The following is a 54,553-nucleotide window of genomic DNA, read 5'->3' as shown; positions in this document are numbered from 1 at the left end:
CCGGGCATGGCGATCAACCGGTCGATCCGCTGCTGGCGCAGGCTGAAGGGATGGCGCGCAATCCTGCCTATCGCGGGCTGGCCTATGTGGTGTTCGAGGATTTGGAACTTGCCGACTTTGGCAACCGCATTCCCTCTTTGACGCTGGAAGTGATTGCCGACAATGGCGCAGTGTCGTTTGCCGAGGTGATCCGCGAGATGCTGCCCGAGGCCAAGACGGGTGATCTGGCGCAAACCCCGGTTTCGGGCTTCACAATTGATCAGGGTGCCGTGGGCGACGTGCTGGCGACATTGGCGGATGTGACGCCGATGGCCTGTGCGGTGAAGGATGATGCCCTGTCATTTAGCCTGGCCGAGGCCGTGCCGAGCGTAGGTCTGCCAGTATTGCCACCTCCAGCGGCGGGCGGAGATTCTGCCGAAGATGCGCGGGCGGATGGCTGGTCGCGCAGGCGCGATGCACTGCCTTCTGTACGGCAATGCGCAGTGCGTTACTATGATATCACGCGCGATTATCAGCCGGGCATGCAACGCAGCATTGGCCGGAGCGGGCCGGGTGATGTGTCGATCATCGAGCTGCCAGCGGCGCTGACTGCGGCAGAGGCAAGGGTGCTGGCCGATAAGGCAGCACAGCGCCTGACGCAGGCGCGCGATACCTTGCGATACCGGATAAGCGAGATCGATCCGGCGATCGGGCCCGGGGCGATGGTGCGCACGCCAGTTGCCGACGGGGTTTGGCGTATCGATCAATGGGAGTGGCAATCCGATGGCGTGATGCTTGATCTGACGGCAGTGCCTGCATCATCGCCAACATCCAGCACGGCGGATTCAGGTCGGGCGAATCACCCGGCGGATCTGGTGCCAAGCCCAACAGAATTGGTTGCATTTGAAATACCGTGGGATGGTGTTGGTGATGGAACAAGTCCGGCAATTCGGGTGGCCGCCACGGCGTTAACAGGCGGTTGGGCGGGCGCGGCACTGTTTGCCCGCCGTCCGGATGACACGATGGAGGCGCTGGGTTCTACAGGAAAAAGACGTGCCATCGCGGGTGTGGCGCTCAATGCTTTGGCGAATGCTTCACCCCTTTTGTTTGATGCTGCCAGTTCTGTGGAAGTGGAATTGGCATCGCCGGATTTCGCGCTGGATGGCGTCAACTGGACACAGCTCATGCAAGGGGCGAACAAGGCTGTTCTGGGCCGGGAGATCATTCAATTTGCAGCCGCCGAATCAATCAGCGCAGGCGTATGGCGGCTGTCGGGCATCTTGCGAGGACGCGGAGGAACGGAATTTGCAACCAGCCTCCATCAGCCCGGCGAGCTGTTTGCATTGCTTGATGATAGTCTCGTTGCGCTTGATTCCGCGGTCATCGGCGATTCGGCCGCTAACGATATAGTCGCAATCGGGCGGGGTGATACAGATCCCGTCGCCTGCCCGATCATCAACGCGGGACTGACTTTGCGTCCGCTGGCGCCGGTGCATGGCCGCGCTACGTTGACATCGGACGGAGGTCTTGCGGTCAACTGGATCCGCCGTGGCCGCGGTGCGTGGTCGTGGCTGGACGAGGTCGATACGCCGTTGAATGAGGCCACAGAGCTTTGGGAAATCGGTTTCGGCCCGGAGCAAAGTCCATCTCTGCTCTGGCAAACGGCATCGCCGGTCCTGGTGATCGCGCCAACGATGCTTTCCGAATTGCGCGCCGGTTCTGCGGGGCATGGCTTTGTGATTCGCCAGGTAGGCCGCCAGTCGAGATCGTTGCCTTTGCTCGTCGATTTGCCAGCGTAGATCCAAAATTGGAAAGGTTCCTGAAATGACCGAACCCCTTAGTTACTCCACAGCAACACCCTGTCTTGGACTGCCGATGCTTTTTGCGGGGCAAGCACAAAAAGAAACAACGGTTAACGAGGCTTTGGTGGCTATCGACATATTGCTGGCTGGCAATGTGGAGGGCGTTGCCTCTGCGCCTCCTATTGCGCCTGCTGCTGGAATGGCATGGATTGTCGGAGCTGCGCCAACGGGTGCTTTTGCCGGGCAGACAGACAAAATCGCTGGTTGGACAGAGGGTGGCTGGCGGTTTATTCAACCAAGCGTGGGCATGCGCGCCTTTGATCGGGGCTTGGGCACATACCGGCAATATTCTGGAGGCTGGGCGATGCCGTTGGCCCCGAATCTGCCGACAGGAGGCGCCAATGTAGATGTTGAGGCCAGAGCGTCCTTGGCTGTGTTAGTGACCGCTCTCAAACAACTCGGCATTTTTTCGTAGGACTAACAGGAACTAAAATGCACTTGCAGCATTCCAACGGGACATGAGGGCTCCCACAACTACTGTGTTGTATGTCACAACGAACCGAATTCGTTGTTTTTATGCAACAGTGAGTGTGTTTGTCCACTTGCATGACCACTTTGGAACCGGTAGACAGACTGCACGACGTGGCATGATGTCGCTATAAGGGGAAACAATAATGCGGAAACTTGTCCTAGGCTTGGCCTTAGCCACGACTGCCATGGCATCACCGGCGCTTGCGCGGGATGGTTCTTGGTATGTCGAAGCAGATGCTGGCGCGATGATCGTAGAAGACATTGAGAACCTCACCGGTTCGGGTCAACTCGGCGTGCTTGATACGAAGACCGGCTATGATTTCGGTGGTATCGTTGGTTACGATTTCGGCGGTTTCCGTCTTGAAAGCGAAGTCAGCTATCGCCGTGCAGAAGAGCAGGCATACCAGGCTCCAGGCGTTAACCTGACAGAAGCACAATTGGGCGGTGGCGCTGAAGCTCTCAGCTTCATGGTCAACGGTCTGCTTGACTTCGGCCCAGACGATGGCCTTCAGGGCTTCGTCGGTGGCGGCGTTGGCGTAAGCCGTGCAAAGATTGGCATGCTTTACAACAATGCTGCACGCAGCATTGCCGATTCGGACACAGGTTTTGCATGGCAAGCACTGGCCGGCATCCGGACACCAATCAGCGACAATGTCGACCTTGGCCTGAAGTATCGCTTCTTTAACCAGAACGGTATCGATCTGGTAAATGGTGGCGGAAACAACGTGCGCACCCGTTTCCGTTCGCACTCGTTGCTTGCCACTCTGGCCTACAACTTCGGTGGCGCCGCCCCGGTTGAGGAAGCTGCTCCGCCGCCGCCTCCACCGCCACCCCCACCACCGCCACCCCCACCGCCACCACCGCCGCCACCAGTGGTGTGCAACAAGGGTCCGTACATCGTGTTCTTCGACTGGGATAAGTCGGACATCACGCCGGAAGCTTCGACCATTCTGGACAACGCTGTTACCGCCTATGGTAACTGCGCCAGCGTGCCGATCATGCTCGCCGGTTATGCTGACCGTTCGGGTACCGCGAAGTACAACCAGGGCCTTTCGGAGCGTCGTAACACGTCGGTCCGTTCGTACCTGACCTCGCACGGCATCCCTGATGGTTCGATCACGAATCAGGCATTCGGTGAAGCTAACCCACGCGTTCCAACTTCGGACGGCGTGCGTGAACTTCAGAACCGTCGCGTGGAAATCACGTATGGTCCGGGTTCGGGCATGTAATCTTCGGGTAAAACCGAGTTTCTTGAAAGGGGCTGGAGAAATCCGGCCCCTTTTTCGTTATAGCCTTCGACGGACCTGTGCGCGGAGATTGATAATGAAAATGAGAATGGCTCTTGTTGCTCTTGTGGCAACACTATCACTCGGAGCGTGCGCGACGGTTCCGCCGCAGAGCAACGCAAACACGCTTGCCACAGCGGCATTGGCGAATGCCTCCGGACAGAGTGTTGGCTCGGTGGAGATCGTGCAAAGCGGGACCACAGTGATGTTTCGCGCCAATGTATCGGGTCAGGCATCTGGCGAACACGGCATTCATCTGCACACGACCGGCAGATGCGAAGCGCCCGGATTTACCACAGCCGGAGGGCACTTGAACCCGACGGCGCACCAGCACGGCAGTCTGAATCCCGCGGGACCACATGTGGGCGATCTGCCAAACATCATCGTCGGGCCGGATGGCAATGGCATGATCGCGAGCCAATTGACGGGTACTGCCGCCGATCTCCTGGCCAATCTGTTTGATGCCGACGGAACCGCGATTGTCCTCCATGCCGGACCGGATGATTACAAGACGGACCCGAGCGGCAACAGCGGTGGCCGCATTGCCTGCGGGGTCTTGTTGCGTTTTCTGCTCTAACGTCATCTGGCTCTAGATACTCTCTCCCGCTGCGCGGGCGCGGCTTTCGATGTTCGCTTGCGCTGCGGAATAGAGGCGTATGGCGCAAACGAGCAGGACCAGCCCGACCGGCATTGACGCGAATGTAGAGATTACGCCGAGCGCGAGATCATCGTTGTGTGTCGCCGAGATATAGCCCGCAGTGAACGGTCCAAGCGCCAGCCCGACCAGCGTTGTCGAGAGCAGGAAAGTGGCCGTAGCCGTGCCGCGCATGCGTGGCAGTACCAGCGATTGGCTGGCTGCGGCGGCTGCGCCCAGCGCTGTGCTGGACAGGAGTTGGCCGCAGAACGAGAATATTACAAAGATCGCGAAGCTTTCGGTCCGAAATGCAATGATCGTCGGGATCACAGGTGCCAGCAATCCGAACAATACGATGTAAACGCGCCCGGCGGGGATTCGCGAGTGGAGATAATCCGCCGCCCGCCCGCCAAAAATCACACCTAGAAAGCCTGAAAGCGCGCTTGGTGCGCCGATAAACCAACCCAGCTCTGTTTTCGCAATGTCAAAGGTGCGTTCGGCATAGGGTGCGGTCCAGTATGACACGGCATAGGCTGCGAAGGCGACCATGCCATAGCCCAGAATGATGCACAGGAATGCGGGCGAACGCCAAATGAGGTTGAATGTTGGCGTATCTGACGATTTGAGGGCGCTGGCCCAACTGAACACAGCGTAGACGCCAAATCCGACGAAAATCCATTGTTGGCGCGTGCCAAGCCCGAGGAGCGTAGTGAACTCTATAACCGCAACGGTAATCAAAACGGCTGCCAGCACGTTCACGGCCAGCGCTGAAGGCCCGCGGCGTGCAGCGCCAAGCAGCGTGATCGGCGGGATCACATTCATAAGTTCTGCGAAGAAAGCCTTGAACGGGGCGGGCGCGGCTTTTGTTGGCAAACCATCAATCTCTCCGCGAATGGGCTCGTGGATCGTGGCTACCCAAAGTGCAAGAAAGACGCCGGGCAAGCCAACAGCTATGAATGCGGCTTGCCAGCCCACCAAATCCAGCGGTCCGCCGTTGGGGTACGCCAGGTTCCATTGCTCCACGATCATGCCACCAACCAGCAGTGATAAACCGCCACCGATGAACAATCCCGATGAATAGATCGCCAGCGCGGTAGCCCGCAGCCGTTGCGGAAAATAATCGGAGATGAGCGAGTAGGCCGCCGGGTTGGCGGTTGCTTCACCGACGCCAACGCCAATGCGGGCCGTCGTGAGTTGTATGCCACTTCGTGAAAAACCCGATATCGCCGTCATGATCGACCACAGAGCCAAACCGAAGCTCATCAGTTTTACGCGGTGCCAGTTGTCTGCAAGCCGTCCCAAAGGAATGCCGAATACCGCATAGAATACCGCAAACGCGGTCCCGTAAAGGAATCCCAGATCTGCGTCTGTCAGCGAAAGATCGCGTTTGATGTCGTTGGCAAGGATCGACAGGATGTGCCGATCGACAAAGTTCAGCACATAAACCAGCACCAGCACGCCAAGGACATACCAGCTATAAGCCGATGCTTCGCCGTTGTGAGGCTCAAGCTTTGCTCGTTCAGTTGCTGCCGTATCGGGTTCCGTCATCAAGGCCTGCCTCTGCAAATCCTGCGCGCCGCAGACGACAACTGTCGCATACGCCGCAGGCTCTCCCATCCGGCAGAGGATCGTAACAAGACCAGCTTTGTCCTGCATCCAGCCCCAACCGTGCCGCTTCTTTGGCGATTTCGGATTTTTTCAGGTGTTGCAGCGGGGCGTGAACAGTAACGGTCCCGCCTTCACTGCCGGCTTTGGTGGCCACGCAGGCGAGCGCTTCAAACCCGCCGACGAATTCTGGCCGACAATCAGGGTATCCCGAATAGTCCAGTGCGTTCACCCCGATAAACAAGTCTTTTGATCCGGCAGCTTCGGCCCAGGCCAAAGCGAGCGACAGAAAAATCAGGTTGCGCGCAGGCACATATGTGATAGGTATATCGCTGCCAACGCCGTCCTTGGGTACGGCAATATCAGCGGTCAAAGCGGATCCGCCAAACTGGCGTAAATCCATCGGCAGGATGATATGCCGCTCCACGCCCAACCGCTGCGCAATGGTTCTGGCAAATTCCAGCTCCACCCGATGGCGCTGGTTATAGTCAATGGTCAGCGCAAGCACCCGAAAGCCCTGCTCTTGCGCAAGGGCGGTGCAGACCATCGAATCCAATCCGCCGGAAAGCAGAACAACAGCAAGCGGCAAGGGCACGTCAGAAGGCATAGCACACATCGTTAACGGGCTAGCGGTGCCAGACCTGTAATGCAATGATTTCGCCGGAAGCTCTAGCGGCTGCAACTGGCCGTACGTCTTGCCTCGGCAGTGAAATTGAAGGGGAGGCCATTGTCGATCCCCTGCGTTTCAACCTGTACAAGGCGCTGGTTTTCGAACCGCAATTCGGTGTGGCCATAGCCGCCCGTCGGGCAGGTGTATTGTACAACAACAGAAGTCGGCGTGTCTTCAATCACGAACCGGCGGCACGTTTCGCGGGCATGGCGGATCTGGATAAGCTTGCGCCCGTTATCGATGCACATCTGTGCCGAATTGCTTTGCGCACCATGCGGCTTCACTTCCCACAACCCGGCTTCAAGCCGGTCCAGCATGGCCAGCGCAGGTCCTTGCGCAACGCCTGCCGTACTTGAAAAACCGGTATAGGCGCAAACAGCCAAGGCGCAGAACTGCACGACGTTTGCGATTTGCCGAATCTTTGTAGCCATCGGGCAGACTTTCACATGGGCCAGGACCACCAGCTATGGTTTCGGTCACAGCCTTGTTTGTATCACTTTTGTTGCTGCGATGAAACGGTATGCGTCCACGGTGAATCGTGAAAAGTGCTGTTAGATTCAGATGACTAGAGGTCTATTCCGAACTCGCGAGAGCAGAACGCGCAATCCACCACAATCAGCCCGTCATCGTTTTTCATCTCCTCACGGTCTGCGGCTGCGAATCGTGAGAGGATATCCTGATAGTGCTCGATCGTGCAGCGGCAGCCCCGGGTGAGGGCGGGGCCGCTTTCCACGCGGATTTCGCGCTCCTCATGGAATAAACGCCAGACCACGGATTCAAGGTCGAGTGCCGGATCAACCAGTTCGCTATCCCTGATGGACCGGCCAAGAACCGAAACGTGCTCCCACTCGGGATGATCCAGTTGCACGTGCAGGCGCTCGCGGCCTTCCTCGCCTTCAGGCAAGTGTTGCAACAGCAGGCCCCCTGCGACAAAGCCGGATGGTGTGTGATGCAGTCCCACGCGAAGCAAAGTCGGTACTTGTTCCGATTGGAAGAAATACTGCTCACACGCTTCTGCCAGCGAACTGCCCTCAAGCGGAACAATACCCTGATATCGCTGGCCGGTTGCGGCAAGATCGAAGGTTATCGCCAGATACCCCTCGCCAAACAGCGCAAACAGCGACGGGTTCGGGCCAAGCTCGTCGAGCCGCGCGCGGTCATGGCGAACATACCCGCGCAGTTCTCCGTCGCGATAGTCGCACACCAGCAGGTCGATAACGCCGCCCTTGGTCTGCGCCTGCACGGTCATCTGGCTGCCCTGATCCTTCAACAGCGAGCCTAGCAAGGCTGTAACCACCAGAGCCTCGGCCAGAACGCTTCGGATTGGCGCAGGATAGCTGTGTGCAGACAGGATCGTGTCGAGCACAGGGCCGAGCCGCACCACCCGCCCGCGCGCATCGCGGTCGGGCAGCGTAAAGTGCAGCAATTGATCAAAGCCGGTCGAAGGCTGGGCCTGTTCACTCACGAATTTCGCTCTCAAATCTGTCCGAAGACCCAGCGCAGGATCGATTTCTGGGCGTGAATGCGGTTTTCCGCTTCGTCCCAGATCACCGATTGTGGGCCATCCATCACGCTATCCGTTACTTCCTCGCCGCGATGGGCGGGCAGGCAGTGCAGGAACAGGGCGTCCGCCTTGGCCCCGGCCATCAGTGTGTCGTTGACCTGATAGGGTGCCATTGCCGCCAGTTTGGCTTCAGCATGCGCCTGCCCCATCGAAATCCATGTGTCGGTGACGATCACGTCGGCTCCGCGCGCGGCTTCGGCCGGATCGCGGATGATCTTTATATTTGCACCGCCTGCTTGCGCCGCTGCGATATAGGCTGCGTCCGGATCATAGCCTTCGGGCACGCCGATGCGGACGTTGAACTTCATCAGTCCCGCAGCCTCGACTATAGAATTGAGCACGTTGTTGCCGTCGCCCAGCCACGCCACTTCCAGGCCGGGCAGGGCCTTGCCGTGTTCGATCACGGTCAGCAGATCGGCCATGATCTGGCAGGGGTGTGACAGGTCCGTCAGTCCATTGATCACCGGAACCGTGGCGAAATGCGCCAGCTCTTCCACTTTGGCGTGATCATCGGTGCGCAGCATGATCACATCGGCCATGCGGCTGAGCACGCGCGCGGTATCGGCAATCGTTTCGCCCCGGCCCAATTGCGTGTTGCTTGAATCCAGTGTGATGGCCGCGCCGCCCAGTTGCCGCATCGCAATGTCGAACGACACACGTGTGCGGGTCGAGCTCTTTTCGAACACCATCGCCAGGACATGGCCTGCCAAGGGCGTATCGGCGTCGGGCGTCCCCTTGGGCACACCGGCACGCGCTGCCTTGCGATCAAGCGCGTCGTTGATCATCGCTGCAACGGCATCGCCGCCCGCATCGCCAAGATTGAGGAAATGCCGGATCATGTCGCAGGGACCTCATAGCTGGCGGCGGCTGCCGAGAGCCGCTCCATGAATTCATCGATGTGGCTATCGTCTATGACCAGCGGCGGGATCACACGCACGGTGTTGTCCCCTGCGGTCACTGTCAGCAACTGGTGATTGTCGCGCATGTGCACCACGAAAGGCCGTGGTTCCACTTTCATCATAAGCCCGAGCATCAGGCCGCGCCCGCGCACGCCTGCAAACAAATTCGGGTAATTCCCGATGAACTGCTCGATCCGTCCGCGCAGCCGCTCCCCCTTGGCGCGCACTTCGGCCAGGAATTCATCGTTGGCGACCACGTCAAGGATCGCCTCGCCAGCAGCCATTGCCAGCGGATTACCGCCATAGGTGCTGCCGTGCGTGCCGGCCACCATGCCGCGCGCAGCCTTTTCCGTGGCAAGGCAAGCGCCCATCGGAAAACCGCCGCCGATGCCCTTGGCGGTTGCCAGAATGTCGGGCGTCAGGCCATATTGTTCGTAGGCATAGAACGTGCCGGTGCGGGCAACGCCGCACTGGACTTCATCAAGAACCAGCATCAGGTCGTGCTCGTCACACAAATCGCGCAGGCCTTTGAGGAATTCGTCCGAGGCATCGCGAATGCCGCCTTCGCCCTGGATCGGCTCCACCATAAAGCCTGCCGTGTTAGGGCCGATTGCTGCCTTGGCAGCTTCAAGATCGTCAAAGTCGACATATTTGAAACCGTCGAGCATGGGCAAAAAGCCCTTGTGCATCTTTTCCTGATTGGACGCGCTGATCGTTGCGATCGTGCGGCCATGAAATGCGTTCTTGAACGTGATCAGCTCATATTTGTGGTCGTTACCCACGGCCGAATGATAGGCGCGCGCCGTCTTGATCGCACACTCCACCGCTTCTGCGCCCGAATTGGTGAAAAACACCGTGTCGGCAAACGTCAGATCGACCAGCCGCTGGGCCAACCGTTCACCCTGCGGGCTACCGTAGAGGTTCGAGACGTGCATCAGCGTAGCGGCCTGACGCTGGATCGCGCCAATCAGATGCTCGTGCGAATGGCCCAGGATGTTCACCGCAATGCCGCTGGCAAAATCGAGATAGCGCGTGCCATCTTCCGAAATCAGGTGGCAGTTCTCGCCGCGCACCGGACGCACGCCGCACCGGGGATATACGGGCATCAGCGGGGTGATCGACATTGGCATCTCCTGTTTAATCGCAAGCGGTCCGGATGACGCATCGGGCGCTTATTGTCCGGATGGAAAAAAGGGAATCAGAAACGACAAATGGCGGCCCCAAAAGGACCGCCATTTGTGCACGTATGCTACTTGCAAGCTGCCGGTGGCATCACCGGAGGCTATGCAATCGGGATCAACCCTGAATCGGCACTAGGTTGACCGCCGAGTGCTTGCCTCGTCGATCGACTTCAAGGTCGAATTCAAGCTTGTCGCCTTCGTTCAGTTCACGCAGACCCGAACGCTCAACCGCGCTGATGTGCACGAAAGCGTCAGGCTGGCCATCGTCACGCGTGATAAAGCCGAAGCCCTTCATCGCGTTGAAGAACTTGACCGTACCAGTAGCGCGCTCACCCGTCAGCTCGCGCTGCGGTGCATCGGGCTTAGCCGCCACTGCGATCACGTCACCAACGACCTGAAGATCAGCTGCCGAAACCTTACCACCACGATCGACGAGGTTGAATTCCAGCTGCTGGCCTTCTGCCAAGCCTTCAAGACCCGCACGTTCGACTGCGCTGATGTGAACGAACACATCTTCGCCGCCGTCTTCGCGCTGAATGAAGCCGAAGCCCTTCTGGCCGTTAAAGAACTTTACGACGCCCTTGCCGGTGCCGACAACTTGGGCAGGCATTCCGCCGCCGCCGCCGCCGCCGCCGCCGCGTGGGCCGCCGAAGCCGCCACCGCCGCCACGTGGGCCGCCACTGAAGCCGCCGCCACCGCCGCCGCCGCCGAAGCCGCCACGATCACCGCCGCCGAAGCCGCCGCGATTTCCACCGCCGCCGAAGCCGCCACGGTCACCACCGCCGAAGCCGCCACGATCGCCGCCACCAAAGCCGCCACCGAAACCGCCACCACCGCCGCCGCCGTAGGGATCGAAACCACCTTCGTCGCCGAATCCGTCGCGCTTATCCTTGCCGCGACCGCGCCGCCCTCTGTCAAAACCCATAGAAATCAATAGACCTTCAATCCGCCCCTACCTTCACGGCACCGCAGGCCGGACGCGGGGACCAGCGGCACGACGAAGGAATCACTACCGGACTTTGATGGGCCGGAGGTCTCCTTTGCGCGTAAGACTATAACCTAAAAAAAGAAGAGCGCGAACGGAATCGTCATGCCACCTTCATTTTCCCCTGAAAACTGTGGCTTTCCGGCCATTTTTGCTTTCAATTTCACCAAGGCTTGCCCCGCCAGCCCCCTTTGGGCACAAGTAACCCCACGCTTTTGGTGATCAGGACTTTGCCCCCATGTTCCGCAAGATTGACGATAAAACTTTTGCCAGCCCCCAGATCACGCTGGCCGAGGTCGCCTATGCCAAGGCGCTGGGCATCGGGTTGATCATCAACAACCGGCCCGAGGACGAATCCGACGATCAGACCCCCGGCCCTGATATTGAGGCTGCGGCCCATGCAGCCGGCATGGCCTATGTCGCCATTCCGGTAACGCACGCCGGGTTCTCCATGACGCAAGTCGAAGCCATGCAGCAGGCACTGGCGCAGGCGGGCGATGCGCCGGTTCTGGCCTATTGCCGTTCGGGCACGCGCTCCACCCTGCTGTGGGCGCTGGCGCAGGCCAAAGCGGGCCTTAATCCTGATGAAATAGCTGCCAAGGCCGCCGGTGCAGGCTATGATATCGGCCCCATCCGCGCGACGGTGGATATGCTCGCTGCTCAAGCCGGCTAAGCGCCCCATTGCCTGAAATGCCAGACCTTGATCCCATACCGGGCCTGTGGCTCGCGCTGCAACTCACCGTATCGCTGATCGCGATCCTCGGGCTTGGCTGGATGGCGCGCAAGCTTCAGCTCGGCGGCGATCCGCGCATTGCCGATGAGGATCATGCCCGCGCTTTGGCCGATCAGGCGATCTGCGGCTTTGATGCCACGGCGGTCGTACTTGACCGTGCAAGGGTTGGCGCTTTGGTGCGTGATCGCCATGACCGCGTGCTGTTGATCCGCCAGCACGGCAGCCATTTCGCCGCGCGCGAGATTACAAGCCACGCCGGGATCCGGCTTGATGGCCGCTTCCTCACCATCGCCACACAAGACAAACACTTCGGCACGGTCACGCTCGATCTTGGCGATCAGGCGCAAGTCTGGGCCGCCAGCCTTCGCCGCCTGGGCAGTCTCCGCCGTTTAGGAAATGCGCTGAAATGACGCCGATCGATGTCGTGACATATGCCGTGCCTTTTTTCGTGGCGCTGATCCTTGTCGAGATGGTCTGGGCTGCGCGCCATCATCCTGAAAAGTATGAACCCCGCGATACCCTCACCAGTCTTGCCCTCGGCCTTGGCAGCACGGTTGCAGGCGCATTGGCCGCAGGCGCAATCTTTGCCGCTGCATTGTGGCTCTATGATCACCGCGTGGCGACTGTGCCGGTCGCATGGTGGGCGTGGGGCCTGTGCTTTGTGCTGGATGACTTCAACTACTACCTGTTCCACCGCAGTGCCCACCGCGTGCGCTGGTTCTGGGCGTCCCACGTCAATCACCACACCAGCCAGCATTACAACTTGTCGACCGCGCTGCGCCAGACATGGACCGGCCCGCTCGCTGGCTCCTTCCTGTTCCGCATCTGGCCCGCCTTCATCGGCTTTGACCCGGCGATGATCCTGATAGTCGGCGGCGTGAACCTGATCTATCAGTTCTGGATTCACACCGAGACGATTGACCGCATGCCGCGCTGGTTCGAGGCGATCTTCAACACCCCCTCGCATCACCGTGTCCACCATGCCACGAACCCGCTTTATCTGGATCGCAATTACGCGGGCGTGTTGATCGTGTGGGACCGCCTCTTGCGCACCTTCCAGCGCGAACGCGAAAATTTGCCGCCCTGCTATGGCATCGTCAAACAGCTCGGCAGCTTCCACTTGCCCCATGTGGTGTTCCACGAATGGCAAGGCATGCTGGCCGATTTCTGGCACGCGCCTTGGCGCCACAAATTGTCCTACCTCATCCGCCCGCCCGGCTGGAGCCACGACGGCTCGCGCGAAGGGTCCGACGCGATCAAGGCGCGCTGGCAGGAACGGCAGAGCGAAGGGTGAACAACATGCAGCAAGACAATAAGCCTGCTGTCATCCTCACCGGTGCATCGTCCGGCGTCTGCGGTCTGTAGTTCTGCTGCTATCCTGACAGACCGCCACATGCAGCGCTCTTTGTTAAATTCTGACTACGGCTTTTTACGTCATTGACCGTATGCATCTCAACACCAGATCGCGAGGCTTTCGTCTTAAAAGCGGCGATGACACGGGATATCTGAATCTTTTCGGCGAAATAAAACCGGGTCGCAACTTAAGGTGGAAACATGCTTGACTGGTTTGAAAAAGATGCGCCGATCAGGAAAAAATTCGATACTTTGCTGATCATTTATACAGGCATTTCTCTTATCGGTCTGATCAGCACTGTTCTGGCAGAACTTGGCCTTCTTTCAGGAACTGTTGCGATCGGCATGGGGATATTCGCGCTTGCCGCTGTTATCACCACTACCTTGGTCGCAAAAGATCGTATCTGCCGCCCATACGTCAACACTGTTGTTCGCATGGAGGCACTTGCTGACGGCGATACCGAAACTCCGTTTGCCTATCCTGACTATCAGGACTGCGTCGGGCGCATGACACGGGCAATGGCGTCTTTCAGGCAGAATGCCTTGGAAGTGCGGCGCGCGAAGGAATCTCAAGAACTCGTCGTCATGGCGTTAAAAGGCGCAATGAGCGCGCTAGCCAAAAACAAGTTGAATTGTCAGATCCGTGAAACGTTTCCCGGTACTTATGAAGAACTGCGAACAGATTTTAACCGCGCGGTCACATCACTTTCTGAAGCCATCCACAGCGTGAACCAGACAACGCAGACGGTCATGACCGGCGCGAGTGAGATCCATAGCGCTTCTGATGATCTTGCGCGCCGCAACGAGCAGCAAGCTGCCAGCGTCGAAGAAACCTCGGCCGCCCTCAACCAGGTTACGCTGGGCGTTAACACCATGGCGCAATCGGCCAGCGCAGTGCAAGAATCGATTAGCCGAACGCACGAAGAAGCTTCAACCGGCGGTGCTGTCGTAGAACAAGCTGTTGAAGCGATGGCCGCTATTGCAAAATCCGCTGATGAAATTGGTCAAATTGTTGGCTTGATCGACGCTATTGCTTTCCAGACCAATCTTCTCGCACTTAATGCTGGTGTCGAAGCTGCGCGGGCGGGTGATGCCGGCAAAGGCTTCGCGGTTGTGGCTACTGAAGTGCGTGCGCTTGCCCAGCGTTCAGCAGACGCGGCGCGCGATATCAGGACTCTAATCTCGACGTCGAGCGAACAAGTCAAATCCGGTGTGAATTTGGTCGGGCAGGCTGGTACGGTTTTGTCCGGTATCGTGAACCGAGTGGGGGATATCAACCACCAAGTCGCAGAGATTGCCAGCAATGCGCATGACCAGGCAGTCAGTCTTCAAAAGGTCAATACTGCTGTCGCCGACGTTGATCGGGTTACGCAACAGAACGCCGCGATGGTCGAAGAGGCAACAGCTGCTGCTCGTTCGCTGTCGCAAGAGGCCCATGAATTGGCTAACGTGATTCAACGGTTCGACACGGGCAGCCAAAATGTGAGTCAGGCAACGCGCGCGCCAACAATGCGCTCTTCGGCTCAATCTCACAGACCCGCAGATCAATACCAGTCTATCGGTAACGCGGCGCTTAAGGTTGTGGGTTCTGACGACTGGTCCGAGTTCTGACGCCCCCATCCGCAAGGAAACGCTCCAGCGGCGGCAGCGACCGGGCGGGGTCCTCCTCGAACGGCAGATGGCCAAGATCGGGCAGACGCACCAGCGTGGCGGTGGGCATTACGCGCAGGTAATCGGCGGCATTGCTGATCGGGATCATGCCGTCTTTCTCGCCCCAGATCAGCAGCGTCGGGGTCTTGATGCGGGCCAGCACCGGGACCGGATCGCGCAGGATCGTCTGGTCCATGCGGGCAAGGATGGCGCGGCGCACGCCGGGGGCCAGCATCATGTCGCGATAGCGGGTCACGGTCGCCTCGCCCAGCCGTTCGGGGCGGGCATAGGCCGCCGCCAGATTGGCCTTCAGCATGCCGCGCGGCGCGGTATAGGGCAGCGCCTTCATCATCAGCGGGACGTCCGGGGCCTTTTCATATTCAAAGCCGGGGCTGGCAAAGCCATCGGGCGATACCAGCACCAGCCGCGAAACCCGGTCCGGCTGTTGCGCGGCGAAATTCCACGCGATCCGCCCGCCCAGCGAGTTTCCGACGATGGCAGCCCGCGCAATGCCCAACTGGTCCATCAATCCGGCCAGCACGCGGATTGATCGGGCATCGCTGTAATCGCCGGTAGGATCGCTGCCGGTCAGGCCAAATCCGGGCAGATCGAACCGGATCACGCGGTAACGCTGCGAAAGTGGTCCCGCCCATCCGTCCCAAGTTTCAAGGCTCGCGCCGAAACCGTGCAACAGGATCACCGCCGGTGCATCGCGCGGGCCACTGTCCCGCAGGCGAAGGCGCACCGCGTCAACCGTGCGGTAATCCCCTGCATAAGCCGCCGCCAATCCTGCGCGCGGCTTGTCGGGGGTATAGAGCCAGACTGACAGCGTAGCCGAGGCCAGCACGGCAAAGCCTGCCACACGGCCCATGATCTTTACACCGCGTCCCGCCATCCCGCTGCTAACCCCGCTTGGGCCACCACGGCACAAACCCAGATGTGCGCTGCACATATTCGCTATAGCCGGGCCGCCGCGCTGCCATGTCTTTTTCCAACAGCGGCTTGCCCGACCAGCGGGTGAGGGTGAAGGTCAGGAACACAGGTCCAATCGCGCTGATGATCGCAACCCAGGGGCCGGCCTCGGCTGCGGCCAGCCAGATGCCCCACCACACGCAGGCATCGCCAAAGTAATTGGGATGGCGGGTATAGCGCCACAGCCCTGAATCCAACACGCGGCCCTTGTTGGCAGGGTCGGCGCGGAAGCGGTTTAGCTGCGCATCGCCAACCGCCTCGAATACCATGCCGATCAGCCACAAAACGGCACCAGATGCCGCCAAAGCGCCCACAGACGCCACCTCGCCGCGCGCCAAAATGCCCATTTGCGCAGGCAAACACGTGATAAACAGCAAAACCGCTTGCGGCGCGAACACCACTTTCAGCGCCGCCGCGCCATAGCGTCCTTGCGCCCGCGCCTTGCCCAGCATCTTGGCATAGCGCGGATCCTCCCCATGCGCGCGCCAGCGGGTGAACAAATGCCACGCCAGACGCGCGCCCCAAATCGCCGCCATGGCGGCAATCAGGTCAGCCCTTTTCCCATTATCGCCAAACACTTGCGCCCACGATGCCAGCGCCAGCACAGCCATGCCGCCGCCCCACACCGCGTCAATAAAGCTTACATCTCCGATCCGCACCGCAATGCGCCACAGCACCACCATGCCCAGCACCAGCACAGCGGCATTGATCAGCAAAGCTTCAATCATGGCTCACCTCCGCCAGACTGCTGATCCCGTGCGAAGGATGCTTGGGTGTTACTTTGCGATAGTATTCAAAAATCTTAGCCATATCAGCGTCATAGTCTCCAGTTGGCCAGATTGCCGGGCCAAGCCCGCCGGTTTTCGTGCCATAATCCATCATGCCCACCACCAAGGGCACGCCGGCCTTCATCGCGATATGATAAAACCCCGTGCGCCACTGCCCCACTTTCCCGCGCGTGCCCTCGGGCGCGATGGTCAGCATGAAACGGTCACGCCGCGCAAACTCCGCTGCCATCGCATCGACCACGTTCTGCCGCGATGATCGCACCACCGGAACGCCGCCCATATCGCGCATGAACCTGCCCAGCGGCCAGCGGAACAGGCTGTCTTTGGCCATAAAATGCGGCATCAGGCCCAGATCCTCGGTCAGCCCGATGAAATAGAGGAAGTCCCAGTTCGAAGTATGCGGCGCTGCGATAATCACGCAGCGGCCATCGGCGGGCGGCGCGCCATGCGCTTTCCAGCCGCGCATCCGGTAAAAAGTGACGAGCGCCTTGCGCACCAGCCGCGATAACAGGCTCGGCCTGCGGTCTTCGATAAATCCTGTCATCCCCGTCTCCCGTGCGCAGCGTAGCGTCAGGGCGGGGCATTGTCGAAGGGTTCATTGGGTCAGGCAGTTTCGCCCGCATCGGGCCACACCGTCATTCTTGGAGTGGACCGTCGCAGGAACAGGCTGGGCAGCTTTACCAGCATCAAAGACTTGTGAATCCAGTAGTCTGACCAGCGTTCGCGCAGCTTTGCCTTGGCGCGGCCCTGCCGTTCCAGCCAGTTTTCATAGGGCATCCAGTGATCGGGCTCATCGCGCGCCACCACCTCGAAAATGCGTTTCATTGCCTTGTCAGACAAGACGTGGCGGTTGCGCAGCAGCACATCAACCTGATGCATACCGCGTTGTTCGGTCAGCATAATCACCCGGCACAAACGCTCGAATGCATCGGGGCTGGCGATCACGCCCTGGGTGTCCAGATCATCGATTGAGCAGCCAAACACTTTCTCGATGAACCGGTCGATGTGCCCGCAGGTGCTGTCCACCGCCAAAGGCATCCGCCCTTGCAATTCGAACCACCGCTTGAACATCACATAGTGTTTGCGTTCATCCCCCCGATGCTTGGCGATGGCTGCGATAAACGCAGGATCATCGGGGCAGCGCACACGCACCGCATCCAGCACACGATCCAGCGACGTATAGCCGCGATGTTCGTTGTAGATGTAGATCGACGCCAAAACGTCGAGAAAGCGGGCGCGGAAGCGCTGGATAATTTGAGGCACGCAACACAATGTCACAAAGTCGCGTTTCGTTCCATCATCCCCTTCGGACTTGCCAAGCGCGGGCATGGGCATATGGACGATGGCACACGATACAGGATCACACGGCATGGCCATTTTCACCAAGAACCCCAAGTTTGATTGGATTTTCCGGTGTGGCTTGAAAGGCTTATGTCCGCGCTGTGCCAAAGCATCGATGTTCAACGGCTGGCTGAAACTGCAAAAGACCTGCCCCGAATGCGGGCTGAATTATGATTTCGCCAATGCCGATGATGGCCCCGCCTTCTTCGCGCTGTGCATCACCGCCTTTCCGTTGACGTTCCTCGTCGTCTGGGTCGAAGTCGCCTTTTCCCCGCCGTGGTGGGTGCACGTCCTCACCTCCATCCCGATCCTCGCCCTCGGCTGTCTCGCCACCCTGCGCCCGTTCAAAGGCTGGCTCGTCGCCTCGCAATATGTGAACAACGCGATTGAAGCGGGGACGGAGAGTTTGTGGGCGAAGCTGAACGCCAAGGATAAGGACGATAGCACCAAAGTTTAGCTTGGGCCTCGCGTTCCAAAGGCCAACCACACCCCAATACTCTCTACCTTCTACCGTCACCTCGGGCTGTACAGCTTGACCCGGGGTGAAGGGGGATGGCGGGTTTTGGGGGTTTGGGTTGTATGCGCTGAGTGTTTGGAGTCGGTTGGTTACCGGACGTTTCGAGGGACTAACTCGGCGACTGCGGCACCTGTCGGAACGAGCCGCAGGTTGGTTGCTATGGGCAAATTAGCCCAACGCTAATCTGGTCATTGACTTCATACTCTACATATGTAGACTATGAGTTATGCCCCGAGCCCCAAATACCTCTCCGCAAGCCATCAAGCTCTTTTCAGCAATGGTGAGTGGCGCCAATCAATGGCGGCACGGCTATGACCTGATGCAGGCTTCTGGATTGAAATCCGGCACCCTATATCCGCTGCTCATCCGGCTTAAGGAAAGTGATTTACTTGAATCGCAATGGAGCGAGACAGGGGGCGGACGCCCGCGCGCGCGGCAAGTTTATCGCTTAACTAAAAACGGGATTTCTTTCGCAAGTAGCTTGCTTGCCGAGGAGTGTGTGAGAGACCTGTCCAAGCTGGTTACAAGCCCATGATTAACCAGGCGGTTATACAGACCCTTGTCGACTTTATCGGGCGACAGCTTGCCACCCTCATGCCTCACGACAAGGCCGATTGGGTCGCTGCAATGCTGGCGGAAGCAAACGCCATCGAATGTCCAAATGAAGCACTTGGCTTCACCCTCGGCTGCTTATCAACCTGCATTCAGGAGAGGATACGAGAAATGGAATTTCAGCGGAAAGTCATTCAGTCGCTCATGTTGATTGGACTACTGGGATTGGGTGCAATCGCGGCTTGGTCCTCAATCGGCGTGTGGCGCGTCCACGCACCTGCGGGAATAGTCTTTGTAGGGTTAGCAGTGGTTTACATTGCTAGCGCGATGATCGCATTTTTCCTCGGCTCAAGAGCTTTAGCAGTTACTGCGGGCGGAATGTTGGGTGCGGCGATCCTACTCTCGGCTGGTCTCAATGCAAATTGGGCCTCGCGCGCCGGTTTGGTGAATATCCAGCTTTTCAAAGCCTTAGCAATTGAATCGATCGTAATCTGGGGCTCTATCGTAGCGGGGAGCCTGTATTTACTGCATCTTGCGAAGCGCGACTCTAGGGTCGTTGACTAGAAAAAAGCGCTAAGGTCGAATATCTTTTCCCAATGGGAACGGTCTGGATTTCGATAGGTTAGGGCTGAGTCCGCAACGGGGTCGTGTCCTGAAGGGCAGCTTTCGGATCAAATTCTCGCTCAGTCGTCGCGATTACACGCAAGGTTTACTGCCCAACAGCCTCACCCCGCGCGGTAATCCGCAATCACTTCCCCGCACTCTGCCAGTTCGGCCTCATGGCCCACTTCGCGCCACGTTTCGGCCAAGGCCTCGGCTTCCCATTGCAGCATGGCCGGATGCGCCAGAATGTGATCCACCCATGCTTGCCCGGCGCCCACATCAAGCCCATAGGTGCGGATGCGGAAGGCTACGGGGGCGAAGAAGGCGTCGAGTGCGGTGAATTCTGCGCCCGCCAGCAACGGCCCGCCAAACTGCGCCAAGCCTTCCTCAAAAATCTCGCGCACGCGGCCCACATCGCGCAGTAGCGCAGCGCTCATCGGGCGCGGCTTCACCCGCACGCCGACGTTCATCGTGCAATCGTTGCGCAGGGCCGAAAAGCCGCCGTGCATTTCGGTTACGGCGCAGATGGCAAAGGCACGCGCGGCTTCGTCTTGCGGCCACACGCCCTGATGCCGCTCTGCCAGATAGAGCGTGATGCCCAGCGAGTCCCATACCGTGCGCGCGCCATCGATCAGCACCGGCACCTGGCCGGTGGGTGAAAAGGCGCGGAACTCGTCGTAATTGGCAGGCTTGGTGAACGGTTCGATCCGGTCATCAAAGCCGATGCCCAGCGCCTTCATCAGCAACCACGGGCGCAGTGACCAGCTGGAATAGTTCCGGTTGGCGGTGATCAGGGTATAGGGCATTACTTCGCCAGCTCAGCCTCGACCGCCGCCAGCAGTGCCGGATCATCCGGCGTTATGCCCGGGGCAAAGCGCGCCGCCACGGTGCCGTCGCGCGCGATCAGGAACTTTTCGAAATTCCATAACACTTCGGGGTCTTGCGTCGGCGTCATGCCATAGCCCTTCAGGCGTTCGCGGAACTCCTCGGCGGGGCCTTGCTTGGCGGGCAGGGCTTGCGTCAGTGCGGCGTAGAGCGGCTGTTTGGCAGGGCCGGTCACATCGGCCTTGGCAAACAGCGGGAACGAAACGCCATAATTGAGCTTGCAGAATTCGGCGATTTCCTCGTGCGTGCCGGGTTCCTGTGCGCCAAAATCATTGGCGGGAAAACCCAGCACTTCCAAACCGCTATCGGCCTTGGCCTGATACAGCGCCTCCAGCCCCTCATACTGCGGGGTCAGTCCGCACTTGGACGCGACATTGACCACCAGCAGCACTTTGCCCGCATGATTGGCCAGAGTGTCGGCACTGCCATCAAGGCGGGTCAAGGGAATGGATGCAAGATCAGTAGCCATGACGCGTACTCTCCAAATCAATCGATGTAATGCGCGGTCGTCTTCGCGCGTACTTCTTCCGCCGTCACGCCGGGAGCCAGCTCCAGCAGTTGGAAAGGCGAGGCGTGATCGGGCCGGGCGAACACTGCAAGATCGGTCACGATCATGTCCACCACGCCCACGCCGGTCAATGGCAAGGTGCATGAAGGCATGAACTTTGGCGAACCGTCCTTGGCCACGTGTTCCATCACCACGATGATCTTCTTGACGCCCGCGACCAGATCCATTGCGCCGCCCATGCCCTTGATCATCTTGCCGGGCACCATCCAGTTGGCGATGTCGCCGTTTTCGGCCACTTCCATCGCGCCCAGCACGGTCAGATCGATCTTGCCGCCACGGATCATGGCAAAGCTGGTGGCGCTGTCGAAATAGGCGGTTTGCGGCAATTCGCTGATGGTTTGCTTGCCCGCGTTGATCAGATCGGCGTCTTCTTCGCCCTCATAAGGGAACGGGCCGATGCCCAGCATCCCGTTTTCCGATTGCAGCGTCACCGTCATGCCTTCGGGCACATGGTTGGCCACCAGCGTCGGGATACCGATGCCAAGGTTCACATAAAAGCCGTCCTGCAATTCCTGCGCGGCGCGGGCGGCCATTTGATCGCGGCTCCAGCCTGCCTTCAGTCCGTCATGCGTGGTCATCGTATTGGGTCTTTCTACAAGATGTCAGCGGATGGGCGGCGGCACAACGAACCATCCGGCCCCGATGTACTGCTCCAACGCCAGCGCTACCGGCCCGTCCGGATTGCGCAGATAATCAAACACTTCGTCAAAATCGCTGCGGCTATCGCCCGCTATTGCCAACACGCACCAATCCTCGTCCGCGCGGTTGAGGATCTGCTGCTTGCGCACCTCGCCGCGCCGCAAAAGCAGCGCACGATCAATACCCAGCGGATCAAGGCCGGTCGCCTTGACCATTGTCAGCACATCGCGTTCCGCGCTTTGGGGAAGCGTTGCCAGCCATACCACGGCGACGCCGCGCCCCCGTATCACGCGCAATTGCTCGGCCAATCCCGCTTCGGGCGTCGGCGCATCGCCCAGATCAAAGGGTTTGCCGCCGTGATCCAGATCGAGGATCAGTGCAGGCCGCTGATCGGCGCAGAGCTTCATGCGCGGCACGCGGGCCAGACTGGGCTGGTCAATCAGGGCGGAACTGCGGCCCGGCAAGGGTTTGCCATCGCCGATCACCGCCAGCACATATTCGGTCAGCGCGCTGTACCCGGCGTCATCGCGGGCTAACCGCGCTGAATAGGGCATGGGCAACTGGCCCGGAGTGCGGGGATCAGCCATCACATCAGGCCCCACTTCCATGACCGGGTCTGGCTTTACCGGCTCTGGCGCTGCTTCCGTTACCGCCGCCACGGGTGCAGCGGCCTCAACCATGCGCGCACGCGCGCCACGGCCCTTCGCCGCGCAACCGCCAAGCTGCGTGGCCAGGAGAGCCAGCACCACCATGACCGGCAGCGCGCGCATCGTTCAGGCTTCTTCGCGCTTGCGCACGGTGCGGAACTCTATCTTCTTGTCATAGGGCGCGCCAACGATGATCCGCTGCACATAGACGCCCGGCAAGTGGATGCTGTCGGGATCAAGGCTGCCTGCAGGCACCAGCTCCTCAACCTCGACCACGCAGACTTTGCCGCACGTGGCGGCTGGCACGTTGAAATTGCGCGCGGTTTTGCGGAATACCACGTTCCCGCTGTCATCGGCCTTCCATGCCTTGACCAGCGAAAGATCGGCAAAAATGCCTTGCTCCAGCAGATATTCCTGCCCGTTGAAAACCTTTGTTTCCTTGCCTTGCGCCACCAGCGTGCCGACGCCGGTCTTGGTATAGAACCCGGGAATGCCGGCGCCGCCTGCCCGCATACGCTCGGCCAAAGTGCCTTGCGGGGAGAATTCCACTTCCAGTTCGCCCGACAGATACTGCCGTTCAAACTCCTTGTTTTCGCCCACATAGCTGGAAATCATTTTGCGCACCTGGCGCGTGCGCAAAAGCTTGCCGATGCCTTCGTTATCGATCCCGGCGTTATTGCTGGCAAAGGTCAGGTCCTTCACCCCGCTGTCGCGCACCGCATCCAGCAGCCGTTCGGGAATGCCGCTCAGGCCAAAACCGCCGCAAGCAATCAGCAGATCATCGCGCAACAAACCTTCAAGTGCCGCTGCGGCATCGGCATAAAGCTTCTTGGACATCGGGAAATCTCTCCTGCGTTCTTGACGGAGTTCTAGCACAGTCGACGGATTGAAAAGAGCGATTGTTTTTTATCTTAATCGATAACAAAGTCTGATCAAATGAAACGCATTGCCATCTACCATCTCGAAACCCTGCTGTGGATCGCGCGCCTCGGCACTTTTCGCGGCGCGGCCGAACGGCTGAATACCACGCAACCTGCCATATCCGCCCGCGTTCGTGAAATCGAGGAGCAACTGGGCATCGCCATATTTCGGCGCGAAGGGCGCAACATGGTGCTCACCGCGCGAGGGCGGCGGCTGGTGAAAGAGTGCGAGCCGCTTTGGGCGGGCTTTGAAAAGGCGCTGCTCACCGCATCCGGCTTTGAAGGCGCCACCGGCACCGTGCGCATCGGCACTGGCGAGATTGCGGCGGCATCGTGCCTGCCTGCCTATGTCCACGACGTCGAGCGTGATCTGCCCGGCGTCACGCTTGAAATCGAACTCGATCTGACCGCGCGCATGCTCCAGCAATTGCTGGGCGGCATGATCGATATGGCTTTCCTTGCAGGGCCGGTCGCGAGCCCCGGCATCCGCACGGCAGGGTTGGGCGCGGTCAGCCTTGTCTGGGTGGCAGGACAAGAAACGGCGCGGGCAGGGGGCTTTGCGCAAAACCTGCCGGTATGGTCGATCCCCAGCCATTCGCCGCTGCATGGCGTTATGCTTGAAACGCTGGCGCAAGGCGCTATCACCCCGCGCTCGATCAGCACCTGCAACAATGTGCGCACTTTGGTCGATATCGTCAGCGGCGGCGGCGGCGCGGCTGTCCTGCCCGAACCGATGGTTCGGCCCTTGCTGGCATCGGGCGCGCTTGTTGAAGTCCTGCCGCGCCCCGCGCGCATGATCCACTTCGAAGCCGCAATTCGGACCACGGAAAGCGATCCGGTGGTGCTGGAACTGTTTCGCCGCGCGGCAGACCTGCGTATCGATTCCTGAAATTCAGGCGTTCACATCCGAATAGTGCTCGGGCGGCTGGATCACGTCCATCCGCTCGGCCAGCAGCGGGCGAAAGCTGGGGCGGCTTTTGAACACCGAATACCAGCCGCGCGCCTGTTCGTGATTCGACCAGTCAATTCCGCCAAGATAATCGGCAACCGAGATTTGCGCGGCTGCGGCAAGATCGGCAAGGCTCATCTGTGCTCCTGCCAGCCACGGGCGGTTATCGATCAGAAAATCGATGTAATACAAATGCTCATCCGCCAAACGGATCGCATCGCGCAAGCGCTTGCTATCGGGCGGCGTGCGATAGATCAGCCGCTTTCTCATGCGCTCGTCCAGAAACGGCGCGGTTACATCTGCATAAAAGTTTTCGTCAAACAGCGCGACAAGGCGGCGGATTTCCGCGCGATTGGCCGCCGTGCCGTTGATCATCGGCGTCTTGTCGACGGTCTCTTCAAAATACTCGCAGATCGCCCGGCTATCAGCCAAACTGATCCCGCGCTCGGGGTTCTGGATGGCGGGCGTGCGATAGGCCGGGCTGATATTACCAAACCCCTCGCGCCGCTCCCACGGGTTTTCCCGCACCAGATCATAAGCCACGCCCTTCTCGCTCAAGAGAAGCCGCACCTTCCGGCTGAACGGGCACAAAGGGAATTGATAGAGCTGCCACATAATGCCGTGTCATTGCGCGGTGATGGCGGGGAAGTCTAGGGGGTGTGAACTTTTGTATTCAAAAGCACGGCCGCAAAAAAGCGCTACCGCTTTCCATTAACTCCTACCCCGACAACCGCATCCTGTCGCGCAGCACGTCAATTGCGATGCGTTCGATTTCTTCGGCGGGGCGTTCTGCCGCCAGCAGGCTGCCTAATGAGCGTTGCTTCTGGGCGATGAGGTCTATCGCTTGCAGTTTGTCCATGTGGCGCATGGCGATGTCCATATCGATGCACAGCGAGGCGCCGAGCGCTTCGACCTCTTCGGCCAGCTCTTGTAGCACGACAGCAATCTGGCGGTGCGTTGCTTGCGCCATGGGGCGACTCCCTTAATGCTTAACTCTTGCGGCTTGTTGTCTTCAGGCGGCTTCGGCGATTTCGGCCCCGTCAGACAATGCCGCGAGATTGAGCACCATCACCATGCGGTCTTCGATTGCGGCAAGGCCTTCGAGGAACGGCACAACCGTATCGCCTGCCGAAGTGGGCGGCGGGGGTTGCAGGGCGTCGCTGGCAAGGGTGACGATATCGCTGACCGAATCGACGATCCAGCCGCTGATCTGTGCACCTTGCTGGGTCACGATGATCGCGTGACGCGGGGTCGGCTCGGTTGCGCGCCAGCCAAGGCGGGCCGCCAGATCAATCACGGGCAGCACCGTGCCGCGCAAGTTGACCACGCCGGCCACATAGCTTGGCACGCGCGGGAGACGTGTGGTGGGCGACCATGCGCGGATTTCGCGGATCGCCATGATGTCGAGCCCGAAGACCTGGCCTTCGACTTCGAACGTAATGAGTTCGCGCAACATGCTGGAAGCTCCTGAAAGACGGGGGGACATCAGTGTGACACGCGGCGAACTGCCGCGACCAGTTTCTCGGGATCGAACGGTTTGACGATCCAGCCGGTCGCACCGGCTGCACGCGCACGTGCCTTCTTTTCGTCCGAGCTTTCGGTGGTCAGCACAAGGATCGGACGGTCGCGATGGCGGCTGCCTTCGCGCAAACGCTCGATCAAGCCGAAGCCATCGAGGCGGGGCATGTTGATATCGGTGATCACCACATCAACCTCGTTCATCGCCAGCCAGTCGAGCGCGGCCATGCCGTCCTCTGCCTGCGATACATCGAAGCCTTGCCCGGCAAGGGCGTGGTTGAGGAGAGCCCGCATTGACGGGCTGTCGTCTACGGTGAGAATTCGGGTGGACTTGCTCATAGTGGAACTCACTTTTCCGATCAGAACAGTTCGACGTCGCCACGGGTGACGACAGGGGTTGGGGCGGGTTTAACAGGAGGCGCGAACCGGTCTTCCACCGTGCGGAGGCGGACCTGGCCCGATGCCGGGCGGAAATCGACACGGCGGGCTTGCGTCCCGCCAAGATCCTCGCGCAGCAGCATGATGCCTTCGCGCCTGAGGAATTCACGAGCGAATTCGGCGTTCATAGAGCCGATCTTCATCATGTTGCGATTGACGTTGGCCCCGCCATAAAGGTGTGCCCGCAAGTTTTGCTTGCGCGCGCCTTTCGAGAGCATTTCATTGACCAGCAATTCCATCAGATAGACGCCGTAATGCTCGTCAATCTTGGCTCCGGGGATGTTGGCGGGCGGCTCTGACAGGAGGAAGTGATTCATCCCGCCAACGCGCGTTTCGGGATCGAACAGGCACGTGGCCACGCACGATCCCAGTACGGTCGAATATTCAATAGCAGGGCTCGCACTGGCCAGCGCCTGCCCTTGCATCACGGTGACACGCTCAATCGGCGGTCCATTGGAGATCGGCTGCTGATAACTCATATCAGGCCGCCTTGCTGAACAAGTGGCGCGCGATGGAACCCAATGGCGCAACCACATTGGCCGCGCCCAGATTGATCGCTGCACGCGGCATGCCAAACACGGTGCAAGTGGCCTCGTCCTGCGCAATGGTGTGCGCGCCCTTGCGGGCCATGGCGAGTAAGCCTTGCGCGCCGTCTGCGCCCATGCCCGTCAGCAAGATGCCCACAGCGCGCGCGCCCACCACTTCGGCAACCGATGCGAACAGCACGTCAACGCTTGGCAAGTGGCCTGAAACCGGGTCCCCGGGGCGCAGCTTGCAATGGAATGTGCTTGATCCGCCGATGGAGAAGTGGCGGTCATCACCCGGTGCCAGATAGACGTGGCCCTGCTTCAGCGGCAGGTCAGGTTCGGCGATCAGGATCTTGGGCGGACACGATTGATCAAGCGTGCGGGCAACCGCTGGCGCAAAGCGCGCGTTGATGTGCTGCACGATCACGGTCGGCGGGCAATCGGCGGGGAAGCTGCCCAAAACGGTTTGCAGGGCTTCCACACCGCCAGTTGATGAACCAATCGCGATCAGGGCAGGGCGTTCAAGCAGCGAACCCCGCGCTTCCTGCGCCACTTTGCGCACGGCTGGCGCGCGCGTGGTGAATTCCACTTTCGATGCCTGGCGGATCATCTGGGCAAGCCGCCCTGCGTCCTCCAGACCAACCCCGCCGCCGGTCTTGGCATAGCAATCGACCGCACCCAGCGCGAGCGCACGTGCCGACATTTCGTTGCCGGCTTGCGTGGAGCCCGAAACGATGATCACCGGCGTTGGGCGCAATTCCATGATCTTGGCCAGAAAATCGAGGCCGTTCATGCCGGGCATTTCAATGTCGAGCGTGACCACGTCCGGGTCAAGCTCACGGATCATCTGGCGGCCTTCAGCGGCATTGGCTGCGGCGGCAACCACCTCGATGTCCGGCTCTTTGCTAAGCCGGTTCATCAAGATTGCGCGCATGGTGGGCGAATCCTCGACGATGACGACGCGAATGCTCATGCAGACCTCTTGCGATAAATGGTGGGGCCCATGGTCGACAGATGCTCCATCGCCGGTCCGGTCACGCGTTCGGAATGGCCGATATAGAGCCACCCGCCGGGGACGAGTTTTTCCGCAAAGCGCGCAACAAGGCGCTCTTTGGTGGGATTGTCGAAATAGATCATGACGTTGCGGCAGAAAATTACATCAAACTGCCCCTGCATCGGCCAATCGCCCAGCAGGTTCAGCGTGCGGAATCGCGCTATCTGCTGCACTTCGGGCACAATTGCCGTGTCCTCGCCCAAACTTTGCGTCCAGTTGCGGCGCAATGCATCGGGCACGGGCTTGAGATCTTCGGTGCGATAGGTTGCCGCGCGCGCCTTGGTCAGCGCGTGTGTGGCAATGTCGCTGGCCAGCAGGCGCACATCGCGACGGGCGATATCGGCTCCTTCGGCCTGGTCTGGTCCCAGGAACGTCATCAGCAATGACCATGTTTCCTCGCCGCTGGAAGACCCGGCAGACCACAGGCGCACTTTGCCGCCACCGCGCAGCCGATCCACAAAACCGGGGCGCACTTCATTGGCGAAATGTTCGAAGTGATGGGCTTCACGGTAGAAGAACGTGTGATTGGTGGTCAGCGCGCAGATCGTTTTCGAACGCTCGGCGGCGTCTTCGCGGATGCGCATCACATAAGCGCCGAAAGTGGCACAACCGCTATTGCGCACCAGCGGAGCGAGGCGCGAATAGACTAGCATGGCCTTGCCCGCAGGCAGGACGATGCCTGCCTCAGCATGCGCGATTTCGCTGATCGCGATGAAATCCTTTTCGTCGTAGATGCCCGGGCTTACCCCTGGCATTGACGTGTTGAGAGCTTCCATCAGGCTCATGCAGCTTCTGCCAATGTGCCGGATGCAGCTTGTGACGAAGCCAGGCTGCGCGATACCAGACTGTCGACATCAACGATCAGTGCCACCCGGCCATCGCCAAGGATCGTTGCCCCGGCCACGCCCTCGACCGAACGATAATGCGTATCAAGGCTCTTGATCACCACCTGGCGCTGGTCGCAGATCGCATCTACCAGCAGCGCGGCGCGGCCCGCGCTTTCGGTTTCCACCACGATCAGCACGCCATCTTGCGGATGCGAGGCTGCGCCAATGGCACCAACCGAGGCACTAAGCGGGATGACCGGAATGAACCGCCCGCGCACATTGATCATGCAGCGGTTCGCACCAAGGCCTTGCACCTCATGTGGTTCAGGCCGCAAGCTTTCGACCACGTTTGCCAGCGGTACGACCAGCGTCTGGTCGCCGACATTTACCACCATGCCATCGGAAATCGCCAGCGTCAGGGGCAGGGTAAGGGTGAAGATCGTGCCCGATCCCGGCTCTGATTCGATGGTAATACGCCCGCCCAGATCTTTCACATTCTGGCGCACCACGTCCATGCCGACACCGCGACCGGAAACGTTGGTAATGGCTGCGGCAGTAGAGAAGCCCGGTGCGAAGATCAGAAGGTCTATCTCTTCCTTGGTCATCACCGTATCGGGCGCGATCAGGCCCTTTTCAACGGCCTTGGCGAACACGCGGTCGCGGTCGATGCCCTTGCCGTCATCGCCGATGCGGATCAGGATGCGACCCGAACGATGCTCTGCCGAAAGCGTCAGCGTGCCTTCGGCAGGTTTGCCCGCAGCGATGCGTTCGTCTGCCGGTTCGATGCCATGATCCACTGCATTGCGGATCAAGTGGGTGAGCGGCTCGCCAAGGCGTTCGATCACGGTCTTGTCCAGCTCGGTGCTTTCGCCCGAAACTTCCAGGCGCACATGCTTGCCGGTGGACGATGCCAGTTCGCGCAAGATGCGCGGCACACGGCTGAACACCGAACCGATCGGCTGGGCGCGGATCGCCATCGCCGATTCCTGAATGTCGCGCGTCAGGCCTTCAATCAGCGTCATTTCATCAGAAGCGCTCAAACCATCGCTTGAAAGCCGCTGTGCCATCATCGCCTGGGCAATCACCAGTTCGCCCACGGCATCGATCAGCTTGTCCAGCTTGAACAATTCGATGCGGATCGATTGGCCGGGAGCCGGAGGGGCAGGCGGTGCGTTCTGGGCGCGGGCTGCCTGCGCATCGTCTGCGGGCTGCACCGGCGCGACACTTGGTTGGTTGGGCGCTGCGGGCGCTGCCGCTGCCTGAGGCAGGTTTGCCGTTACTGGTGCAGCAGGAGCCGCGGCAGCCACGGGCGCCGGAAAGCGGATCGGCGGCATCTGCGCATTTTCACCAAATGCCAGCGTGCAATCGTCACCCACAAAATCAAAGATATCGCGAACGGCGCTTTCGCTCACGTCCACGGGGAAGCTGAATACCCAGCCCAGATAGCCTGTGCCCGGATCAAACGAATCCAGCGGCGGGATCGCCGAAACATCGCAAGAGGTGCACTTGCCGCCCAGCTCGGCCATTTCGCGCAGCATCAGCAAAGGCTCGCTGCCATTGCGCATGGCGGCGCTGTGGGCGCGCACGCGCATTTCCCAGCGCGGCATTACGCCTGCGCCTTCAGGCTCGGTGATCTCGCCCGAGATATCATCCAGCAAGGCGTCCAGATCGAAGTCCAGATCGAAATCGTCATCGTCCGGCTCGATGGTCTTGGCTTCCATCGTTGCAGGAGCAGCACCAGCAGCAGGCACTGGCTCGGGCGCTGCCGGAGCGGCCCCGGCATTTGCAGCCATCGCGGCGGTCAGTTCCGCCTGAAGCGCTGAGTCCTCGGGTGGTTCGGTGCTGTCGCGGGCCGCGGTTACGTGATCGCTCAACGTATCCAGCGCTATCAGCATCAGATCGATCAGAGGTTCGGTAATCACAACCGTGCCATCGCGCACGTCGGAAAGCAGCGTCTCAAAGGTATGGGTAAAGGCTTGCAGCGCGCTATAGCCAAATGCGCCCGCGCCACCCTTGATCGAATGGACTCCGCGAAACACCGCGTTAACCGTATCGTCGTCCTGCGTGCCTTCCTTGCATGCGGCAAGGCCTTGCTCGGCAGCGGCCAGCGATTCTTCGCATTCTGCAAAGAAGATTGCCTGAATTTCCTCGGCGGTCATGCGTCAGCCCCTGCAAACAACTCTTCGGAAAGACCGGCCAGTTCCGCCGTCTCGCGCAGGGCTGCCGATGCCAGGATCACCGCGCCTTCCCCGGTTTGGCGAGCACTTACAAGGAGTTGCAGCATGGCTTGGCCAACTTGCTGGCAATCGCGCGCATCAATATGCAGCGGCCCGGAACCCAGCGCCGCGATCAATTCGGGCAGCAAGGCTTCTGTGGCTGCGCGGTCGCAGCGGGCTGGCAATGAGATTGACGACATCGGACGAGTGCCCTCCGCATAGATGAAACCAGGTCCGGAACGAATCCGGATTCGGCATGTGTTAGCCATCAGATAGGCCAAGAGGGACGAAGGCAGACTTTCGGCACAGCTAGGGTGAGATACGTAAGGTCAAGCACATGAATTGCTTTTCCCTTCGCGCGTAAAACAAAGCTCTCAGGCGCGTTAAGGCGTTCGAATTAGGGATTTTTGTCACAATGCATGAAGCACGAGTTCTGGTCGTCGATGATTCCGCAGCGATGCGGGCATTGTTCTCCGATATTCTTGATCAAGCGAAGAACGTGACCGTTGTTGGCGCTGCGGCAAACGCTGCCGAGGCGCGCGATCAGATTATTGCGCTGCGCCCTAATGTGGTCACGCTTGACGTGGAAATGCCGGGGATGAGCGGGATTGAATTTCTTGAAGAAATCATGGGCACTGCGCCCCTGCCGGTGGTCATGCTCTCAAGCCTTACCCAGGCAGGCACCGAAACATCGCTGCGCGCCTATGAACTGGGCGCGGTCGAATGCTTCCCCAAGCCGCTCAAAGCAACGCCCGAACAATTCAGCAAGACCGTGGGCAAGCTGGGCAAGATCGTGCTCGCGGCGGCCAACAGCAACGTCAAGGACCGCAGGGCTCCGCGTGAACACAAGGCAACTGAGACCAATTTTGAATGGAACGGCTATATCGTCGCGCTGTCGGCCTCGATGGGCGGGATCGATGCGTTAACAACGATCCTTTCCTACTTCCCCGAAAAGTGCCCGCCCACGGTGATCACGCTGAACGCTGAACCGGCGGTGGTGGAAACCTTTATAAAGCGCATGGATACCGATCTGAAATGCTCGGTCAAAGCCGCCAAGGATGTCACGCCTTTGATGCCTGGCACCATTCACATCGCGTTTGATCCCGAACGTCATGCGGTGATCGAACCGGGCAGCCCCGCCAAACTGCGCCTGATTGATCGCGATCCCGTCGATGGCATGCGTCCCGCTGCCAACCTCCTGTTCGGTTCGATTGCGCGCGGGTCAGTCCCCGCAACGGCCGCGGTGCTCACGGGCATGGGCGCCGATGGTGCCAAAGGCCTCAAACTGATGCGCGATCAGGGATGCAAAACCTTTGTTCAAGATCCCAACACGGCGATGGTCGCCGAAGCGCCTGCTGCCGTGATTGCCCTGGGCGCAGCGGAACAGGAACTTGGTCTAGATGATCTGGGCGCAGCCCTGATTGCCAGCTGCAACAGCGCCTGACCCACCCCCGATTTTCCCGCGTTGTCAGACCCCCACCAACGCGGGAAAACAAAGAACCCGGAAGGCCCCTAAACGGGCTTTCCGGGTTTTCGTTTTGCTGACCCAAACGCTTCAGAGGATGAAATCTGCTGCTGAAAGGATGTGCGGGTTTGCCCCGATCCAATCCAGACGGATTTCGAAATCCGCTATTCCATCGCCGTTCACATCGCCAAGGATGCGAGTGTAATCGGTCGTGCCATTATCATAGCGCAGTTCACCGGCGGTCTTGCTGAATCCGCCCGTGCCAATGAAGGTGAACGCCTGATCGCCAGGCGATCTTGATACAGCATCGATCCGCGACAGATCAATCTTGTCTTCCCCTCCCATAAAGTCGGTGATGGAATCCCATGCAAGTCCTGTCCGGCTATCGCCTGTAGCGTTGAACCGGAACGTGTCTGCCCCACCGCCGCCCGTCAAACTGTCTTTACCCGCAGTTGCCAGCAGCACGTCAGCTCCCGCAGAACCGATAACGGTATCATTGCCAGCGCCTGCATCGATCAGCGCAACATCCGTAAGCGTCACGCCTGAAAGGTCGAGCGTATCAGCGGCTGTTGAACCGATCAGCGTAACCCTGTCAAAGCCTGCACCGTTCACAGCCTCGACATTGCTGACCAAATCCCAGCGGATGGACGAACCTGTGGCGGTCGCCCGCAACGTGTCGATGCCGCTGCCGCCATCCACCACATCAAGCGTTATGCCCCTGAACAGGATTGTGTCATCGCCCCCGGCGGCGTTGATCGTATCATCACCGGTGTTGCCGAAGATCGTATCGCCCTGCGCCGTTCCGGTAATCGTATCGTTGCCGCCACCGCCATCGATCAATGCGATATCGGTGAGCGTTGCGCCTGAAAGGTCGAGGGTATCGGCTGCTGTCGAGCCGGTCACCGTAACCCTGTCAAAGCCTGCGCCGTCCACGGCTTCGACATTGCTGATCAGATCCCAGCGGATGGAGGAGCCTCTGGCGGTCGCCCGCAGTGTATCGATGCCGCTGCCGCCATCCACCACATCAAGCGTTATGCCCCTGAACAGGATTGTGTCATCGCCCCCGGCGGCGTTGATCGTATCGTCACCGGTGTTGCCGAAGATCGTGTCGCCCTGCGCCGTGCCGGTAATCGTATCATTGCCGCCACCGCCATCGATTATCGCGATATCGGTGAGATCCAGGCCTGAAAACGCGATTGTTTCCGCAGTCTCAAGGCCGGTAATGCGGGCTCCTGCAAATCCGTTACCGCTGATCGCCTCGATATTACTGAACGTGCCCCAGTAGAACACGGCGTTCGCCGACATGGCCGAAAGAGTATCGTAGCCTGTACCGCCATCGATGCTGTCAATACCGCTTCCAGCTGACATCCCGAACACATCATCGCCCCCGCCGCCGATCAGGGTATCTTGGCCACGGGCGCCGATAATCGTGTCGGCCGCGGCAGTGCCGGTCAGGTGGTCATTACCCGAACCTGCATTGAACACCGTGATCCCGACCATGTTCACACTCGAAAAATCCAGTGTATCAGCCAGTATGCTGCCCGAAACCGATACACCCGCTTTGCCATTTGCACTGATCGTTTCGATTCCGGTAAACGATCGCAGCCTGATGACGGTGTTATCGTTCAGAGCGATGATCTGGTCGTTGTCGCCCGCGCCGCCGTCAATAATGTCCGCGCCGAATTCAAGGCCATCATAAGTGATGACATCATCGCCGTCGCCGGTCGAGATCGTGTCAGAGCCCCAATTGCCATGAACAATATCATTGCCGCTGCCGGTGGTGATCGTGTCATCCCCTTCCAGCCCGTCGATCACGTAATCTTCATTCGTTGCAGCGGTATAGCTATCGTTACCAAGCGTCAGGGTAACGATCTGCGGACCATCAATCGCGTCGGTGATCGTCACGTTCAGCGTTTGGGTGTCGGACAACAGGCCGTCACTGACCCCGACGATCACCTCGTAGATGTTGTCTCCGCCAACGTCCGCCGGTGCCTCGAAGTTGGCCGGCACCAACAGCGATAGCGCGCCTGTCGCGCTGTCAATGGCAAAGGCCGCCGCGTCTGCCCCGCCGACGATTTCATAAGTCAGCACGCTGCCCGCATCGCCATCGGTGGCATCAACGTCGGTTACTGCGGTCGTGTTCTCGGCGATGCTGATGGCCGCCGTTGCGCCTGCGCCGTTCGAAGTGATCGACGGCGCTTCGTTTACATCACCAACCGTGATCGTGAACATCGCATCAGACGTCGAACCATCGGAACTGGCCGCCCCGACCGTGATATCATGACTGGCCCCGCTCTCGTAATCGAGCGCACCGGCCACAGTCACAACACCGGTCGTCGGGTTAATCGCAAAGCGCCCGCCCGCATCGTTGATGAGGCTGTAAGTGACTGTGTTGTTCGTCGCATCCGCGTCAGTGGCGAATGCAGTGATCCCCACTGCCGTACCAACGGCGGCATTTTCAGCGACAGTATCGGAGGCGTCGTCCGCATCGGTGGGCGAGGTGACGTCGAACAGGTCAGCCGGAGCGATGGTGATTTGGGCTTGGTCCGTGGCGATGCCTGCGGGGGACCGATTCATGCTCAGGACAAGAGGGCCAGGCCAAGCTGCCGCCGCAATATCCAGATCACCATCGCCGTCGATGTCGCCAGCGGCTCCAGACAAAATAGCACCAGTGAGCATGTTGCCCGGTGTGAAAGTCCCGTCTCCTGACCCGAGAAGATAGCGGTATTGTGGGTTCTGGACCCCGCCAACAGCAAGGTCGACAATGCCATCGCCATTGAAATCGCCTGCAACCAGCCCGGATGCCGAACTCACGGCGCTATAGCTCACCCCGTTTGCAAACGCCCCGGTGCCTGTTCCCAGGAATACTCTCACGGTGCTGGTGCCCCAGGACGCTACGGCGAAGTCAATGTTACCATCATTGTTGAAATCGGCAGTCGCAATCTGGCTTGCGCCGCTGACGGCTGCGACTGCGCTCGCTGCTGCGAAGGTCCCGTTGCCGTTCCCGCGCATGAGGTAAATTCCGCCTCCGCTGGAAACAACGCCGCCGCTTGAAATCAACAGATCAAGGTCGCCATCCTCGTCAAAATCAGCGGAGACAATGTCCCAATTGACCGGATCAAATCCACTTGTCGCGTAGCTCGTTGGTGCCAAATAGAGGCTGGTGCCGTTATGCAGCGCTACCGATACAGTTCCATTCCGATTGGCTGTGGCGAAATCTGCAAAACCGTCAGAATTGAAATCGCCCGCCACAATCGCATTGGGCACCGGGATGCTGATCACTTGGTTTTGGGCAAACGCTCCTGTGCCCGTATTGATGAACGATGTGACCGCGCCAGCCAAACTTGCCACCAGAAGATCTGGTGACGAATCCATGCCGGAGTTCGTGCTGGTAACGATGGCATCCACCGCATTCCCGTTTTGGCCTGTGAATACGTTAACCGGGTTGAAACCGCCTGTGGAGGTCTGGATCCCCACAGTGATGGCACCGCCAGAAGCAGATGCGGTGATGATGTCGGCCAAACCGTCGCCGGTCACATCGGCAATTGCGGTTGAATGGATGCCATCCCCGTATAGCGAGAAAAACCCTACAGATTGTGCCGTTGTGTTGATGGCATCACTCACCCTCAAGGTAAGCGTATCAGCCTCGTCACCAATATAGGTAAGCCCATTCGGCGCGGAAAGCGTGGCATTGATCGCTGCCGGTGTGCCGCGTACGACAATGGTGCCTGCCCCGTTGATCCCGCTGACAATCGAACTCGCGGTCAATCCCCCCGCCACATCGGTGCGCAGGGTAAGCGCTCCGTTTGCCACTGTGAATGTTGCAGTTAGCGTGGCATTGTCATCCGAAACGGACAAGCCGGTAAGCGCAGCTGCTGTACCGGATGTAACTTCGATGTCCAATCCAGCATTCACCGCTGGAGGGATGTTGACAGTGTAGATCGTTCGCGTAGCAGGGCCCGACATGTTGCTGCCTCCGTTCGCCCTTCCACCGTCATCCACAATCTGATAACGAAAAGTCGCTGTGTTAGTGAGGGATCCGGCGGTGTAAACAAGTTTTCCGGCGGCAATGTCCGCAGCGGTAATAGACTGTGCAGCGGTCACAGCGACAGGCGCATTTCCGCCAGCACCATCAGCGTCCAGCGTTAAACTGCCGTTGAGTGGGACATTATTGACGAGTATCGAGGCAAGGCTATTCCCTTCAACATCCGTGAACGGGAAATCGGCAAGCGAGAAGACTTTTGTGCCGTTCAGCAAGATATTTGAACTGCCACCAATTGCCCCCGGTTGGTCATTCCGTGCCGTCACGGTAATGGCGATGGTGTCGGTATCCGTCAGGGCCGGGACATTCTGATCAGTGGTCGCAATGACGACCGATCCGGCACCATTAAAGTTGAGGTTGCCGTTGTATCTTGCTCCGGCCAAGGCCGCGTTCAAGTTGGTTGTCGTGCCCGTAAACGTCATTGCCGCTGAGCCGTTTGAACCGGCACTGAAGGTCAATCCTGTCGTGCGCGATAAAGAAAACCAGCCGCTTGCCGCAGTGATCGAAACAGTCAGCGTGGTCGATAGATCATCAGACACACTGATCAGATTGCTGTTGGCGGTCGAAAAAGTGAGGGCTGTATCTTCCGCAACGGTCTGCACACCCGGGACGATGTTGACGGGCGGGTTGCTCATGCCGGCACCTGCGTAGTTACCGCGCTTGCGCAAGTCCGGCTTAGGTCAAAGCCCTGAAGATATCCCGCCATCATCTATGCCCCACTGCGCGTGCAGGCTGAACCGGTAGTCCGGCCTGCGCGCGTTAACGATTGTATCGTGGGATAGATCGGGAGCTTGATTGACGTAATTGTAAAATGCCTTGATTCCATTTAATAAAAAATGGCTCTGGCAATGAATCACTGTAAATCAAGCGAATCTAAACCAAAATATTCGTTAACCAATAGCGGCAAATATCTTGGCTGTAAGGGTTTAGATTGCTGGCGTGACCAAAAAAGGGACATCTACATTGCTGGTTCTTTGCTGCTGCGAAATTGTGGCGTAAAGCACAATGACGTCGGTCTTGGTATCAGGCCGCAATACTGCGTAGCATGGCCTCGCGGATTTCGGTGAAGTCCTGCCGGATTTCCATCAGCTTGGGGCCGTTGAAGCGCGTCACGCAATCCAGAATGGCGCTGCGGGCGGATTGATACAACTGGGTCAGCGCTTGCGCGGTCGGGTTGCTGCCATCAACCCCCATTTGCAATGCTGTCAGCGCCGCCACCGCGCGGGTCAGCGCCGCGCTCTTGGCGGCATTGTCCTGCCGTTCATAAGCATGGATCGCTCGGCCGACAGAGCCGATCACCTGTTCCAGGCACAAGTCCACCAATTGGCGTGAATCCGCGCCGCGCACGCGTGCGTCGAAATCGACGCGGCGATAGGCTTCCGAAGGATCGTTGCGGTGGTGCAGCATCAGTTCTTGCTCGAATTCCAGGCGTCAATTTGCGCCTTGAGGAAGGAGAGGGTGGATTGCGATCCGGAAACCCGGCCATCCATAACGGCAAAGCGCGAGACGAGGCGCTGGCGCATGTCTTCCTGCTTTTCGGTCAGCTTCGTTGCCGATTCACCGACCGACTTTTGCAACGCGGTATAGCGCGTGATGGAACTGCCCAGCGAAGCCCCGCCGGTGGTGGACGAGGCTGCCCGCGCGATTCTGTCCATCGTGCCGAACACGCCGAACACGCCGGTGGTCCACATCGCGCCTGCTGCTTGCGGCTTGTCCTTCAGCGTTGCAGCAAGCCGGTCAGCGTCGAGCACAAACGTGCCATTGCGTTCGATCTTCAGGCCAAGGTCGCCCAAAGTTGAAGGTTCGTCTGCCGCTGCGTTTGGCATCACTTTGGTTCCGGCCAGCGTGATCAGCGCGGTGCGCAATGCACGCGCGCTGGGATCGTTGTTGAGATCACCCGAATCCTTGTTCATCGCCGAATTGAGCTGCGATGCCACTTCGTTCAGCGCATCGACCAGATCGGTCATCGCCGATGAAATGTTGCCCGACGGATCGCTGAAAGTGATCGTGGTCGGCGCACCGATGTTGGTGGCGGTCAGCTTCAGGTTCACGCCCGGCAAGACATCGTTGATCGTGTTGCTTTTGGCCGTATAATCAACGCCGTCGATGGTATAGGCGGCATCGCTGGCGGTGCCTTTCAAGCGGCTGATATCGGCAGCAGGGGTCCACGCCAGATTGGCAAGTCCTTCATCGCCCACGGTCTCGGTCGCCTCAAGCACAAAGCCGCTGGTCGCGCCTTCCTTGCCCTTCAGCACCAGTTGCGCGCCCGCTGCACCATTGGCAACATAAGCGCTGACGCCCGATCCCGATGCGTTGATTGCCGTGGCCACGTCTGCCAGCGTTGCGCCCGCAGCGATCGTGATATCGACCGGCGTCTGGGTTGCATCAGGGTTGAAGCTGCTGCCCGATATGGTGCCAAACCGCAGCGTCAGCGTGCCCGAACCCACCGTCGAAGTGGATGCAGGATAGGCTGGCATTACCAGCCGTTGCGAATTGGCAAGGCTGGTCACCTCAAGCGAGTAAGACCCGCTGCCGGTGGCGGTGCCTTTGGAAACGCTGGCAACATTGGCATTGGCGATGGACGGCTTGACCGCAAGATCGCCCGTGCGGATCAGCGAGCCGATGGAGCTTGATAGCGTCGACATCAGCGAACGCAGATTGGACGCGCTCGAGATCTGCGCCGTCAGCCTTTCGCTTTTGGCAGCAAGCAAATCCTTGCGCGATGCAAATTGCGCTGCGGCCAGCTGTTCGGCCAGTTGCGAGGTGTTGATACCGCTGCCCGCGCCCAGCGACGATATGATCTGGGCAGTTGCCGAGCTCGACGAAGTGGCTGAGGTGGTTTCCATAGGTCTTAGGACGGTTGCGCCACGCGCGTGTTAAGGCTTGCTACAAGCTCGGGACGTCCTTCTGCGTCGAACCGCATATGGGTGGGTACGTCGATCAATGGCATGACCGGTGCCTCGCCGCGCCTCAGCGACATCACGAACGCCAGCACCACCGCAACAGCGGAATACAAATCCTCGCGGATCACCTGGTTTTCGCGCGTGGTGAAATAGACAGAACGCGCCAGCGGCGGGATTTCCAGCGTGGGAATCCTCATTTCGGCGGCAAGTTGGCGCATCGCCAGCGCCTTTTCCCCGCGCCCTTTGGCCAGCACCACTGGGGCCGGGGCAAGATCGGGGTCATATGTCATCGCCACCGAAAAGTGGCTCGGGTTGGTGATCACGAACTGCGTTTTTAGCATCGCGGCCTGCATCGCACCCATCGCAAACTGGCGCTGCTTCTGGCGGATCGCGGCTTTCTGTTCGGGCGATCCTTCGGATTCCTTGGATTCGTCTTTCACTTCTTGCAGCGTCATGCGCAGGCGGAAGAAGCGGCGCAGCCACTGGATCGGGAAATCGATCATCGCGATGATGATCAGGCCATAGGCCAGCGCAAAGGCGAGTGAGGTGATCGCATCCCACGCCATCACCAGTTGCCCGTGAATATCGCCATGGCCAAAGCCGATGAGCTTCGATAGCTCGCCCGAGGCCCATACCCACGCAATCGTGCCCATCAGCGCCAGCTTGGCCAGGCCTTTGCCCAGCTCGATCCAGCCCTGCGCGCCAAACATGCGTTTCAGGCCCGATAGCGGGTTGATCCGCGATGCCTTGGGCGCAAGATTTGACGGGATCCAGCGCCCGTCAGACATGCCGATTTGGGAAAATACCGATGATGCCAGCACCAGTCCGCCCAGCAGGAACACCGGCGGCAAGGCCACGATCAGCGCGCCGATCAGCAACTTGCGCGGGTTGAAATCCTCAATCGCGGCGCGGTCCATCGTCAATGATGCGCGCAAGGTGTCCTGCATCACCTCAAACACCCACGGCCCTGCAAATTTCAGCCACACCGCCCCCACCAGCACGCCAACCGCCGTCGCCAGATCGCGTGAGCGGACGACGTCGCCATTTTTGGCCGCGTCCTTTTTGCGTTTCTCTGTAGGGGCAAAGGACTTCTCGCCCTCAGTCTCGGCCATCGTTCAAGGCCCCCCCCTATTGCGCCAGCAGCGCGGCAGCTTGCCCCACTGCACTTGCGGAAAGATCGATCATGAAGTCGGTCAGCAGCGGCGCGGCTGCCACCATCGCGGCCAGCCCTGCCAGCACGCCCGCAGGCAGGCCCAGCGAAAACAGGTTGAGCGCAGGCGCCGACCGGCTGATGATCCCGGTGGTCACTTGCACCAGCAGCAGGATCAGCGTCACCGGCAGCGCGATCAGCAGCGCGGTGATGAACATCATGCTGGCAAACTGCGTCATCTGTTCAAACCGCTCGGGCACAAACCAGGAAGAGCCGGGGGGGAATGCAGCATAGCTTTCCACCAGCAGCGCAATCCAGTTCAGGTGCGCGCCCGTGCCCAGAAAGATCACCGTCAGCACCACCGCAAAGTATTGGCCCAGCGCAGGCGAACTCGCCCCGCTCACCGGGTCAGCGGTTGTTGCCATCGACATGCCCATACCGCCGCCGATGATTTCAGCGGCCAGCGTCGGCGCGGCAAAGGTCAGTTGCAGAACAAAGCCCAGCGCCAAGCCCAGCAGCACTTCACCGGCCACGCTCAACATGCCGGCCAGCGATAGCAGCGCGGGTGGGGCGACCACCGGCGTCCAAGCGCAGATCATCAGCGCAATCGCGCCGGTCACCACCACGCGCACCTGATAGGGCACGGTTGCCATGCCGAACAACGGGGCGGCCAGCATCGCTGCGCCAATCCGTGTCATCACAAACACAAAACGCCAGAAATCGGCCTCAAGCGCGCCAAAGCCGAAGTTCATCTGGATCACGGGCGTGTCCTCACCGGCCGGTCAGCGCGATCTGGTCGAAGATTTCCTTGGTGAAATCGCCGATCAATCCCAACATCGCGCCGCCAAAGACCACCAGTACAACGGCGGTGATCGCCAGCTTGGGCACAAACGTCAGCGTCTGCTCGTTCACCGATGTGGCGGCCTGGATCACGCCGATCACAAGGCCGATGGCCAGCGATGCCAGCAGCACCGGCGCTGCCACCAGCGCGGTGATCCACAACATGCGGTCCGCTAGCGAAAGAAGGGATGCGGTATCTTCCATAAATGGTCCTACTTCCCCTCCCGCTCATCCTGAGCTTGTCAAAGGAGGGAGGGGTCAGGGGCGGGCAGAGGCTATCCAAAACTCGCGGCAAGGCTGCCCATCAGCAGCGCCCAGCCATCCACCAGCACGAACAGCAGCAGCTTGAACGGCAGCGATACGATAGTCGGGCTCATCATCATCATGCCCAAACTCATCAGCACCGATGATACGACAAGGTCGATCACCAGAAATGGCAGGAACAGCATGAAGCCGATCTGGAACGCGGTTTTCAATTCGCTGGTCACGAATGCGGGCAGCAGGATCGAATAAGGCACATCGGCGGGCGTTGCGAATTTGGGCGCTTTGGCCATGGATGAAAACATCTGCAAATCCGTCTCGCGCGTCTGGCGGATCATGAACGTGTGAAACTCGCGCCCGCCATTGATGAACGCCTGTTCCGCGCCGATTTGTCCGGTGGAATAGGGCTGGATCGCATTGGCGTTCACCCGGTCCAGCGTTGGCCCCATGATGAACAGCGAAAGAAACAGCGCCAGCCCCACCAGCACCTGATTGGGCGGCGATTGCTGAAGGCCCATGGCTTGCCGCAGGATCGAAAGCACGATCAGGATACGCGTAAAGCTGGTCATCATCAGCACCAGCGATGGCAGGATCGTCAGCAGACCCATGACCAGCAGAAGCTGCAACGATAGCGATAGCGTGCCACCGCTTTGCGCGCCCGCCATCTGCCCGAACGCGCGGTCCAGCGCGCCCGACATCGCAGCAGGTTCGGGCGAAGGGGCCACCGCCGCCATCGCATGATGCGGCAACAGCACGAGCATGGTTGTTATGGCAGTAAGAAGGCGCTTCACTGTACCGCCTCCTCTTCCACCGCGTCCGCTTTGGTCCGCGATGGGGCTTCGGCCAGCCGGACAATGCCGTTCTTGCCCGCTGAAACCAGAATTTCGCGCCCGTGGAATTCCAGCACCGCCAACCGCAGCGTGGGGGAAAGCATCTGCGTTTCAATGATCCGCACCGATTTCGGCCCGGTGCCGCCCGAAAACTTGCCCTCCATCCGCTTGGCAAACTTCAAGCTGGCCCATGCCAATCCGCCGATCAACGGCAGCAGTACCAGCAGCTTTAAAATGTACCAGAACATCAGGACGCATCCCCTTTCGCGGCCCGTTTGGGCGCAGGGGCAGGTGCAGGGCCTGCATCGGGTTCAGTGCCCAAAAGCTCGACGATGCGCAGGCCAAAGCGGTCGCCTTGTGCCACCACTTCACCGCGTGCGATCAGTTTGCCGTTGACCATCACATCCAGCAATTCGTCAGTCATCCGGTCCAGCGTGACGATGGACTCCTCGCTGAGGGTAAGCACATCCTTCAACTTCATCGATGTGCGGCCAAGTTCGACAGTCAAGCGGACGTCGACATCCTTGAGAAAATCAAAACCGCGCGGTTGGAAGGTCATTGGGTCGGGCCTTTTACAAAGTAATTCAGGAAAGTTGGCTGATCTGGATGGCAACGCGATCATCCAGCGCGCCGATGGAACCATGCGCGCATGGCTTGCCGCCCACGATCAGCGGCACGCTGCGCGCAATCGGCACAGAAAGGATTTGCCCCACTTCCAGCGTCGAAATGGTCGCCAGCGGCAAAGCCATGTCCACCAGCACGGCGGTCACCTCGATGGGCAGTTCGGAAAACGGTGCTTGCGTTGGCGAATTCGGGCCGCGCGGTGGCCGTGGCGGACGCGTGGTCGTCTCGCCATGGGCAAAAACTTGCGCCAGCGTCTCAATCGGGAACGCCAGCGATATGCCCCAGGGCATCCGGCCTTGTTCGTTGACGTTAAAGGTCAGCCCTGCAACTTGCGTGCTATCGGGCATCGCTTGCAGGTTGGCATAAGCCGACTCGCGCCGCACCGCACGGATCGCACCGCCGGTCGATCCGCCCAGCGCCAGCGCCAGACAGGCCGCGATGATCTGCTCCACACGCTCGATCAGCAGCTCTGCCGAAAGCGTAAATTCCTTGGGCAAGGATGATGGCGTATCGCCGGGGCCGCCAAAGGCGCGGTCCAGGAGGCGCAACACATTCTCGCCCTCGATTGTCACCATGAATGGCGCGCTGCCGATGTGGAACAGGCTGTTGGCGGCCAGACGCGGGATTTCCGAACAGAAGTCGGCAAAATCCGTCTGCATCGGCTTCATCGGATTGATCTGCGGCTCACTCCCGCCCAGCAACGGGGATAGCGCGCCGCGCAGCGTGCGGGCCATGCGCTCGCTCATCCGTGCCAATGCAGGCACAAGATCGCCCACACTGGGGCCGGGGCGCAGCAGGACAGGGTCGTGCTGGGCCAAGGCACGTTCGGCAATGAAGGCGCGCTCTGGTTTCATTGTGGAATAGTGGCTTTCACGGTTGCTGGCAAGCTTACTGGACGATGAAGGATTTGAAGTAGACCGCATCAACCCCGCCGAACCCTTCGGTATCGGTCAGGACTTTGTTGATCGCTGCCGTCAGGCGCTTTTGCAGGCGGCCCTTGCCATCGGGGGAATAGACTTCTTCCTCGGGCGTATCGGCAATGGCGATCAGCACGGCAGACCGGATTGCCATTTCGTGCTTTTTCATCCACAAGATCACACGGTAATCGCGCCGCGTCGATGCCGCGATGTTGACTTGTAGCAACCCTTCGGAATCCTTGAGGTTCGATGTGAAGTCCTCGGGGAAGTTGTAATAGACGGTGCGGAACTCGCTCCCGCCTTCGCCGTCAACATCGGCCCCGCCGCCTTCGCCTTCGCCCTCTTTGGCCACCGGCGCATAAGGGTCGACCTCACCCTTGCGGATCAGCTTGGGGTTCTTGTCTTCTTTGACTTCGGCATGGCCGCCGCCGCCAATCACGCCAGCTGCAACAAGGCCGAACACGCCGCCACCGCCCACGGCCAGCATGGCAACGGGGATCATGATCTTCATGATCATGCCGCCGCCCTTCTTCTTCTTGGGCTTGTCTTCCTTGTCGCTCATGCGGGTTCTCTCAAGATTTGAAATTCAGGGTTTGAATGTCGCAAATGTCAGGCAAAGATGTCGCTTTCCGAACCGGCATCATCCTTGCGGCGAAGCGTATCGCGCAACTGTGCGGCGGGGCGTTCGGGCGTGTCTGCGCGCTGGCCTTGCGGCTGGCGGTTGTTTTCACCCTGCGCGCTGCTGCCGGTGTTGGCCTGCGATGATTGGCCGCGCGGGGTGTCCGATGACGTTGCGCCCGATGCCGCTTCGTTTGATGCGGTAACCGCGCGGGCAAATCCGGGATCGGCGCTGCTCATCGCCACAGACAGGCCCTTGTCATCCTGTTCGAACCGCATCGAAACCCGCCCGAAATCGGCATGGGAAAGCGATACGCGAACCGTGCCCGGCGATGCCTCTTCGCGCGCGCGGTTCAGCGTTTCGACCAGCGTCGCAAAATCAACGCGTTCGGCGCGCGGTTCGGCGCGGCCTGCTGGCGCCGTGTCCTGTGCTGGCGCGGGTTCTGTTGCGCGGGCGATCACGGGCGAGGCCATCTCTTCGGGCAATTCTGGCAGCGCGGCCTCATCGGCCAAGTCTTTCACAGCCTCCGACGGCACCGCGATAACCGGCGGCTCGATGCCCGGTTCTTGCGCCTTGGCTCCGGCGCGCGCGCTTGGTGCCGGACGGGTCTGGAGCTGCGCCGCTACATTCACCGCAGGTGCAATGCTATCGGCGGCCTCCTGCGACAAAACCGGCATTGCCTCCGGATCAAGTTCGATTACCGCCGCTTGCGCCAAGGCAATAACCGCAGCGTTGGCGGCCAGTTCCGGCTTTGCAGATGGTGCCGGATTCTGTGTGATTGGCTCAGGCACGAGCATAAGGTACGGCGCGGTTGCTGCCGTTGACCGGCCCGGCTGGGTGCTGTCACCGGCCAAACGCTCGGGCGCGGCGAGAATCGATGCTAGCACTGCGGGGTCTGTAATAAAAGCCAAAGCCGCCACCTCGTCCTCTGGGCGGTCCTCATCAGGCGTTTCCGCCAAGTCCCCGGCAAAAGCGGCAAGCGGCATTGCCGCATCCGGCAAACTCTTGCCGGTTGCCGGTTGCGCCAGTGATTGGGCCAGTGTCGGCAGGGTCACTGTGGCGACGGTCTGCTGCGCGATGCGATTGCTTGGCAAAGCGATCTGAGTTTGGGCTGATTGCAGCGCCAGCAAGGCTTCAAACCCGCCGGATTGCGCCGGTTCTGCTGCATCGCCAGACGTACCGGCATTTTCCAGCATCACCGCATTGGCCGGAATTGCGCCAGGGTTCAGGGCTGATGTCAGGGAAATGGCAGCAGGATCGAACATCGGCAAAGGCTCCGTCGCTTGGGCGTTAACCTTACCTATTCAAGACCCGTGCCAGTTGCCTTGCGTTTGCCTAAGGGTGTTTGCGCATTGGCAATTTTTTGCGCGATCAGGCGGGCTTGCGCCTCGGCCCGTTCTTCCACGGCTGCGCGCTTGCGCTCTGCCGCTGCGGCTTCTTGCGCTTTGGTATCGGCAATCACTTTGGCATTGGCCGCATCGGCGCGGGTGCCGGTGGTGATCCGGTCAAGCCCTGCCACAAATTGCCGCAATTGCTGCAAGGCATGGGCATCGGGCATATCTGTGCGCGCGGCATATTCGGCTGAAAGGCGCGCAGTGCGGTCAACCAATCCTTGCAATTGCGCCAGCGTGCTTTCGGCCTTGCCCGCTTCGGCCAGCGCATTGCGCCGCGCAATGTCGCGAATGCGCTCCAGCCGTTTCAGCCGCGCCAGCCTTGTGCGCTCGGCCTTCATCAGCCCATCAGCCGGATCAGCGCGGCGGTGGCATCATCCATCGGCACGATCTCGCGCTGCGGCTGGCTGATAAAGCCGCTCAGCGCATCGTGCATCACAATCGCGCGGTCCAGTTGCGGGTCGGCGCCGGTGCGATAGGCGCCCATCAGCACCAGATCGCGGTTCGCCTCGTAACTCGCCACTAGCGCGCGGAATGTGCGCGCGGCGGTTTGATGTTCGGGGGCGGTAATGTCGTTCATCACGCGGCTCAGCGATGCGGCAATATCAATCGCGGGATATTGCCCGCGCTGCGCCAGATCGCGCGACAGCACGATATGCCCGTCCAGGATCGAACGCGCGGTGTCCACCACCGGATCGTCCTGATTGTCGCCATCGGCCAGCACCGTATAAAGCCCGGTCACCGAACCGCCGCTCTGCGCAGAATTGCCTGCGCGCTCCACCAGCTTGGTAATCGTGGCCAGGGATGACGGCGGATAGCCGCGCGCGGCCCCCGGTTCGCCCAGCAGCAGCGCAATTTCGCGCCCGGCATGGGCCACGCGGGTCAGGCTGTCCATGATCAGCAGCACGCGCTTGCCTTGCGCGCGGAAGTATTCGGCAAGGCTGGTGGCCAGCATCGCGCCACGGATGCGCAAATTCGGCGCATGGTCGGCAGGCACCGCCACAATCACAGACCGCTCGCGCTTGGTCCCTTGCATGTGCCGCTCGACAAAATCGGAAACTTCGCGCGCCCGCTCGCCAATCAGGCCCACGATCACCACTTCGGCCTCGGCCCCGTGCGCGATCATATCCAGCAGCACCGATTTGCCCACGCCCGATCCCGCCATAATGCCAATACGCTGGCCGATCCCGAACGTGGTCAGCGCATTCAGCGCCCGCACGCCGGTATCAAACCGTTCGCGCACCGGTGACCGGTCCAGAGCGGCAGAGCGCACGCCACCCGCTGGCCATTCGCGGCGGTGATGGATCGGGCCAAGTCCGTCAATCGGCTTGCCCTCGCCATCAATCGCGCGGCCCAGAAATGCCTCGCCCACCGGCAACATGCCGGGGCGGCCTTCGGGGCGCACTTTGGCTCCGGGGCGCAGAAGAACGGGATCGCCCAGCAGCATCATCAGCGTGCGGCCGTTGCGAAAACCGATGGTCTCTGCCGTCAGCGAACCTGATCCATGCGCGATGCGGCATTGCGTGCCAATCGGCACCGAAAGACCGGAAACCTCCAGCATTCCGCCATCACAAGCCACCAAAAGACCATATCTTGGCGGCGTGAAATCGGGTTGTGAAAGCGCATAATTATCAAGCGCTTGGTCCAGCAAATTCAGCATTGGCGCAGCGCCTCCGCAATTGCCTGTCGCCACTGGTCAGGCCCATCCTCCACCCCGCCCGATGCCCCCTCAACCCGCACCGCACCACGCGTCAACGTGGCATCAGGAATGAAGTGCCAGTCTTCGGGCAACCTCGCAGCAACCAGCGCCAAGTCCTCGGGATGCAAGCGAATTACGCGTTCATCCTGCGCCCGCGCCAGCATTGCGGCGGCCACTTCCACGCGTCGCGCCAACCCGTCAGGATCAAGCGCAGCGGGCGCAATCGCGGCCTCGCACAAGGCCTCAACCGTTTCGCGCAACCGGTCCCGCAAGTCCGCCTGCATCGCCGCATCCAGTTTGGTGATCGACAATTCGATCCTCGCGCGCGCCATTTCCTCGTCAGCCAGCAATTGCGCTGCGGCCTCCTGCGCTTCGCCCAGTCCGCGGGCGTAGCCTTGCGCCCATGCCTCGGCGATGGGGTCGTGCGGCTCGACCTCGTCCTCCAGTTCCGCCTCTGGCTCCTCCAATATGGGCGGCGGGGCTGGAATACTCACCAAGTCTTTGAAAAACCTGCGGTCGTGTGCAAACCCGGCTGATGCAATGCCAAGGTCCGCCAGCGAAACCGCGCGCAAAGGTTCAGACATAATCATCATCGCCTGCGCCAAACACGATCACGCCTTCTGCCGACAAGCGGCGGGCAGCGGCAACCATGGCCTTTTGCGCTTCGATCACTTCGGCCATCTTCATGCGGCCACGTCCGGCAATTTCATCGCGCACACCATCGGCCGCGCGGCTCGACATGGCGCGCAAGAACACTTCGCGCTGGTCCTCGGCAATGCCTTTCAAGGCGGCGATCAGCGCATCGCTGTCCACTTCGCGCAGCAACGCGCCCATCGATTTGTCATCCAGCACATACAGGTGCTCGAACTTGAACATCTCGTTCTCGATGGCCTTGGCCAACTGGCGGTCCTGCTTGGCAATTTCGGGCATGACGCGCTTTTCCACCGTGCGCGCCGATGCGTTGATGATATCTGCTGCCTCACGCGGGCCACCCATCGCCAGCGCGGCTTGGCCGTGGCTTTCGCTGATCCTGCGGTTCAGGATTTCCTCCAGCATCGCAATCGCTTCCGCCGCAACCGGCCCCAATGTGGCGATGCGGTGCACCACCTGGCCTTGAATCTCGTCTGGCAAAGAATGCAGCACGGCGGCGGCCACCTCGGGATCAAGCTGCACCAGCAGCACCGCAATCGCCTGGGGATGTTCATCGCGGATCAGCGGCACGATCACTTGCGGGGTCAGCCAGCGCGCCAGTTCGATTGTCGGGTTGCGTGAAGTATCATCGGGCAAGATGCGCTGCATCAGGCTATCGGCTTTCACCTCACCCACCGCGCGCGTCATCAGCGAGCGCACTTGCCCCACGCGGTCATGCGCGATCAGGCCCAGCCGTTCGGTCTTTTCCACAAAGCCTGCAATGGCTTGGGCAATCGCTACCGGGCCAATCTCGCCCAGCGCGCACATCTTTTCGCCCAGCAGGCGCAGTTCGGCAGGCTCCAACTGCGCCAGAATTTGCGCGGCCTGGTCATCTTCCAGCAGCATCACCATCACAGCGGCGCGTTCGGGATCGGAAATGATCGGGGCTTCGGCCATATCGCTCATGCTGCGGCCTCCTCTGCTTCGTCTTCTGGGGTGTTAAGCATCTGTTTCAGCGCGACGAGTGCATTATCCGGCTTTTCAACCACCAGCCGCTGGGCCAGACTAACCTGCCGCGCCAGCGCTTCGGGATCGACTTTGCCGGTCTCGGCATTTTGCGCCACTTGCAGTGTTTCGGCCATTTCATCGGCGGTAATCGGCTCGGGCAGTTCCTCGCCCTCACTCTCGCCTTCAGCGGTTTCATCTTCCTCTTCATCGGCAGCAGCGCCCTTCTTGCGCTTCTTCGTCTCTGCCTTGGCTTCCTCGATAATCGCAGGCTCTTTCTTCAGTGCCTTGATCAGTGGGCGCACGCCCAGCAGCAGCACCATCAGCACCGCAATCAGCGCCACGGCATTGCGCAGGATCGTGGCAAACCATGGCGTTTCCCAGAACGGCGCAGGCTCGATTACCGCGGGTTTGAAAGCGCGCACTTGCACCGCCACCTGATCGCCGCGCGCAGGGTCTGCCCCCACGGCTGCGCTCACCAATTGCTTGATCGCTTCGATGTCTGCGGGCTTTGCCTTGGCCATCATTTCCTGGCTGAGTGCAACGGCCACCGACAATCGTTTGATCTTGCCCGGCGTCTGGTTGGAAACCGCCACCTCGCGGCCAAGCTCATATGTCTTGGTTGAACTGGATTCGCCATTCCCACCAGCAGCCGCAGGCGCGGCAGGCGTACCTGCCGGAGCGCCGGGCTGTGCGGTGGTCGCAGGTGGCGGCGTATTGGCGGTAACCCCCGGCACGCCTTGCGCCGGTGCGGCATTGGCCTGTTGCGATGCGCTGTTCGTTTCCGAACGGACCACGCCTTCCTTCTCATAGGTCTCGCGCGCGGATGTCACCTGATCCATGTCAAGATCGACCTGGATCTCGGACGAGAAGCTGCCTTCGCCCAGCATCGGCGTCAGCAATTGCGAAACTTGCAGTCGCAACTTCTCTTCCATGCGCTGCTGCAGTTCCAGCCGGTCACCATCAACGCCATTGGCTTCTGATAGCAGCCGCCCATGCTGATCGACCACGCGCACCGCATCAATCGACAGACCTGGTACGGACCCTGCCACCAGATTGGTGATCGCGCGCACCTGGCTTTCCGACAATTGTCGGCCGCGCTTCAACTTGACCATCACCGAAGCCGTCGGCGCCACATTCTCGCGCACGAACACCGATTTTTCGGGCTCGGCCAGATGGGCGCGCACACTTTCGACGCCGTCAATTTCCATGATCGTCAGTTCAAGCTCACGCTCGCGCGCGGCTTTCAAACGCTGCCCTTCAAGCCCACGGCTGGCCCCCATCGGCAACTTGTCGAGCAATTGCAGCCCGGTTTCGGGCGTCGCGACCGCGCCATCGGCCGCGGCCGCCATGCGCGCGCGATAAAGATCGTCCTCGCCCACGCTCAACGAACCGGTCGCATTGTCGATCGTGTAAGGGATCGCCGCCTTTTCGAGGCTGGCCACCACTTCGCCGCGTTCGCTATCGGAAAGCTGGCTATAGAGAATCCGTTGCGGGGCCGGGGCCATCGCCATCCACAGCACTGCTGTCAGCCCTGCGGCAGAAACGCCCGCAAACCACGGCAGCGTGCGCCGCACAGCCGGTTGGCCCAGAAACGTCTTGGCGCGGTTGCCGATACTGCCGCCTGCGGGATCGGTCAGCGTGCCAAAACCGGTTGGTCCGGCAGGATCGGTGTCAGCCATTTAATCAGACTCCCATCCGCATAATGTCTTGATAGGCATTGAGCAGCTTGTTGCGCACTTGCAGCGTGGCCTCGAACGCGACGCCCGATTCCTGCCGCGCCAGCATCACTTTGGCCACGTCCACCACTTCGCCTTTTTCATAGGCTTCGGTGATCGCGCTCGATTTCTGCTGTGCGGCGTTGACGCTTTCCAGCGCGCCCTTCAGCGTGTCGGTAAAACTGCCGCCTGCGATGCCGCTGGAAGGCACGGCGGCCCCGGAGGCATCAGGCGTCTTGACCTGCTGGAGCAGTTGCGAGCGCTCCATGATCTGCTGGCGCAGCGCCATGATATCCTGGATGCCCGAGGCGCGTCCGCCAATGCCTGAAATACTGCTCATCGCCGGCCACCTACGGCCCGGCCGTTCACTTCGATCCCGGCCTCACGCAAGCTGGCAAGGCGATAGCGCAGCGTGCGTTCGGATATGCCAAGCTGGCGGGCGGCGGCAACGCGGCTGCCGTTGCAGGCATCCAGCGTTGCCAGAATGGCGCGCGATTCCGAAATCTGCACGATGTTCGAAAGCTTGCTATCGCCTGTCGCCACGGTTTGCACCGGTTCGGAGATCAGGCGGGCAGGGCGGTCAAACGCGATATGTTCTGGCATCAGCACTGGGGCATTGCCTGCCAGCACCAATGCGCGGCGGATCACGTTTTCCAACTCGCGCACATTGCCCGGCCAGGAATGCGTGGCGAGCAGATCAAGCGTCTCGTCCGCAATCCAAGGGCTGTGCGCACTGTGGCGCAGCACCATCGCAAAGGCGAGCGGCGCGATATCATCCGCCCGTTCGCTCAAAGGGCGCAGCGCCAAGGGGAATACGTTCAGGCGGTAGAACAAGTCGGCGCGGAACCGGCCCTCTTCCACTTCCAGCGGCAGATCGCGGTTGGCGCAGGCGATAACCCGCACATCCACCTTGATCGGCTGGGTCGCACCCAAAGGCACAACTTCGCCCTCTTGCAGCGCGCGCAGCAGCTTGGCCTGAAGCGTCAGCGGCATCTCGGCAATTTCATCCAGCAGCAACGTGCCGCCGTCTGCCGCACGGAAGAAGCCTTCGCTGGCGGCATTGGCGCCGGTAAACGCGCCCTTCTGGTGTCCAAACAGTAGTGCTTCCAGCATCGCTTCGGGCATGGCCGCGCAATTGATCGCTACAAACGGCTTGTTCTTGCGCGATGACCGGTCATGAATGAAGCGGCTGAGCACTTCCTTGCCGGTGCCGGTGGGACCGTTGATCAGGACGGGGATGTCGCTGGCGGCAATGCGTTCGGCCAAAGCAAGGATCGAAAGGCTTTCAGGATCGGCGGCAATCGGGGCGCCGGGGCGGGCAGCCGATGCCAGCAAAGCGGCCAGCGCCCCTTCGCCTGCACCATCGCTATAACGCAGCACCGTCTGGCGGCTGGCGGGCGTGCGCACCATCGCGGGCGTGGAAGACCGCTCCAGCAGCACGCTCGCCCGCCGGGGATCGGTGGCAGCGCCTTCGAAAGCGTCCGCCAGCATCACCTCTCCGTCTGCGCCATAGCTTGAAAGCACGGCTGCCGCGCGCTGAACCAGCGCCGCATGTGCCTTTGCCGCCGCATCTGTGAAGCGAAGAGCCCCGCAATCGCGAATCATTTCCAAACCCCTGTTAACCAAAAAACCTGAGGCTCTTGTTTCGCGCGTAACCGACAAACAGGTTGAAACTTTAAGGGGGCGAGAAACCCCTAGTGCCAATACCTATGTCCGGCAGTCTTTTGCCGGGGGTGGGGTTAAAAGCGGCGCAGCTTTGCCGGTCTTTGTCCTGACAGCCGCGTTCATCCATTGGCCCGGCAGTCCTTTCGGGAAACACACCACCCCAACCGGAGACTGGAATCATGGCGGTAATCAATACCAACATCAGCGCGATCAAGGCGACCAATTCGTCGAACTCGGCTGCAAAAATGCTCGGCACGGCGATGGAACGCCTGTCGACCGGCAAGCGCATCAACAGCGCCAAAGACGACGCCGCAGGCCTTGCCATTGCGACGACGATGACCTCGCAAATCAAAGGCATGAGCCAAGGCGTTCGCAACGCCAACGATGGCATCAGCCTTGCGCAGACTGCAGAAGGTGCGCTTGGTGAGGTCACCAACATGTTGCAGCGCGTTCGTGAATTGGCCGTACAATCAAAGTCTGGCACTTATCAAGATACCGATCGCGAAGCTATGGATGCTGAAGTCCAAGAGCTGACCACGCAAATCAATGATGTTCTAACCAACACCAAGTTCAACGGTCAGGAGTTGTTCGGTGCCACCGATCAGACATTCACGATCCAGACTGGTGCTGAAATTGCTGACGAAGTTGACATCGTCAGTAAGGGCATTGCTGCAGTTGCTTTTGACGTTACCACTGTCGCAGGCGCAGAAACCGCGATTACCGCTGCCGACACGTCGCTCGCCTCAGTAAGTGCCTCTCGCGCACAGCTTGGTGCAGGCCAGAACCGTCTGGAATCCGCGGTCAACAACCTGAACGACAACATCACCAACCTGTCTGACGCCCGTTCGCGTATTCAGGATACTGATTACTCGTCGGAAACCACGGCAATGGCCAAGGCCCAGATCCTTTCGCAGGCTTCAACTGCGATGATCGCCCAGGCCAACCAGAGCCAGCAGAACGTTCTGTCGCTGCTGCGCTAAACCTGAATCGACCAGCGCCTGCCTCCACCAGGCGCGCGTCACCAGCCCGGCGGCCCTCACGGGTCGCCGGGTTTTTCTTGTGCCGGGGGCAGGATGAGAATTGCCGGATTATCGGAATATCAATGACAGGCCCCTAAACCCACCAACAACAACACGCCAAGCAGGGGCTTTGTCCCCTGTCACCGTGATCTCTGACGGAGCGAGTACAACAATGATCGAAGCAATTGTTCTGGGCGCAACGATCGGTGCTTTGGTGGAAAGCGGGAAGCGCGGGCTGATCAAAAGCTGGGGCAATACAGAGGAACTCCCCCCGCTGGTAAAAGCGGCAATGCTCGTAATCCTGATCGGCATCCCGGCGATCCATGCAGGAACCGTGGGCAATTATGTCATCACCACACTGGCAACCGTCGGCGCGTTCACAGTGGCACGATGGAGCGTCGCATCGCTCAGCGTGCTTTGGCAACGGGTTCTACGGTAAAAGGTCCAAAACCCCCTGATCAGCAAGCAACCAAATGGGAATGTTCTCACCTGCTGCCGTAATTCCAGAGATTACCTCACTCACCGCCCAAGAATGTCGCCCTTTTGGTATAGCCGTCGATCCCGCAACTTTTGGCTTTTTGTAACTCGGCCCTTGCCGTTGCCAAGTCTAAATGCGGCCCCGTGAGCGCAATCAAAAGATCGCCAACCAATCCGCTGTAGCGATCTGTGTAATCGCTAATAGCAGGTATCCCGCATTGTTCGAGTTCCGCTATCTTGGCGGCGGTGATTTCAACATCTTGACCATGTCCCACAGGGACTGAGACATAGATGTTGAAGATGTGGGGGTGCTGCATTTTCTGTGCGAACGCTGGTACCTGCGCTGCCAGTGCGGCGATTACGGCCAAGGTGAAAAACCGTGCCTTGATAATGATCTTCACTGATTTCATCAGACCCTGATTCGGAAGTTTTTCAATTCCAGCAATATCTTGCGGTTCTGCGTGT

At 60.0% G+C, this 54,553-nt stretch carries 60 protein-coding genes (1 of these 60 cut by a window edge); 15 read left to right on the top strand and 45 right to left on the bottom strand.

Annotated elements, in window-relative coordinates; translation table 11 throughout:
- The 4 genes from IP81_RS16110 to IP81_RS16095 all read left to right on the top strand — a co-directional run.
- Positions 1 to 1,778, top strand: partial view of a phage tail protein gene (locus tag IP81_RS16110; protein ID WP_197274670.1) — the 3' portion only. The gene continues 421 nt to the left of window position 1, outside the view; only the last 1,778 of its 2,199 coding nucleotides appear in the window; its start codon lies beyond the left edge, outside the window; it ends in the stop codon at positions 1,776 to 1,778.
- A 25-nt stretch (positions 1,779 to 1,803) separates the two neighbouring features.
- Positions 1,804 to 2,256, top strand: a complete 453-nt coding sequence (locus tag IP81_RS16105) for a DUF2793 domain-containing protein (RefSeq protein ID WP_082356236.1) — start codon at positions 1,804 to 1,806, stop codon at positions 2,254 to 2,256.
- Between the two features lie 199 nt (positions 2,257 to 2,455).
- Positions 2,456 to 3,541, top strand: a complete 1,086-nt coding sequence (locus IP81_RS16100) for an OmpA family protein (RefSeq protein WP_054109034.1) — start codon at positions 2,456 to 2,458, stop codon at positions 3,539 to 3,541.
- A gap of 106 nt (positions 3,542 to 3,647) precedes the next feature.
- Positions 3,648 to 4,175 (top strand): superoxide dismutase family protein, encoded by a 528-nt coding sequence (locus IP81_RS16095; protein WP_231627002.1) that lies wholly within the window; start codon positions 3,648 to 3,650, stop codon positions 4,173 to 4,175.
- A 12-nt stretch (positions 4,176 to 4,187) separates the two neighbouring features.
- On the opposite strand, the gene IP81_RS16090 is transcribed toward IP81_RS16095, so the two are convergent.
- The 7 genes from IP81_RS16090 to IP81_RS21585 form a co-directional block, all read right to left on the bottom strand.
- Positions 4,188 to 5,780 carry an MFS transporter gene (locus tag IP81_RS16090; RefSeq protein WP_054109032.1) on the bottom strand — a complete coding sequence of 531 codons (1,593 nt, stop codon included), beginning with the start codon at positions 5,778 to 5,780 and terminating at the stop codon, positions 4,188 to 4,190.
- Positions 5,752 to 6,444, bottom strand: a complete 693-nt coding sequence (queC, locus tag IP81_RS16085; protein WP_054109051.1) for a 7-cyano-7-deazaguanine synthase QueC — start codon at positions 6,442 to 6,444, stop codon at positions 5,752 to 5,754. The genes IP81_RS16090 and queC overlap by 29 nt, the downstream gene beginning before the upstream one ends.
- Positions 6,445 to 6,506: 62 nt before the next feature.
- Positions 6,507 to 6,938, bottom strand: coding sequence for a hypothetical protein (locus tag IP81_RS16080; RefSeq protein WP_054109031.1), 432 nt, complete (start codon positions 6,936 to 6,938; stop codon positions 6,507 to 6,509).
- 134 nt (positions 6,939 to 7,072) lie between these two features.
- The gene (locus IP81_RS16075; RefSeq protein ID WP_054109030.1) at positions 7,073 to 7,972 is read right to left on the bottom strand and encodes an Hsp33 family molecular chaperone HslO; all 900 of its coding nucleotides are present in this window, start codon (positions 7,970 to 7,972) and stop codon (positions 7,073 to 7,075) included.
- Between the two features lie 11 nt (positions 7,973 to 7,983).
- A complete protein-coding gene (argF, locus tag IP81_RS16070) occupies positions 7,984 to 8,910 on the bottom strand; it encodes an ornithine carbamoyltransferase (protein WP_054109029.1) in 927 nt (308 codons plus the stop codon).
- Positions 8,907 to 10,094: an aspartate aminotransferase family protein gene (locus tag IP81_RS16065; RefSeq protein WP_054109028.1), complete on the bottom strand. Its 1,188-nt coding sequence runs from the start codon at positions 10,092 to 10,094 to the stop codon at positions 8,907 to 8,909. Before IP81_RS16065 ends, argF begins: the two co-directional genes overlap by 4 nt.
- 172 nt (positions 10,095 to 10,266) lie before the next feature.
- On the bottom strand, positions 10,267 to 11,076 hold the full coding sequence (locus tag IP81_RS21585; RefSeq protein WP_054109027.1) for a cold-shock protein: 810 nt from the start codon (positions 11,074 to 11,076) through the stop codon (positions 10,267 to 10,269).
- Positions 11,077 to 11,374: 298 nt separating this feature from the next.
- On the opposite strand from IP81_RS21585, the gene IP81_RS16055 reads away from it, so the two are divergent.
- The 4 genes from IP81_RS16055 to IP81_RS16040 all read left to right on the top strand — a co-directional run bounded on the left by IP81_RS16055 (position 11,375) and on the right by IP81_RS16040 (position 14,833).
- Complete coding sequence (locus IP81_RS16055; RefSeq protein WP_054109026.1) at positions 11,375 to 11,809, top strand: TIGR01244 family sulfur transferase; 435 nt, start codon at positions 11,375 to 11,377, stop codon at positions 11,807 to 11,809.
- Positions 11,810 to 11,826: 17 nt separating this feature from the next.
- A complete protein-coding gene (locus IP81_RS16050) occupies positions 11,827 to 12,279 on the top strand; it encodes a hypothetical protein (protein WP_054109025.1) in 453 nt (150 codons plus the stop codon).
- Positions 12,276 to 13,163 (top strand): sterol desaturase family protein, encoded by an 888-nt coding sequence (locus tag IP81_RS16045; RefSeq protein ID WP_054109024.1) that lies wholly within the window; start codon positions 12,276 to 12,278, stop codon positions 13,161 to 13,163. Before IP81_RS16050 ends, IP81_RS16045 begins: the two co-directional genes overlap by 4 nt.
- A 260-nt stretch (positions 13,164 to 13,423) precedes the next feature.
- Entirely contained in the window at positions 13,424 to 14,833 is a 1,410-nt protein-coding gene (locus IP81_RS16040) for a methyl-accepting chemotaxis protein (RefSeq protein ID WP_054109023.1), read from the top strand.
- On the opposite strand, the gene IP81_RS16035 is transcribed toward IP81_RS16040, so the two are convergent.
- The 4 genes from IP81_RS16035 to IP81_RS16020 are packed head-to-tail and all read right to left on the bottom strand — an operon-like array spanning position 14,796 to position 17,895.
- Positions 14,796 to 15,767, bottom strand: a complete 972-nt coding sequence (locus tag IP81_RS16035; protein ID WP_054109022.1) for an alpha/beta fold hydrolase — start codon at positions 15,765 to 15,767, stop codon at positions 14,796 to 14,798. The two genes, IP81_RS16040 and IP81_RS16035, sit on opposite strands and share 38 nt — an antisense overlap.
- Before the next feature lie 7 nt (positions 15,768 to 15,774).
- Positions 15,775 to 16,572: a DUF1295 domain-containing protein gene (locus IP81_RS16030; RefSeq protein WP_054109021.1), complete on the bottom strand. Its 798-nt coding sequence runs from the start codon at positions 16,570 to 16,572 to the stop codon at positions 15,775 to 15,777.
- Positions 16,565 to 17,176 carry a lysophospholipid acyltransferase family protein gene (locus tag IP81_RS16025; RefSeq protein WP_054109020.1) on the bottom strand — a complete coding sequence of 204 codons (612 nt, stop codon included), beginning with the start codon at positions 17,174 to 17,176 and terminating at the stop codon, positions 16,565 to 16,567. Before IP81_RS16025 ends, IP81_RS16030 begins: the two co-directional genes overlap by 8 nt.
- Positions 17,177 to 17,235: 59 nt before the next feature.
- Positions 17,236 to 17,895, bottom strand: a complete 660-nt coding sequence (locus IP81_RS16020) for a ferritin-like domain-containing protein (protein WP_157573306.1) — start codon at positions 17,893 to 17,895, stop codon at positions 17,236 to 17,238.
- A gap of 79 nt (positions 17,896 to 17,974) precedes the next feature.
- Here IP81_RS16020 and IP81_RS16015 point away from each other — a divergent pair, with 79 nt between their 5' ends.
- From IP81_RS16015 to IP81_RS16010, 3 genes are all read left to right on the top strand, one after another.
- Entirely contained in the window at positions 17,975 to 18,430 is a 456-nt protein-coding gene (locus tag IP81_RS16015; RefSeq protein WP_369800774.1) for a DUF983 domain-containing protein, read from the top strand.
- 286 nt (positions 18,431 to 18,716) lie between these two features.
- Complete coding sequence (locus IP81_RS19850) at positions 18,717 to 19,025, top strand: helix-turn-helix transcriptional regulator (RefSeq protein ID WP_082356234.1); 309 nt, start codon at positions 18,717 to 18,719, stop codon at positions 19,023 to 19,025.
- Positions 19,022 to 19,606 (top strand): hypothetical protein, encoded by a 585-nt coding sequence (locus tag IP81_RS16010; protein ID WP_082356233.1) that lies wholly within the window; start codon positions 19,022 to 19,024, stop codon positions 19,604 to 19,606. The genes IP81_RS19850 and IP81_RS16010 overlap by 4 nt, the downstream gene beginning before the upstream one ends.
- Before the next feature lie 161 nt (positions 19,607 to 19,767).
- Here the strand turns inward: IP81_RS16010 and IP81_RS16005 are convergent, their stop codons facing one another.
- The 5 genes from IP81_RS16005 to IP81_RS15985 are packed head-to-tail and all read right to left on the bottom strand — an operon-like array spanning position 19,768 to position 23,221.
- Complete coding sequence (locus IP81_RS16005; protein ID WP_054109018.1) at positions 19,768 to 20,451, bottom strand: glutathione S-transferase family protein; 684 nt, start codon at positions 20,449 to 20,451, stop codon at positions 19,768 to 19,770.
- Entirely contained in the window at positions 20,451 to 20,999 is a 549-nt protein-coding gene (locus tag IP81_RS16000) for a glutathione peroxidase (RefSeq protein ID WP_054109017.1), read from the bottom strand. The genes IP81_RS16005 and IP81_RS16000 overlap by 1 nt, the downstream gene beginning before the upstream one ends.
- Positions 21,000 to 21,016: 17 nt before the next feature.
- The gene (locus tag IP81_RS15995) at positions 21,017 to 21,676 is read right to left on the bottom strand and encodes a CoA transferase subunit B (protein ID WP_054109016.1); all 660 of its coding nucleotides are present in this window, start codon (positions 21,674 to 21,676) and stop codon (positions 21,017 to 21,019) included.
- Between the two features lie 24 nt (positions 21,677 to 21,700).
- On the bottom strand, positions 21,701 to 22,507 hold the full coding sequence (locus tag IP81_RS15990; RefSeq protein WP_054109015.1) for a hypothetical protein: 807 nt from the start codon (positions 22,505 to 22,507) through the stop codon (positions 21,701 to 21,703).
- A gap of 3 nt (positions 22,508 to 22,510) precedes the next feature.
- Positions 22,511 to 23,221, bottom strand: a complete 711-nt coding sequence (locus tag IP81_RS15985) for a CoA transferase subunit A (protein ID WP_054109014.1) — start codon at positions 23,219 to 23,221, stop codon at positions 22,511 to 22,513.
- A gap of 99 nt (positions 23,222 to 23,320) precedes the next feature.
- Here IP81_RS15985 and IP81_RS15980 point away from each other — a divergent pair, with 99 nt between their 5' ends.
- Positions 23,321 to 24,193, top strand: a complete 873-nt coding sequence (locus IP81_RS15980) for a LysR family transcriptional regulator (protein ID WP_054109013.1) — start codon at positions 23,321 to 23,323, stop codon at positions 24,191 to 24,193.
- Between the two features lie 3 nt (positions 24,194 to 24,196).
- Here IP81_RS15980 and IP81_RS15975 read toward each other — a convergent pair whose 3' ends face one another.
- From IP81_RS15975 to IP81_RS15935, 9 genes are all read right to left on the bottom strand, one after another.
- Entirely contained in the window at positions 24,197 to 24,868 is a 672-nt protein-coding gene (locus IP81_RS15975) for a glutathione S-transferase family protein (protein WP_054109012.1), read from the bottom strand.
- A 103-nt stretch (positions 24,869 to 24,971) separates the two neighbouring features.
- Complete coding sequence (locus IP81_RS15970) at positions 24,972 to 25,223, bottom strand: hypothetical protein (protein ID WP_054109011.1); 252 nt, start codon at positions 25,221 to 25,223, stop codon at positions 24,972 to 24,974.
- Positions 25,224 to 25,265: 42 nt separating this feature from the next.
- Positions 25,266 to 25,709 (bottom strand): chemotaxis protein CheW, encoded by a 444-nt coding sequence (locus IP81_RS15965; RefSeq protein ID WP_054109010.1) that lies wholly within the window; start codon positions 25,707 to 25,709, stop codon positions 25,266 to 25,268.
- A gap of 29 nt (positions 25,710 to 25,738) precedes the next feature.
- Positions 25,739 to 26,110, bottom strand: a complete 372-nt coding sequence (locus IP81_RS15960; RefSeq protein WP_082356232.1) for a response regulator — start codon at positions 26,108 to 26,110, stop codon at positions 25,739 to 25,741.
- A gap of 20 nt (positions 26,111 to 26,130) precedes the next feature.
- On the bottom strand, positions 26,131 to 26,688 hold the full coding sequence (locus IP81_RS15955) for a chemotaxis protein CheD (protein WP_054109008.1): 558 nt from the start codon (positions 26,686 to 26,688) through the stop codon (positions 26,131 to 26,133).
- Position 26,689: 1 nt separating this feature from the next.
- Positions 26,690 to 27,709, bottom strand: a complete 1,020-nt coding sequence (gene cheB, locus IP81_RS15950) for a chemotaxis-specific protein-glutamate methyltransferase CheB (RefSeq protein ID WP_054109007.1) — start codon at positions 27,707 to 27,709, stop codon at positions 26,690 to 26,692.
- Complete coding sequence (locus tag IP81_RS15945) at positions 27,706 to 28,575, bottom strand: protein-glutamate O-methyltransferase CheR (RefSeq protein WP_054109006.1); 870 nt, start codon at positions 28,573 to 28,575, stop codon at positions 27,706 to 27,708. The genes cheB and IP81_RS15945 overlap by 4 nt, the downstream gene beginning before the upstream one ends.
- A complete protein-coding gene (locus IP81_RS15940) occupies positions 28,572 to 30,776 on the bottom strand; it encodes a chemotaxis protein CheA (protein ID WP_054109005.1) in 2,205 nt (734 codons plus the stop codon). The genes IP81_RS15945 and IP81_RS15940 overlap by 4 nt, the downstream gene beginning before the upstream one ends.
- Positions 30,773 to 31,033 carry an STAS domain-containing protein gene (locus IP81_RS15935; RefSeq protein WP_054109004.1) on the bottom strand — a complete coding sequence of 87 codons (261 nt, stop codon included), beginning with the start codon at positions 31,031 to 31,033 and terminating at the stop codon, positions 30,773 to 30,775. The genes IP81_RS15940 and IP81_RS15935 overlap by 4 nt, the downstream gene beginning before the upstream one ends.
- A gap of 215 nt (positions 31,034 to 31,248) precedes the next feature.
- On the opposite strand from IP81_RS15935, the gene IP81_RS15930 reads away from it, so the two are divergent.
- Complete coding sequence (locus tag IP81_RS15930; RefSeq protein WP_054109003.1) at positions 31,249 to 32,277, top strand: chemotaxis protein CheB; 1,029 nt, start codon at positions 31,249 to 31,251, stop codon at positions 32,275 to 32,277.
- Between the two features lie 111 nt (positions 32,278 to 32,388).
- Here the strand turns inward: IP81_RS15930 and IP81_RS15925 are convergent, their stop codons facing one another.
- The 19 genes from IP81_RS15925 to IP81_RS15835 all read right to left on the bottom strand — a co-directional run bounded on the left by IP81_RS15925 (position 32,389) and on the right by IP81_RS15835 (position 52,532).
- Positions 32,389 to 36,975 (bottom strand): S-layer family protein, encoded by a 4,587-nt coding sequence (locus tag IP81_RS15925; RefSeq protein WP_054109002.1) that lies wholly within the window; start codon positions 36,973 to 36,975, stop codon positions 32,389 to 32,391.
- Positions 36,976 to 37,363: 388 nt separating this feature from the next.
- Positions 37,364 to 37,747, bottom strand: coding sequence for a flagellar export chaperone FliS (gene fliS / locus IP81_RS15920; RefSeq protein ID WP_054109001.1), 384 nt, complete (start codon positions 37,745 to 37,747; stop codon positions 37,364 to 37,366).
- Positions 37,747 to 39,186 (bottom strand): flagellar filament capping protein FliD, encoded by a 1,440-nt coding sequence (fliD, locus tag IP81_RS15915; RefSeq protein ID WP_054109000.1) that lies wholly within the window; start codon positions 39,184 to 39,186, stop codon positions 37,747 to 37,749. The genes fliS and fliD overlap by 1 nt, the downstream gene beginning before the upstream one ends.
- A 5-nt stretch (positions 39,187 to 39,191) precedes the next feature.
- Positions 39,192 to 40,355, bottom strand: coding sequence for a flagellar biosynthesis protein FlhB (locus tag IP81_RS15910; protein ID WP_054108999.1), 1,164 nt, complete (start codon positions 40,353 to 40,355; stop codon positions 39,192 to 39,194).
- Between the two features lie 16 nt (positions 40,356 to 40,371).
- Positions 40,372 to 41,145 (bottom strand): flagellar biosynthetic protein FliR, encoded by a 774-nt coding sequence (gene fliR / locus IP81_RS15905; protein WP_369800777.1) that lies wholly within the window; start codon positions 41,143 to 41,145, stop codon positions 40,372 to 40,374.
- Between the two features lie 19 nt (positions 41,146 to 41,164).
- Positions 41,165 to 41,437: a flagellar biosynthetic protein FliQ gene (locus IP81_RS15900; protein WP_054108997.1), complete on the bottom strand. Its 273-nt coding sequence runs from the start codon at positions 41,435 to 41,437 to the stop codon at positions 41,165 to 41,167.
- Positions 41,438 to 41,508: 71 nt separating this feature from the next.
- Complete coding sequence (gene fliP / locus IP81_RS15895) at positions 41,509 to 42,255, bottom strand: flagellar type III secretion system pore protein FliP (RefSeq protein WP_054108996.1); 747 nt, start codon at positions 42,253 to 42,255, stop codon at positions 41,509 to 41,511.
- Positions 42,256 to 42,281: 26 nt separating this feature from the next.
- A complete protein-coding gene (locus IP81_RS15890; protein ID WP_054108995.1) occupies positions 42,282 to 42,572 on the bottom strand; it encodes a flagellar biosynthetic protein FliO in 291 nt (96 codons plus the stop codon).
- On the bottom strand, positions 42,572 to 42,883 hold the full coding sequence (fliN, locus tag IP81_RS15885; protein WP_054108994.1) for a flagellar motor switch protein FliN: 312 nt from the start codon (positions 42,881 to 42,883) through the stop codon (positions 42,572 to 42,574). Before fliN ends, IP81_RS15890 begins: the two co-directional genes overlap by 1 nt.
- A gap of 25 nt (positions 42,884 to 42,908) precedes the next feature.
- A complete protein-coding gene (locus IP81_RS15880) occupies positions 42,909 to 43,802 on the bottom strand; it encodes a FliM/FliN family flagellar motor switch protein (protein WP_054108993.1) in 894 nt (297 codons plus the stop codon).
- Positions 43,803 to 43,836: 34 nt separating this feature from the next.
- A complete protein-coding gene (locus IP81_RS15875; protein WP_054108992.1) occupies positions 43,837 to 44,427 on the bottom strand; it encodes a flagellar basal body-associated FliL family protein in 591 nt (196 codons plus the stop codon).
- A gap of 47 nt (positions 44,428 to 44,474) precedes the next feature.
- Entirely contained in the window at positions 44,475 to 45,749 is a 1,275-nt protein-coding gene (locus tag IP81_RS15870) for a hypothetical protein (protein ID WP_054108991.1), read from the bottom strand.
- Between the two features lie 35 nt (positions 45,750 to 45,784).
- Positions 45,785 to 46,216 carry a hypothetical protein gene (locus IP81_RS15865; protein WP_054108990.1) on the bottom strand — a complete coding sequence of 144 codons (432 nt, stop codon included), beginning with the start codon at positions 46,214 to 46,216 and terminating at the stop codon, positions 45,785 to 45,787.
- Positions 46,216 to 47,535, bottom strand: a complete 1,320-nt coding sequence (locus tag IP81_RS15860; RefSeq protein WP_054108989.1) for a FliI/YscN family ATPase — start codon at positions 47,533 to 47,535, stop codon at positions 46,216 to 46,218. The genes IP81_RS15865 and IP81_RS15860 overlap by 1 nt, the downstream gene beginning before the upstream one ends.
- Positions 47,529 to 48,158: a FliH/SctL family protein gene (locus tag IP81_RS15855; RefSeq protein ID WP_054108988.1), complete on the bottom strand. Its 630-nt coding sequence runs from the start codon at positions 48,156 to 48,158 to the stop codon at positions 47,529 to 47,531. Before IP81_RS15855 ends, IP81_RS15860 begins: the two co-directional genes overlap by 7 nt.
- Positions 48,151 to 49,170, bottom strand: a complete 1,020-nt coding sequence (fliG, locus tag IP81_RS15850) for a flagellar motor switch protein FliG (protein WP_054108987.1) — start codon at positions 49,168 to 49,170, stop codon at positions 48,151 to 48,153. The genes IP81_RS15855 and fliG overlap by 8 nt, the downstream gene beginning before the upstream one ends.
- Positions 49,167 to 50,891 (bottom strand): flagellar basal-body MS-ring/collar protein FliF, encoded by a 1,725-nt coding sequence (fliF, locus tag IP81_RS15845; RefSeq protein WP_054108986.1) that lies wholly within the window; start codon positions 50,889 to 50,891, stop codon positions 49,167 to 49,169. Before fliF ends, fliG begins: the two co-directional genes overlap by 4 nt.
- A 4-nt stretch (positions 50,892 to 50,895) precedes the next feature.
- Entirely contained in the window at positions 50,896 to 51,267 is a 372-nt protein-coding gene (gene fliE / locus IP81_RS15840; RefSeq protein ID WP_054108985.1) for a flagellar hook-basal body complex protein FliE, read from the bottom strand.
- The gene (locus IP81_RS15835) at positions 51,264 to 52,532 is read right to left on the bottom strand and encodes a sigma-54-dependent Fis family transcriptional regulator (protein ID WP_054108984.1); all 1,269 of its coding nucleotides are present in this window, start codon (positions 52,530 to 52,532) and stop codon (positions 51,264 to 51,266) included. The genes fliE and IP81_RS15835 overlap by 4 nt, the downstream gene beginning before the upstream one ends.
- 239 nt (positions 52,533 to 52,771) lie before the next feature.
- On the opposite strand from IP81_RS15835, the gene IP81_RS15830 reads away from it, so the two are divergent.
- Both IP81_RS15830 and IP81_RS15825 read left to right on the top strand, forming a co-directional pair.
- Positions 52,772 to 53,572 carry a flagellin gene (locus tag IP81_RS15830; protein WP_054108983.1) on the top strand — a complete coding sequence of 267 codons (801 nt, stop codon included), beginning with the start codon at positions 52,772 to 52,774 and terminating at the stop codon, positions 53,570 to 53,572.
- 211 nt (positions 53,573 to 53,783) lie between these two features.
- Entirely contained in the window at positions 53,784 to 54,050 is a 267-nt protein-coding gene (locus IP81_RS15825) for a hypothetical protein (protein WP_054108982.1), read from the top strand.
- 76 nt (positions 54,051 to 54,126) lie between these two features.
- Here IP81_RS15825 and IP81_RS15820 read toward each other — a convergent pair.
- Positions 54,127 to 54,553 (bottom strand): hypothetical protein (locus tag IP81_RS15820; RefSeq protein ID WP_197274668.1); only part of this gene is annotated, 427 nt, incomplete at its 5' end.

This window comes from Novosphingobium sp. AAP83 (genome assembly GCF_001295795.1).
Taxonomy (GTDB): domain Bacteria; phylum Pseudomonadota; class Alphaproteobacteria; order Sphingomonadales; family Sphingomonadaceae; genus Novosphingobium.
This window is presented reverse-complemented; position numbering and strand designations above follow the sequence as displayed.

Excerpts from the sequence above, each read along its gene's own strand:
- IP81_RS16105 (WP_082356236.1), top strand. The coding sequence starts at position 1,804 with ATGACCGAACCCCTTAGTTACTCCACAGCAACACCCTGTCTTGGACTG.
- IP81_RS16100 (WP_054109034.1), top strand. The coding sequence starts at position 2,456 with ATGCGGAAACTTGTCCTAGGCTTGGCCTTAGCCACGACTGCCATGGCA.
- IP81_RS16095 (WP_231627002.1), top strand. The coding sequence starts at position 3,648 with ATGGCTCTTGTTGCTCTTGTGGCAACACTATCACTCGGAGCGTGCGCG.
- IP81_RS16090 (WP_054109032.1), bottom strand. The coding sequence starts at position 5,780 with ATGACGGAACCCGATACGGCAGCAACTGAACGAGCAAAGCTTGAGCCT.
- queC (WP_054109051.1), bottom strand. The coding sequence starts at position 6,444 with ATGCCTTCTGACGTGCCCTTGCCGCTTGCTGTTGTTCTGCTTTCCGGC.
- IP81_RS16080 (WP_054109031.1), bottom strand. The coding sequence starts at position 6,938 with ATGGCTACAAAGATTCGGCAAATCGCAAACGTCGTGCAGTTCTGCGCC.
- argF (WP_054109029.1), bottom strand. The coding sequence starts at position 8,910 with ATGATCCGGCATTTCCTCAATCTTGGCGATGCGGGCGGCGATGCCGTT.
- IP81_RS16065 (WP_054109028.1), bottom strand. The coding sequence starts at position 10,094 with ATGTCGATCACCCCGCTGATGCCCGTATATCCCCGGTGCGGCGTGCGT.
- IP81_RS21585 (WP_054109027.1), bottom strand. The coding sequence starts at position 11,076 with ATGGGTTTTGACAGAGGGCGGCGCGGTCGCGGCAAGGATAAGCGCGAC.
- IP81_RS16055 (WP_054109026.1), top strand. The coding sequence starts at position 11,375 with ATGTTCCGCAAGATTGACGATAAAACTTTTGCCAGCCCCCAGATCACG.
- IP81_RS16050 (WP_054109025.1), top strand. The coding sequence starts at position 11,827 with ATGCCAGACCTTGATCCCATACCGGGCCTGTGGCTCGCGCTGCAACTC.
- IP81_RS16045 (WP_054109024.1), top strand. The coding sequence starts at position 12,276 with ATGACGCCGATCGATGTCGTGACATATGCCGTGCCTTTTTTCGTGGCG.
- IP81_RS16040 (WP_054109023.1), top strand. The coding sequence starts at position 13,424 with ATGCTTGACTGGTTTGAAAAAGATGCGCCGATCAGGAAAAAATTCGAT.
- IP81_RS16035 (WP_054109022.1), bottom strand. The coding sequence starts at position 15,767 with ATGGCGGGACGCGGTGTAAAGATCATGGGCCGTGTGGCAGGCTTTGCC.
- IP81_RS16030 (WP_054109021.1), bottom strand. The coding sequence starts at position 16,572 with ATGATTGAAGCTTTGCTGATCAATGCCGCTGTGCTGGTGCTGGGCATG.
- IP81_RS16025 (WP_054109020.1), bottom strand. The coding sequence starts at position 17,176 with ATGACAGGATTTATCGAAGACCGCAGGCCGAGCCTGTTATCGCGGCTG.
- IP81_RS16015 (WP_369800774.1), top strand. The coding sequence starts at position 17,975 with ATGGCACACGATACAGGATCACACGGCATGGCCATTTTCACCAAGAAC.
- IP81_RS19850 (WP_082356234.1), top strand. The coding sequence starts at position 18,717 with ATGCCCCGAGCCCCAAATACCTCTCCGCAAGCCATCAAGCTCTTTTCA.
- IP81_RS16010 (WP_082356233.1), top strand. The coding sequence starts at position 19,022 with ATGATTAACCAGGCGGTTATACAGACCCTTGTCGACTTTATCGGGCGA.
- IP81_RS16005 (WP_054109018.1), bottom strand. The coding sequence starts at position 20,451 with ATGCCCTATACCCTGATCACCGCCAACCGGAACTATTCCAGCTGGTCA.
- IP81_RS16000 (WP_054109017.1), bottom strand. The coding sequence starts at position 20,999 with ATGGCTACTGATCTTGCATCCATTCCCTTGACCCGCCTTGATGGCAGT.
- IP81_RS15995 (WP_054109016.1), bottom strand. The coding sequence starts at position 21,676 with ATGACCACGCATGACGGACTGAAGGCAGGCTGGAGCCGCGATCAAATG.
- IP81_RS15990 (WP_054109015.1), bottom strand. The coding sequence starts at position 22,507 with ATGCGCGCGCTGCCGGTCATGGTGGTGCTGGCTCTCCTGGCCACGCAG.
- IP81_RS15985 (WP_054109014.1), bottom strand. The coding sequence starts at position 23,221 with ATGTCCAAGAAGCTTTATGCCGATGCCGCAGCGGCACTTGAAGGTTTG.
- IP81_RS15980 (WP_054109013.1), top strand. The coding sequence starts at position 23,321 with ATGAAACGCATTGCCATCTACCATCTCGAAACCCTGCTGTGGATCGCG.
- IP81_RS15975 (WP_054109012.1), bottom strand. The coding sequence starts at position 24,868 with ATGTGGCAGCTCTATCAATTCCCTTTGTGCCCGTTCAGCCGGAAGGTG.
- IP81_RS15970 (WP_054109011.1), bottom strand. The coding sequence starts at position 25,223 with ATGGCGCAAGCAACGCACCGCCAGATTGCTGTCGTGCTACAAGAGCTG.
- IP81_RS15965 (WP_054109010.1), bottom strand. The coding sequence starts at position 25,709 with ATGTTGCGCGAACTCATTACGTTCGAAGTCGAAGGCCAGGTCTTCGGG.
- IP81_RS15960 (WP_082356232.1), bottom strand. The coding sequence starts at position 26,110 with ATGAGCAAGTCCACCCGAATTCTCACCGTAGACGACAGCCCGTCAATG.
- IP81_RS15955 (WP_054109008.1), bottom strand. The coding sequence starts at position 26,688 with ATGAGTTATCAGCAGCCGATCTCCAATGGACCGCCGATTGAGCGTGTC.
- cheB (WP_054109007.1), bottom strand. The coding sequence starts at position 27,709 with ATGAGCATTCGCGTCGTCATCGTCGAGGATTCGCCCACCATGCGCGCA.
- IP81_RS15945 (WP_054109006.1), bottom strand. The coding sequence starts at position 28,575 with ATGAGCCTGATGGAAGCTCTCAACACGTCAATGCCAGGGGTAAGCCCG.
- IP81_RS15940 (WP_054109005.1), bottom strand. The coding sequence starts at position 30,776 with ATGACCGCCGAGGAAATTCAGGCAATCTTCTTTGCAGAATGCGAAGAA.
- IP81_RS15935 (WP_054109004.1), bottom strand. The coding sequence starts at position 31,033 with ATGTCGTCAATCTCATTGCCAGCCCGCTGCGACCGCGCAGCCACAGAA.
- IP81_RS15930 (WP_054109003.1), top strand. The coding sequence starts at position 31,249 with ATGCATGAAGCACGAGTTCTGGTCGTCGATGATTCCGCAGCGATGCGG.
- IP81_RS15925 (WP_054109002.1), bottom strand. The coding sequence starts at position 36,975 with ATGAGCAACCCGCCCGTCAACATCGTCCCGGGTGTGCAGACCGTTGCG.
- fliS (WP_054109001.1), bottom strand. The coding sequence starts at position 37,747 with ATGCTGCACCACCGCAACGATCCTTCGGAAGCCTATCGCCGCGTCGAT.
- fliD (WP_054109000.1), bottom strand. The coding sequence starts at position 39,186 with ATGGAAACCACCTCAGCCACTTCGTCGAGCTCGGCAACTGCCCAGATC.
- IP81_RS15910 (WP_054108999.1), bottom strand. The coding sequence starts at position 40,355 with ATGGCCGAGACTGAGGGCGAGAAGTCCTTTGCCCCTACAGAGAAACGC.
- fliR (WP_369800777.1), bottom strand. The coding sequence starts at position 41,145 with ATGAACTTCGGCTTTGGCGCGCTTGAGGCCGATTTCTGGCGTTTTGTG.
- IP81_RS15900 (WP_054108997.1), bottom strand. The coding sequence starts at position 41,437 with ATGGAAGATACCGCATCCCTTCTTTCGCTAGCGGACCGCATGTTGTGG.
- fliP (WP_054108996.1), bottom strand. The coding sequence starts at position 42,255 with ATGCTCGTGCTGTTGCCGCATCATGCGATGGCGGCGGTGGCCCCTTCG.
- IP81_RS15890 (WP_054108995.1), bottom strand. The coding sequence starts at position 42,572 with ATGTTCTGGTACATTTTAAAGCTGCTGGTACTGCTGCCGTTGATCGGC.
- fliN (WP_054108994.1), bottom strand. The coding sequence starts at position 42,883 with ATGACCTTCCAACCGCGCGGTTTTGATTTTCTCAAGGATGTCGACGTC.
- IP81_RS15880 (WP_054108993.1), bottom strand. The coding sequence starts at position 43,802 with ATGAAACCAGAGCGCGCCTTCATTGCCGAACGTGCCTTGGCCCAGCAC.
- IP81_RS15875 (WP_054108992.1), bottom strand. The coding sequence starts at position 44,427 with ATGAGCGACAAGGAAGACAAGCCCAAGAAGAAGAAGGGCGGCGGCATG.
- IP81_RS15870 (WP_054108991.1), bottom strand. The coding sequence starts at position 45,749 with ATGTTCGATCCTGCTGCCATTTCCCTGACATCAGCCCTGAACCCTGGC.
- IP81_RS15865 (WP_054108990.1), bottom strand. The coding sequence starts at position 46,216 with ATGAAGGCCGAGCGCACAAGGCTGGCGCGGCTGAAACGGCTGGAGCGC.
- IP81_RS15860 (WP_054108989.1), bottom strand. The coding sequence starts at position 47,535 with ATGCTGAATTTGCTGGACCAAGCGCTTGATAATTATGCGCTTTCACAA.
- IP81_RS15855 (WP_054108988.1), bottom strand. The coding sequence starts at position 48,158 with ATGTCTGAACCTTTGCGCGCGGTTTCGCTGGCGGACCTTGGCATTGCA.
- fliG (WP_054108987.1), bottom strand. The coding sequence starts at position 49,170 with ATGAGCGATATGGCCGAAGCCCCGATCATTTCCGATCCCGAACGCGCC.
- fliF (WP_054108986.1), bottom strand. The coding sequence starts at position 50,891 with ATGGCTGACACCGATCCTGCCGGACCAACCGGTTTTGGCACGCTGACC.
- fliE (WP_054108985.1), bottom strand. The coding sequence starts at position 51,267 with ATGAGCAGTATTTCAGGCATTGGCGGACGCGCCTCGGGCATCCAGGAT.
- IP81_RS15835 (WP_054108984.1), bottom strand. The coding sequence starts at position 52,532 with ATGATTCGCGATTGCGGGGCTCTTCGCTTCACAGATGCGGCGGCAAAG.
- IP81_RS15830 (WP_054108983.1), top strand. The coding sequence starts at position 52,772 with ATGGCGGTAATCAATACCAACATCAGCGCGATCAAGGCGACCAATTCG.
- IP81_RS15825 (WP_054108982.1), top strand. The coding sequence starts at position 53,784 with ATGATCGAAGCAATTGTTCTGGGCGCAACGATCGGTGCTTTGGTGGAA.